The 49,761-nt window shown below is 65.6% G+C and carries 74 protein-coding genes and 2 tRNA genes (2 of these 76 running past the window's edge); 34 read left to right on the forward strand and 42 right to left on the reverse strand.

The features are described 5' to 3' along the window. The 3 genes from rpiA to HWX07_RS30615 form a co-directional block, all read left to right on the forward strand. Positions 1-605: the 3' portion of a ribose-5-phosphate isomerase RpiA gene (gene rpiA / locus HWX07_RS30605; protein ID WP_175878833.1), read on the forward strand. The gene continues 91 nt to the left of window position 1, outside the view; 605 of the gene's 696 nt are visible here — the last part of the coding sequence; the start codon falls outside the window, past its left edge; it ends in the stop codon at positions 603-605. Positions 606-887: 282 nt separating this feature from the next. Beyond that, complete coding sequence (locus tag HWX07_RS30610) at positions 888-1,604, forward strand: FCD domain-containing protein (protein WP_006476118.1); 717 nt, start codon at positions 888-890, stop codon at positions 1,602-1,604. A gap of 101 nt (positions 1,605-1,705) precedes the next feature. Then, positions 1,706-2,692: a Gfo/Idh/MocA family oxidoreductase gene (locus HWX07_RS30615; protein ID WP_175878834.1), complete on the forward strand. Its 987-nt coding sequence runs from the start codon at positions 1,706-1,708 to the stop codon at positions 2,690-2,692. 61 nt (positions 2,693-2,753) lie between these two features. Here the strand turns inward: HWX07_RS30615 and HWX07_RS30620 are convergent, their stop codons facing one another. The 7 genes from HWX07_RS30620 to HWX07_RS30650 all read right to left on the reverse strand — a co-directional run bounded on the left by HWX07_RS30620 (position 2,754) and on the right by HWX07_RS30650 (position 8,045). Beyond that, positions 2,754-3,446: an amino acid ABC transporter permease gene (locus tag HWX07_RS30620; protein WP_175878835.1), complete on the reverse strand. Its 693-nt coding sequence runs from the start codon at positions 3,444-3,446 to the stop codon at positions 2,754-2,756. Positions 3,447-3,568: 122 nt separating this feature from the next. Further along, positions 3,569-4,363, reverse strand: coding sequence for a cystine ABC transporter substrate-binding protein (locus HWX07_RS30625; protein ID WP_124624232.1), 795 nt, complete (start codon positions 4,361-4,363; stop codon positions 3,569-3,571). Between the two features lie 100 nt (positions 4,364-4,463). Further along, positions 4,464-5,501, reverse strand: a complete 1,038-nt coding sequence (locus tag HWX07_RS30630) for a quinone-dependent dihydroorotate dehydrogenase (protein WP_175878836.1) — start codon at positions 5,499-5,501, stop codon at positions 4,464-4,466. A 98-nt stretch (positions 5,502-5,599) separates the two neighbouring features. Then, a complete protein-coding gene (locus HWX07_RS30635; protein WP_006476113.1) occupies positions 5,600-6,430 on the reverse strand; it encodes an arginyltransferase in 831 nt (276 codons plus the stop codon). Between the two features lie 33 nt (positions 6,431-6,463). Beyond that, positions 6,464-7,228, reverse strand: a complete 765-nt coding sequence (gene aat / locus HWX07_RS30640) for a leucyl/phenylalanyl-tRNA--protein transferase (protein ID WP_175806731.1) — start codon at positions 7,226-7,228, stop codon at positions 6,464-6,466. 11 nt (positions 7,229-7,239) lie between these two features. Continuing rightward, entirely contained in the window at positions 7,240-7,785 is a 546-nt protein-coding gene (locus tag HWX07_RS30645) for an NUDIX hydrolase (protein ID WP_006476111.1), read from the reverse strand. A gap of 183 nt (positions 7,786-7,968) precedes the next feature. Continuing rightward, a tRNA-Met gene (locus HWX07_RS30650) sits at positions 7,969-8,045 on the reverse strand. A 197-nt stretch (positions 8,046-8,242) separates the two neighbouring features. Here HWX07_RS30650 and HWX07_RS30655 point away from each other — a divergent pair. Genes HWX07_RS30655 through HWX07_RS30665 form a run of 3 tightly spaced genes read left to right on the forward strand, consistent with a single transcriptional unit; the run spans position 8,243 to position 10,268 of the window. Then, the gene (locus HWX07_RS30655; protein ID WP_175878837.1) at positions 8,243-8,740 is read left to right on the forward strand and encodes a heme-degrading domain-containing protein; all 498 of its coding nucleotides are present in this window, start codon (positions 8,243-8,245) and stop codon (positions 8,738-8,740) included. 3 nt (positions 8,741-8,743) lie between these two features. Then, the gene (locus HWX07_RS30660) at positions 8,744-9,082 is read left to right on the forward strand and encodes a multidrug efflux SMR transporter (protein WP_011545307.1); all 339 of its coding nucleotides are present in this window, start codon (positions 8,744-8,746) and stop codon (positions 9,080-9,082) included. A 31-nt stretch (positions 9,083-9,113) separates the two neighbouring features. After that, positions 9,114-10,268 (forward strand): enoyl-CoA hydratase/isomerase family protein, encoded by a 1,155-nt coding sequence (locus HWX07_RS30665; protein ID WP_175878838.1) that lies wholly within the window; start codon positions 9,114-9,116, stop codon positions 10,266-10,268. Between the two features lie 134 nt (positions 10,269-10,402). On the opposite strand, the gene HWX07_RS30670 is transcribed toward HWX07_RS30665, so the two are convergent. Further along, positions 10,403-10,831 carry a hypothetical protein gene (locus HWX07_RS30670; RefSeq protein WP_175806728.1) on the reverse strand — a complete coding sequence of 143 codons (429 nt, stop codon included), beginning with the start codon at positions 10,829-10,831 and terminating at the stop codon, positions 10,403-10,405. Positions 10,832-11,172: 341 nt separating this feature from the next. On the opposite strand from HWX07_RS30670, the gene ssuD reads away from it, so the two are divergent. The 8 genes from ssuD (at position 11,173) to HWX07_RS30710 (ending at position 16,275) form a co-directional block, all read left to right on the forward strand. Then, positions 11,173-12,330, forward strand: coding sequence for an FMNH2-dependent alkanesulfonate monooxygenase (gene ssuD, locus HWX07_RS30675; RefSeq protein ID WP_006495307.1), 1,158 nt, complete (start codon positions 11,173-11,175; stop codon positions 12,328-12,330). Positions 12,331-12,346: 16 nt separating this feature from the next. Further along, entirely contained in the window at positions 12,347-13,159 is an 813-nt protein-coding gene (ssuC, locus tag HWX07_RS30680; RefSeq protein WP_012328410.1) for an aliphatic sulfonate ABC transporter permease SsuC, read from the forward strand. Then, positions 13,156-14,115 carry an ATP-binding cassette domain-containing protein gene (locus tag HWX07_RS30685; protein ID WP_175878839.1) on the forward strand — a complete coding sequence of 320 codons (960 nt, stop codon included), beginning with the start codon at positions 13,156-13,158 and terminating at the stop codon, positions 14,113-14,115. Before ssuC ends, HWX07_RS30685 begins: the two co-directional genes overlap by 4 nt. 56 nt (positions 14,116-14,171) lie before the next feature. Further along, entirely contained in the window at positions 14,172-14,387 is a 216-nt protein-coding gene (locus HWX07_RS30690) for a TOBE domain-containing protein (protein WP_006476104.1), read from the forward strand. A gap of 143 nt (positions 14,388-14,530) precedes the next feature. After that, on the forward strand, positions 14,531-14,728 hold the full coding sequence (locus tag HWX07_RS30695; protein WP_011545313.1) for a hypothetical protein: 198 nt from the start codon (positions 14,531-14,533) through the stop codon (positions 14,726-14,728). Between the two features lie 55 nt (positions 14,729-14,783). Then, positions 14,784-15,029: a hypothetical protein gene (locus HWX07_RS30700; RefSeq protein WP_006476102.1), complete on the forward strand. Its 246-nt coding sequence runs from the start codon at positions 14,784-14,786 to the stop codon at positions 15,027-15,029. Positions 15,030-15,158: 129 nt separating this feature from the next. Beyond that, entirely contained in the window at positions 15,159-16,145 is a 987-nt protein-coding gene (gene dusA / locus HWX07_RS30705) for a tRNA dihydrouridine(20/20a) synthase DusA (RefSeq protein WP_244130055.1), read from the forward strand. Positions 16,146-16,199: 54 nt separating this feature from the next. Next, a tRNA-His gene (locus HWX07_RS30710) sits at positions 16,200-16,275 on the forward strand. Positions 16,276-16,363: 88 nt separating this feature from the next. On the opposite strand, the gene HWX07_RS30715 is transcribed toward HWX07_RS30710, so the two are convergent. The 5 genes from HWX07_RS30715 to HWX07_RS30735 are packed head-to-tail and all read right to left on the reverse strand — an operon-like array spanning position 16,364 to position 19,892. Beyond that, complete coding sequence (locus HWX07_RS30715; RefSeq protein ID WP_175878841.1) at positions 16,364-17,398, reverse strand: tyrosine-type recombinase/integrase; 1,035 nt, start codon at positions 17,396-17,398, stop codon at positions 16,364-16,366. Further along, positions 17,395-17,601, reverse strand: coding sequence for a DUF4224 domain-containing protein (locus HWX07_RS30720; RefSeq protein ID WP_175878842.1), 207 nt, complete (start codon positions 17,599-17,601; stop codon positions 17,395-17,397). The genes HWX07_RS30715 and HWX07_RS30720 overlap by 4 nt, the downstream gene beginning before the upstream one ends. A gap of 1 nt (position 17,602) precedes the next feature. Continuing rightward, positions 17,603-18,271 carry a hypothetical protein gene (locus HWX07_RS30725; RefSeq protein WP_175878843.1) on the reverse strand — a complete coding sequence of 223 codons (669 nt, stop codon included), beginning with the start codon at positions 18,269-18,271 and terminating at the stop codon, positions 17,603-17,605. Continuing rightward, positions 18,268-19,335 (reverse strand): phage Gp37/Gp68 family protein, encoded by a 1,068-nt coding sequence (locus tag HWX07_RS30730; RefSeq protein WP_175879053.1) that lies wholly within the window; start codon positions 19,333-19,335, stop codon positions 18,268-18,270. Before HWX07_RS30730 ends, HWX07_RS30725 begins: the two co-directional genes overlap by 4 nt. Continuing rightward, positions 19,332-19,892: a hypothetical protein gene (locus tag HWX07_RS30735; RefSeq protein ID WP_175878844.1), complete on the reverse strand. Its 561-nt coding sequence runs from the start codon at positions 19,890-19,892 to the stop codon at positions 19,332-19,334. The genes HWX07_RS30730 and HWX07_RS30735 overlap by 4 nt, the downstream gene beginning before the upstream one ends. A 36-nt stretch (positions 19,893-19,928) precedes the next feature. Here HWX07_RS30735 and HWX07_RS30740 point away from each other — a divergent pair, with 36 nt between their 5' ends. Continuing rightward, complete coding sequence (locus HWX07_RS30740) at positions 19,929-20,114, forward strand: hypothetical protein (protein ID WP_175878845.1); 186 nt, start codon at positions 19,929-19,931, stop codon at positions 20,112-20,114. A gap of 11 nt (positions 20,115-20,125) precedes the next feature. Then, entirely contained in the window at positions 20,126-20,386 is a 261-nt protein-coding gene (locus tag HWX07_RS30745; protein WP_175878846.1) for a DUF1488 family protein, read from the forward strand. A 2-nt stretch (positions 20,387-20,388) separates the two neighbouring features. On the opposite strand, the gene HWX07_RS30750 is transcribed toward HWX07_RS30745, so the two are convergent. The 27 genes from HWX07_RS30750 to HWX07_RS30880 form a co-directional block, all read right to left on the reverse strand. Then, positions 20,389-20,772, reverse strand: coding sequence for a DUF551 domain-containing protein (locus HWX07_RS30750; protein ID WP_175878847.1), 384 nt, complete (start codon positions 20,770-20,772; stop codon positions 20,389-20,391). After that, a complete protein-coding gene (locus HWX07_RS30755) occupies positions 20,765-21,025 on the reverse strand; it encodes a hypothetical protein (RefSeq protein WP_175878848.1) in 261 nt (86 codons plus the stop codon). The genes HWX07_RS30750 and HWX07_RS30755 overlap by 8 nt, the downstream gene beginning before the upstream one ends. Further along, entirely contained in the window at positions 21,022-21,261 is a 240-nt protein-coding gene (locus HWX07_RS30760) for a hypothetical protein (protein ID WP_175878849.1), read from the reverse strand. The genes HWX07_RS30755 and HWX07_RS30760 overlap by 4 nt, the downstream gene beginning before the upstream one ends. Then, a complete protein-coding gene (locus HWX07_RS30765) occupies positions 21,258-21,446 on the reverse strand; it encodes a hypothetical protein (protein WP_175878850.1) in 189 nt (62 codons plus the stop codon). The genes HWX07_RS30760 and HWX07_RS30765 overlap by 4 nt, the downstream gene beginning before the upstream one ends. Further along, positions 21,443-22,210, reverse strand: a complete 768-nt coding sequence (locus HWX07_RS30770) for a hypothetical protein (protein ID WP_175878851.1) — start codon at positions 22,208-22,210, stop codon at positions 21,443-21,445. Before HWX07_RS30770 ends, HWX07_RS30765 begins: the two co-directional genes overlap by 4 nt. A gap of 90 nt (positions 22,211-22,300) precedes the next feature. Next, on the reverse strand, positions 22,301-23,506 hold the full coding sequence (locus tag HWX07_RS30775) for a hypothetical protein (RefSeq protein WP_175878852.1): 1,206 nt from the start codon (positions 23,504-23,506) through the stop codon (positions 22,301-22,303). Between the two features lie 17 nt (positions 23,507-23,523). Further along, the gene (locus HWX07_RS30780; protein ID WP_175878853.1) at positions 23,524-25,425 is read right to left on the reverse strand and encodes a DNA cytosine methyltransferase; all 1,902 of its coding nucleotides are present in this window, start codon (positions 25,423-25,425) and stop codon (positions 23,524-23,526) included. A 115-nt stretch (positions 25,426-25,540) separates the two neighbouring features. After that, positions 25,541-25,951, reverse strand: a complete 411-nt coding sequence (locus HWX07_RS30785; protein WP_175878854.1) for a hypothetical protein — start codon at positions 25,949-25,951, stop codon at positions 25,541-25,543. Continuing rightward, positions 25,941-26,147 carry a hypothetical protein gene (locus HWX07_RS30790; protein WP_175878855.1) on the reverse strand — a complete coding sequence of 69 codons (207 nt, stop codon included), beginning with the start codon at positions 26,145-26,147 and terminating at the stop codon, positions 25,941-25,943. The genes HWX07_RS30785 and HWX07_RS30790 overlap by 11 nt, the downstream gene beginning before the upstream one ends. Beyond that, the gene (locus tag HWX07_RS30795; protein ID WP_175878856.1) at positions 26,144-26,590 is read right to left on the reverse strand and encodes a zinc-finger-containing protein; all 447 of its coding nucleotides are present in this window, start codon (positions 26,588-26,590) and stop codon (positions 26,144-26,146) included. Before HWX07_RS30795 ends, HWX07_RS30790 begins: the two co-directional genes overlap by 4 nt. A gap of 6 nt (positions 26,591-26,596) precedes the next feature. Beyond that, complete coding sequence (locus HWX07_RS30800) at positions 26,597-27,667, reverse strand: hypothetical protein (protein ID WP_175878857.1); 1,071 nt, start codon at positions 27,665-27,667, stop codon at positions 26,597-26,599. A gap of 36 nt (positions 27,668-27,703) precedes the next feature. Next, the gene (locus tag HWX07_RS30805; RefSeq protein ID WP_175878858.1) at positions 27,704-28,336 is read right to left on the reverse strand and encodes a 1-pyrroline-5-carboxylate dehydrogenase; all 633 of its coding nucleotides are present in this window, start codon (positions 28,334-28,336) and stop codon (positions 27,704-27,706) included. Continuing rightward, entirely contained in the window at positions 28,333-30,099 is a 1,767-nt protein-coding gene (locus HWX07_RS30810; protein ID WP_175878859.1) for an AAA family ATPase, read from the reverse strand. The genes HWX07_RS30805 and HWX07_RS30810 overlap by 4 nt, the downstream gene beginning before the upstream one ends. Further along, positions 30,096-30,977 (reverse strand): DNA translocase FtsK, encoded by an 882-nt coding sequence (locus tag HWX07_RS30815; protein WP_175878860.1) that lies wholly within the window; start codon positions 30,975-30,977, stop codon positions 30,096-30,098. The genes HWX07_RS30810 and HWX07_RS30815 overlap by 4 nt, the downstream gene beginning before the upstream one ends. Before the next feature lie 30 nt (positions 30,978-31,007). Then, entirely contained in the window at positions 31,008-32,294 is a 1,287-nt protein-coding gene (locus tag HWX07_RS30820; protein WP_175878861.1) for a hypothetical protein, read from the reverse strand. Positions 32,295-32,309: 15 nt separating this feature from the next. Continuing rightward, the gene (locus HWX07_RS30825; RefSeq protein WP_175878862.1) at positions 32,310-33,119 is read right to left on the reverse strand and encodes a PD-(D/E)XK nuclease family protein; all 810 of its coding nucleotides are present in this window, start codon (positions 33,117-33,119) and stop codon (positions 32,310-32,312) included. Beyond that, positions 33,116-33,415, reverse strand: a complete 300-nt coding sequence (locus tag HWX07_RS30830; RefSeq protein WP_175878863.1) for a KTSC domain-containing protein — start codon at positions 33,413-33,415, stop codon at positions 33,116-33,118. The genes HWX07_RS30825 and HWX07_RS30830 overlap by 4 nt, the downstream gene beginning before the upstream one ends. Before the next feature lie 128 nt (positions 33,416-33,543). Next, positions 33,544-33,687 (reverse strand): hypothetical protein, encoded by a 144-nt coding sequence (locus HWX07_RS30835; protein WP_175878864.1) that lies wholly within the window; start codon positions 33,685-33,687, stop codon positions 33,544-33,546. Beyond that, positions 33,684-33,833 (reverse strand): hypothetical protein, encoded by a 150-nt coding sequence (locus HWX07_RS30840; RefSeq protein ID WP_175878865.1) that lies wholly within the window; start codon positions 33,831-33,833, stop codon positions 33,684-33,686. Before HWX07_RS30840 ends, HWX07_RS30835 begins: the two co-directional genes overlap by 4 nt. After that, positions 33,830-34,009: a hypothetical protein gene (locus tag HWX07_RS30845; protein WP_175878866.1), complete on the reverse strand. Its 180-nt coding sequence runs from the start codon at positions 34,007-34,009 to the stop codon at positions 33,830-33,832. Before HWX07_RS30845 ends, HWX07_RS30840 begins: the two co-directional genes overlap by 4 nt. Then, positions 34,006-34,209 carry a hypothetical protein gene (locus HWX07_RS30850; protein WP_175878867.1) on the reverse strand — a complete coding sequence of 68 codons (204 nt, stop codon included), beginning with the start codon at positions 34,207-34,209 and terminating at the stop codon, positions 34,006-34,008. Before HWX07_RS30850 ends, HWX07_RS30845 begins: the two co-directional genes overlap by 4 nt. Continuing rightward, entirely contained in the window at positions 34,209-34,517 is a 309-nt protein-coding gene (locus HWX07_RS30855) for a hypothetical protein (RefSeq protein WP_175878802.1), read from the reverse strand. Before HWX07_RS30855 ends, HWX07_RS30850 begins: the two co-directional genes overlap by 1 nt. Continuing rightward, entirely contained in the window at positions 34,514-34,765 is a 252-nt protein-coding gene (locus HWX07_RS30860) for a hypothetical protein (protein WP_175878803.1), read from the reverse strand. Before HWX07_RS30860 ends, HWX07_RS30855 begins: the two co-directional genes overlap by 4 nt. Positions 34,766-34,826: 61 nt before the next feature. Further along, complete coding sequence (locus HWX07_RS30865; RefSeq protein WP_175878868.1) at positions 34,827-35,183, reverse strand: hypothetical protein; 357 nt, start codon at positions 35,181-35,183, stop codon at positions 34,827-34,829. 29 nt (positions 35,184-35,212) lie between these two features. Then, positions 35,213-35,482, reverse strand: a complete 270-nt coding sequence (locus HWX07_RS30870) for a hypothetical protein (RefSeq protein WP_175878869.1) — start codon at positions 35,480-35,482, stop codon at positions 35,213-35,215. A 28-nt stretch (positions 35,483-35,510) separates the two neighbouring features. Further along, positions 35,511-35,927, reverse strand: coding sequence for a hypothetical protein (locus tag HWX07_RS30875; protein ID WP_175878870.1), 417 nt, complete (start codon positions 35,925-35,927; stop codon positions 35,511-35,513). A 930-nt stretch (positions 35,928-36,857) separates the two neighbouring features. Next, the gene (locus tag HWX07_RS30880) at positions 36,858-37,202 is read right to left on the reverse strand and encodes a helix-turn-helix domain-containing protein (protein ID WP_175878871.1); all 345 of its coding nucleotides are present in this window, start codon (positions 37,200-37,202) and stop codon (positions 36,858-36,860) included. Between the two features lie 84 nt (positions 37,203-37,286). Here HWX07_RS30880 and HWX07_RS30885 point away from each other — a divergent pair, with 84 nt between their 5' ends. The 3 genes from HWX07_RS30885 to HWX07_RS30895 all read left to right on the forward strand — a co-directional run bounded on the left by HWX07_RS30885 (position 37,287) and on the right by HWX07_RS30895 (position 38,307). Continuing rightward, positions 37,287-37,598, forward strand: coding sequence for a YdaS family helix-turn-helix protein (locus tag HWX07_RS30885; RefSeq protein WP_175878872.1), 312 nt, complete (start codon positions 37,287-37,289; stop codon positions 37,596-37,598). A gap of 116 nt (positions 37,599-37,714) precedes the next feature. Beyond that, a complete protein-coding gene (locus tag HWX07_RS30890) occupies positions 37,715-38,089 on the forward strand; it encodes a hypothetical protein (RefSeq protein WP_175878873.1) in 375 nt (124 codons plus the stop codon). After that, positions 38,086-38,307 carry a hypothetical protein gene (locus HWX07_RS30895; RefSeq protein ID WP_175878874.1) on the forward strand — a complete coding sequence of 74 codons (222 nt, stop codon included), beginning with the start codon at positions 38,086-38,088 and terminating at the stop codon, positions 38,305-38,307. The genes HWX07_RS30890 and HWX07_RS30895 overlap by 4 nt, the downstream gene beginning before the upstream one ends. A gap of 26 nt (positions 38,308-38,333) precedes the next feature. Here the strand turns inward: HWX07_RS30895 and HWX07_RS30900 are convergent, their stop codons facing one another. Beyond that, a complete protein-coding gene (locus HWX07_RS30900) occupies positions 38,334-38,891 on the reverse strand; it encodes a hypothetical protein (RefSeq protein WP_175878875.1) in 558 nt (185 codons plus the stop codon). A 44-nt stretch (positions 38,892-38,935) separates the two neighbouring features. Here HWX07_RS30900 and HWX07_RS30905 point away from each other — a divergent pair, with 44 nt between their 5' ends. The 10 genes from HWX07_RS30905 to HWX07_RS30955 are packed head-to-tail and all read left to right on the forward strand — an operon-like array spanning position 38,936 to position 44,512. Continuing rightward, complete coding sequence (locus tag HWX07_RS30905) at positions 38,936-39,805, forward strand: hypothetical protein (RefSeq protein ID WP_175878876.1); 870 nt, start codon at positions 38,936-38,938, stop codon at positions 39,803-39,805. Then, positions 39,802-41,040 carry a phosphoadenosine phosphosulfate reductase family protein gene (locus HWX07_RS30910; protein ID WP_175878877.1) on the forward strand — a complete coding sequence of 413 codons (1,239 nt, stop codon included), beginning with the start codon at positions 39,802-39,804 and terminating at the stop codon, positions 41,038-41,040. Before HWX07_RS30905 ends, HWX07_RS30910 begins: the two co-directional genes overlap by 4 nt. 56 nt (positions 41,041-41,096) lie before the next feature. Continuing rightward, positions 41,097-42,146, forward strand: a complete 1,050-nt coding sequence (locus HWX07_RS36860) for a DUF1376 domain-containing protein (protein WP_208457118.1) — start codon at positions 41,097-41,099, stop codon at positions 42,144-42,146. After that, positions 42,143-42,403 (forward strand): hypothetical protein, encoded by a 261-nt coding sequence (locus tag HWX07_RS30925; RefSeq protein WP_175878878.1) that lies wholly within the window; start codon positions 42,143-42,145, stop codon positions 42,401-42,403. The genes HWX07_RS36860 and HWX07_RS30925 overlap by 4 nt, the downstream gene beginning before the upstream one ends. Then, on the forward strand, positions 42,400-42,576 hold the full coding sequence (locus tag HWX07_RS30930; RefSeq protein ID WP_175878879.1) for a hypothetical protein: 177 nt from the start codon (positions 42,400-42,402) through the stop codon (positions 42,574-42,576). Before HWX07_RS30925 ends, HWX07_RS30930 begins: the two co-directional genes overlap by 4 nt. Next, on the forward strand, positions 42,570-42,746 hold the full coding sequence (locus HWX07_RS30935) for a hypothetical protein (protein WP_175878880.1): 177 nt from the start codon (positions 42,570-42,572) through the stop codon (positions 42,744-42,746). The genes HWX07_RS30930 and HWX07_RS30935 overlap by 7 nt, the downstream gene beginning before the upstream one ends. Next, a complete protein-coding gene (locus HWX07_RS30940; protein ID WP_175878881.1) occupies positions 42,743-43,051 on the forward strand; it encodes a hypothetical protein in 309 nt (102 codons plus the stop codon). The genes HWX07_RS30935 and HWX07_RS30940 overlap by 4 nt, the downstream gene beginning before the upstream one ends. Continuing rightward, entirely contained in the window at positions 43,048-43,518 is a 471-nt protein-coding gene (locus HWX07_RS30945; protein WP_175878882.1) for a RusA family crossover junction endodeoxyribonuclease, read from the forward strand. The genes HWX07_RS30940 and HWX07_RS30945 overlap by 4 nt, the downstream gene beginning before the upstream one ends. An 11-nt stretch (positions 43,519-43,529) precedes the next feature. Next, entirely contained in the window at positions 43,530-43,856 is a 327-nt protein-coding gene (locus HWX07_RS30950) for a hypothetical protein (RefSeq protein WP_175878883.1), read from the forward strand. Beyond that, a complete protein-coding gene (locus HWX07_RS30955; RefSeq protein ID WP_175878884.1) occupies positions 43,853-44,512 on the forward strand; it encodes a hypothetical protein in 660 nt (219 codons plus the stop codon). The genes HWX07_RS30950 and HWX07_RS30955 overlap by 4 nt, the downstream gene beginning before the upstream one ends. 275 nt (positions 44,513-44,787) lie before the next feature. Here HWX07_RS30955 and HWX07_RS30960 read toward each other — a convergent pair whose 3' ends face one another. Next, on the reverse strand, positions 44,788-45,075 hold the full coding sequence (locus HWX07_RS30960; protein ID WP_175878885.1) for a hypothetical protein: 288 nt from the start codon (positions 45,073-45,075) through the stop codon (positions 44,788-44,790). A gap of 88 nt (positions 45,076-45,163) precedes the next feature. Here HWX07_RS30960 and HWX07_RS30965 point away from each other — a divergent pair, with 88 nt between their 5' ends. The 5 genes in view from HWX07_RS30965 to HWX07_RS30985 are tightly spaced (at most 20 nt apart) and all read left to right on the forward strand, a layout consistent with a single transcriptional unit that may run on beyond the window. Beyond that, positions 45,164-45,829: a putative metallopeptidase gene (locus tag HWX07_RS30965; RefSeq protein WP_175878886.1), complete on the forward strand. Its 666-nt coding sequence runs from the start codon at positions 45,164-45,166 to the stop codon at positions 45,827-45,829. Positions 45,830-45,847: 18 nt separating this feature from the next. Next, entirely contained in the window at positions 45,848-46,327 is a 480-nt protein-coding gene (locus HWX07_RS30970; protein WP_175878887.1) for a DUF2280 domain-containing protein, read from the forward strand. Then, positions 46,278-47,831, forward strand: coding sequence for a phage terminase large subunit (gene terL / locus HWX07_RS30975; RefSeq protein WP_175878888.1), 1,554 nt, complete (start codon positions 46,278-46,280; stop codon positions 47,829-47,831). The genes HWX07_RS30970 and terL overlap by 50 nt, the downstream gene beginning before the upstream one ends. Positions 47,832-47,851: 20 nt before the next feature. Beyond that, a complete protein-coding gene (locus tag HWX07_RS30980) occupies positions 47,852-49,318 on the forward strand; it encodes a DUF1073 domain-containing protein (protein WP_175878889.1) in 1,467 nt (488 codons plus the stop codon). Further along, a protein-coding gene (locus HWX07_RS30985) for a phage minor head protein (protein WP_175878890.1) crosses the window boundary here: on the forward strand, positions 49,315-49,761 show its 5' portion. 309 nt of this gene lie beyond the right edge of the window; the window shows 447 of its 756 coding nt (coding positions 1-447); it begins with the start codon at positions 49,315-49,317; its stop codon lies beyond the right edge, outside the window. Before HWX07_RS30980 ends, HWX07_RS30985 begins: the two co-directional genes overlap by 4 nt.

Genomic DNA, 49,761 nt, shown 5'->3' on the forward strand with positions numbered 1-49,761 from the left:
GCACCGGCTCGACCGCCAACTGCTTCATCGACGCGCTCGCCGCCGTCAAAACGCGCTATCGCGGCGCCGTGTCGAGCTCGATTGCCACGACCGAACGCCTGAAATCGCACGGCATCAAGGTGTTCGATCTGAACGAGATCGAGTCGCTGCAGGTGTACGTCGACGGCGCCGACGAGATCGACGCCGGCGGCGCGATGATCAAGGGCGGCGGCGGCGCGCTGACGCGCGAGAAGATCGTGGCGTCGGTGGCCGATACGTTCGTCTGCATCGCGGACGCCAGCAAGCGCGTGCCGGTGCTCGGCGCGTTCCCGCTGCCGATCGAGGTCGTGCCGATGGCGCGCACGGCGATCGGCCGGCGCGTGACCGCGCTCGGCGGCGTGCCCGTGCTGCGCGTGACGAAGGACGGCGCGCCCTACATCACCGACAACGGCAACGAGATCATCGACGTGAAGGGCCTGCAGATCGCCGATCCGCGCGGTTTCGAAGCGCAGGTGAACGCATGGCCGGGCGTCGTGACGGTTGGTCTGTTCGCCGAACGCGGCGCGAATCTGTGCTTGCTTGGCACGGAAACCGGCGTTGAAACGATCGTCTATCCGGCTGGCTAAAACTGAATGAGAAGCAGTCCGTAACGGCGCGGTATCGGCCGTCATGGATTGGATGGTTAAATCTTGTGGAAACCGGGGTCCGGCAGGCGCGGCGCGCTTCCCGGGCCTTTTTTTTAGCCGTATAAATCACCTCGTTCAAAAGAGGGATAACCCTGTCAGGTGTTTACCAGATAGCGAAATATCGTCGAACTCATCAACTTATAGATCATAAGAACAGAGTAGTAACCAGGGCCGGCGGAACTGCGGAGCAGGTGTTCGCAAATCGACGCACGGGGAGGTGTCATGGAGCAGGGCAAAGACCGGTCACTGGTCGCCAAAGTGATGGATGGGCTTGTCGCGGGTATCGTCGAAGACAAGTACGGCGGCATCTTGCCGCCGCAGGACGTGCTGTCGAAAGAGTTCGATGTGAGCCGCACGGTGATGCGGGAAGCGTTGTCGATGTTGCTTGCGCGCGACATGCTCGACGTGCGTCCGAAAGTCGGTACGCGCGTGCGGCCGATGCGCGACTGGCGGATGATCGACGAAGACGTCGTGAGCTGGCGATTTCGGGCAAAGCCCGATCCGCAGTTCATGCGCGACGTCATCGAATTCAGGATGCTGATCGAACCACGCGCGACCGCGCAGGCGGCGGTGCGTGCGACGGCGGCCGACATCGCGGGCATTCGCGAAGCGTTCGATGCGTTCAAGGTGTTGCAGCCGGGCGACCCCGGCTACGACACGGCGGACGAGTTGCTGCATACGCGGATCGTCCAGGCGAGCGGCAACCAGTTCTTCCAGCAGATGGCGGCGATCGTGCGCGGAGCAGTGCGTCTCGTGAATCCGCGCGTCGTGCAGAAGGAAGGCGCGCACGACATTGCGGTGAAGGCGCACGCGCGTGTCGTCGATGCGATCGAGCGGCGCGACCCGCGCGAAGCCGAAGCGGCCTCGCTCGCGCTGATCGATTTCAGCGCGGACGAGATTTCGCGCGATTTCTCGGTCGACGTGCCGGTGCGTGCCTGACGCGGCGCGCGTTGCTCATCCGTGTGCCGCCGGGCCGTTTATCATGACGGCCGGCCGGCAGCGTGCCGGCTACCGTCATACGACCGACACGGAAGATCAGGATGAACGACAACGACCATCGCCCGGTGCGATTCGGCATCGTCGGTGCAGGCAGCATTGCGCGCCGCTTCGCGCAAAGCCTCGCACACGTGCCGGGCGCCACGCTCGCCGGCGTCTGGGCCCGCCGCGCCGACGCAGCGGCCGCCTTCTGCGAGACATACGGCGGCACGCCTGCCGCGAGCCTCGACGCGCTCCTCGCGAGCGAGATCGACGCGATCTACATCGCGACGCTCCATGACAGTCACGCACAGTACACGCTGGCCGCGCTGGCTGCCGGCAAGGCCGTGCTGTGCGAGAAACCCGCGGCGCTGAACGCCGCGCAACTCGACACGGTGCTGCACGCGGCGCGTAATGCCAGGTTGCTCTTCATGGAGGCGATGAAGCCGCCATTCTTCCCGCTGTACCGTCAGTTGCGTGCGCACCTGCGTGACGATCCGATCGGTGAGATCCGGCTTGTGCGGGCGGGCTGCGCATCGTCATCGGTGCCGGAGGACCATTCCGTCTATCGGCTCGATCGCGCGGGCGGCGCACTGCTCGACATCGGCATCTACGAGGCGTTTCTTGCCGTCGACTGGCTCGGCGCCGCGCGCGACGTGCAGACGCTCGGCCGCGTCGGTGCGACGGGTGTCGACCTGTTCGCGAGCCTGAACAGCGTGCATGCGAACGGCGGGATCGCGCAGCTCTTTTGCGGCCTCGACGTGATGGGGCGCGGCGATGCGCTGATCGCCGCGGCGGGCGGCCACGTGACGATTCACGAGAAGTGGTGGAACCCCGCGCGTGCGACGATCCGCTACGCGGACGGGCGCACCGTCGAACTCGAGGCACCGGCCGAAGGCGGCGGGCTGAACTACGAAACCGCGCATTTCTGCGACCTGCTGCGTGCGGGCCGGACCGAAAGCCCGATCATGACGCACGACCATTCGCGGCAGATGATCGCAATGACCGATGCGGCGCGCGCCGTGCTCGGCGTGCGCTATTCGGGCGAATAGGGGGAACAGGCGAAAAGGAGGCGGCCGGGCCCGCGAGCGCGGCCCGGCGCAACGGCGCGGCTCAGTGTCGCGACGGCAGCGACAGGCGCTTTTCGTACCAGCGCTGCACCCATTCGAGGATCTGGCACAGGACCCAGTACACGGCCGCGGCGGCGAGATAGAGCGGCAGCGGCTGATAGGTCGCCGCGATCACTTCCTGCGCGCTGCGCAGCAGTTCGGTCACGGTGATCACGGACACGAGCGACGTGTCCTTGATCAGGCTGATCAGGCTGTTCGACAGGCTCGGCACCGCGATGCGCAGCGCCTGCGGGCCGATCACGTAGCGAAGCGTCTGCCCCCACGACAGCCCGAGGCTGTACGCGGCGAGCCACTGGCCGCGCGCGATCCCGTTGATCGCGCCGCGCATGCTTTCCGACATGTAGGCCGCGACGTTCGCGGACAGCGCGATGACGCCGGCCGGCGTCGGATCGAGCGAGATGCCGAGGCTCGGCAGCCCGTAATAGATGACGAAGATCTGCACGAGCAGCGGCGTGCCGCGCATCAGGCTCACGTACGCGCGTGCCAGCCACGCGAGCGAGTTGACCCAGATGCGCTCGAAGCCGTCGAGCGCTTCGCTCTGCCGGATGCCCATCATCGCGAGCACGACGGCGCCAAGCAGGCCGAACACCATCGACAGCACGGCGAACTTGACGGTCAGGACGGCGCCCTGGGCGAGCACCGGCAGCGATTGGACGAGCAGGGACGTTGTCGACATGGGGTGCGAATCGAATGCGTGCGCGAAAGCGCAATCATAAACCGGGCCGATAAAACAAAGGGCGGCATCGTTGCGGATGCCGCCCTTTCCGGCCCGCCGTCAGGCGGGAAATGCAGGCGTGCTTACTTGATCGGTTTCGTCACGTCGATGCCGAACCACTTGTCGGAGATCTTCGTGAACGTGCCGTCGGCCTCGAGTTGCGCCATCGCGTCGTCGATCGCCTTCTGGAACTTCGGGTTGCCCTTCTTGAACGGGATGCCCGACGGGTTCGCCGAACCGACGTTCGCGCCCGGGCGCAGCGGCAATTGCGAATTCTTCGTCAGGTACGCGAGCATCAGGCGGTCGTTGAGCGCCGCGTCGAGGCGGCCGGCCGCGAGATCGCGCAGGTACTCGGGCGCGCCCGGGTACGTCTTCACGTCGATGCCCGGCACCGATTTCGCCATGTCCATGTAGTTCGTGCCGAGCGCGACGCCGAGCTTCTTGCCCTTCAGGTCTTCCAGCGACTTGAACTGGCGCGTGTCGTCCTTGCGCTGGATCAGCTGCGCGGACGAGTACGTGTACGCCGGCGAGAAGTCGAGCGTTTCCTTGCGCTTGTCGGTGATGCCGACCTGGTTGGCGATTACGTCGAACTTGCCGGCCTGCAGGCCCGCGATGATGCCGCTCCACTCGGTCGTCACGAATTCGGCCTTCACGCCGAGCTTCGCGGCGACGGCTTTCGCGATGTCGACGTCGAAGCCGACGAGTTCGCCTTGCGGGCTCTTCGAGTTGAACGGCGGGAACGTGCCCTCGAGGCCGACGCGCAGCGTGCCGCGTTGCTTGACCTGATCGAGAAGGTCGGCCGCATGCGCGGTCGACGCGGCGAACGACGCGCCGATCGCGCCGGCAACCAGCAATTTCTTCAGCAGCGAAAATTTCATCGTGTGTGTCCTTGCCCTGTCCGGGTCAATGATTCTGATCGTGAAGCCGATGATAGCAAAAACGCTATCAATCATTAAATACAGTTTGTTTATGCCTATATTACGCGTTGCGTTCGCGGGCGATCGCCTTCACGCATTCGGATACGAGTGCCGGGCCGCGATAGATGAAGCCGGTATAGAGCTGGACGAGCGCCGCGCCGGCCGCCAGCTTCGCACGGGCGTCCTCGCCCGAGAAAATGCCGCCGACGCCGATGATCGGCACGTCGTTGCCGACTTCCGCGTGCAGCTTGCGGATCACTTCGTTCGACGCGTCGAACACGGGGCGGCCCGACAGGCCGCCGGCTTCGTCCGCGTGCGGCAGGCCCTGGACGGCCGCGCGCGACAGCGTCGTATTGGTGGCGATCACCGCTTCGATCTTGTGGCGCAGCAGCGTGTCGCCGATTTCCTTGACCTGTTCGTCGTCGAGATCGGGGGCGATCTTCAGCGCGAGCGGCACGAGCTTGCCGTGCAGGTCGGCCAGGCGCTGCTGCTTGTCCTTCAGCGCTGCGAGCAGTGCGTCGAGTTCGCCCGCGCCCTGCAACTGGCGCAGGTTCTTCGTGTTCGGCGACGAGATGTTGATCGTCACGTAGCTCGCGAACGGGTACACGCGCTCGAGGCAGTACAGGTAATCCTCGGCGGCGCGTTCGATCGGCGTGTCGGCGTTCTTGCCGATGTTCAGGCCTAGGATGCCGCGATAGCGGGCGGCCTGGACGTTTTTCACGAACTGGTCGACGCCGTGGTTGTTGAAGCCCATCCGGTTGATCAGCGCCTCGGCCTGCGGCAGCCGGAACATCCGCGGGCGCGGGTTGCCGGGCTGGGGGCGCGGCGTGACCGTGCCGACCTCGATGAAGCCGAAGCCGAGCGCCGCGAGGCCGTCGATGGCCGCGCCGTCCTTGTCGAGGCCGGCCGCGAGGCCCACCGGATTGCGGAACGTGAGCCCCATCACGGTGCGCGGCGCGTCGGGCACGCGGGCGGACAGCGCGCAGGCGAGGCCCGTGCGGCCGGCCGCGCCGAGCGCGCGCAGCGTGAGGTGGTGAGCGTCTTCCGCATCCATTTTGAACAGGGATGCGCGGGCCAGCGGGTAGAGGGAACTGAACACGGGAGTTGGGCGGACAGCCGGAATGAATGACAACCCGCTATTTTACCGGGAGTTGCGCGGCACGGGCGTGCTTTGCTTCGTAGCCTCCGCGGCGCGCGTCAGCCCGAGCCGGAATGCCCGCCCGGCAAGGGTGCGCGCGCCAGCGCCGCGTCCACGGGCGGCAGGTCGATCCGTTCCGGATCGAGCGTCTTCCAGCGGCCGTCGATCAGCCCTTCGAGCGGGTGGAAGTTCGCCTTGTAGGCCATCTTCGGGCTCTCGCGGATCCAGTAGCCGAGGTATACGTAGGGCAGCCCGAGGCTCTTCGCCTGCTCGATCTGCCACAGGATGTTGTAGGTGCCGTAGCTCGTGTGCCGGTCGTCCGGCTCGAAGAACGTATAGACCGACGACAGCCCGTCGCCGAGGATGTCGATCATGCTGACCATCCGCAGCTTGCCGGGTTCGCCGCCCGGTGCGTCGAGGTCGCGGAATTCGACGAGGCGCGAGTTGATCCGGCTTTGCAGCAGGAATTGTTCGTACTGGTCGCGGCTGTCGCGATCCATGCCGCCGCCCGCGTGGCGCGCGGACTGGTAGCGCATGTAGAGCGCGTAGTGCTCTTCGTCGTAGTGCAGCGGCGAGACTGTCGCGACCAGCGCGCGGTGCCGCTTCCACATCCTGCGCTGCGTGCGCGTCGGCGCGAACTCGCCGACCGGCACGCGCACCGGCACGCAGGCGCGGCAGCCGTCGCAGTACGGGCGGTACGTGAAGACGCCCGAGCGGCGGAAGCCGGCCTTCACGAGCTCGGTGTAGATGTCGGAATTGATCAGGTGGCTCGGCGTCGCGACTTGCGAGCGCGCGATGCGGCCGTCCAGATAGCTGCACGGATAGGGCGCCGTTGCATAGAATTGCAGCGCCGAAAGCGGTGAAAGCGGCAGCTCAGTCGGGTGAGTCATGGGCAGCTCTCGATGCAGGGAAGGAGTGCCGCGCTAGCGCTCGGTCCTGGTGGGCGCCGCCGTTTCGGCGGGGCTCGTCAGCGCGGCGAGCACGCGCTTGTCGAACTGCCACGGAATCGGCGGTTCGGCTACCGCGCTGCGCACGTGAGCGACAAAGGCCTTGCGTGCGATCTCGCGGCCGCCGAGCGACGCTAGATGCGACGTATTCTGCTGGCAGTCTATCATCTCCAGCCCCTGCTCGCGAAGGTGCGCGATGAGCGCGGCCAGCGCGATTTTCGACGCATCGGTCACGTCCGCATACATCGACTCGCCGAAAAACATCCGGCCGAACGACACGCCGTACAGGCCGCCGACGCGGCGCCCGTCGTGCCACGTCTCGATGCTGTGCGCGTTGCCGGAGCGGTAGAGCGACGTATAGGCGTCGATGATCTCGGCGGTGATCCACGTGCCGCGCTGCCCGCGGCGCGGCGCCTGGGCGCATGCCCGCATCACGCCGGCAAAATCGTGATCGACGCGCACTTCCCATTCCGGCGTGCGCAGCACGCGCTTCAGCGTCTTGCGCAGCGACGGCGATACCTTGAATTCGGCCGGCACGAGGATCATGCGCGGGTCGGGGCTCCACCACAGCACCGGCTGGCCGTCCGAGTACCACGGGAAGATGCCGCGCAGGTAGGCGTCGATGAGCCGCGACGGCAGCAGGTCGGCGCTCGCGGCGAGCAGCCCGGGCGCCCCGGTCGCGGGACCGAGCGCGCGTTCGATGGACGGAAACGGATCGTCCGGGCCGAGCCAGGGAACCATGGGTGCGGGGCTCAGCCGTTGCGCAGCGAGCGGAAGATATCGCCGGTGTGCACGCCGTAGTCGCCGGCGGCGCGATCCGCGAAGAAGAAGCGCAGGGTCTGGCTGACGGTCGGGAACGCGATCTCGTCCCAGGGGATGTCGGCTTCGTCGAACAGTTTCACTTCGAGGCTTTCCTCGCCGGCTTCGAAACCCGGATCGGTGAGCCGCGCAAGATAGAACAGGTGGACCTGGTGCACGTGCGGCACGTTGAGCAGCGTGAACAGGTTCTGCACCTCGACGCGCGCGCCGGCTTCCTCGAGCGTTTCGCGCGCGGCGGCTTCCGCGGTCGTCTCGCCCATTTCCATGAAGCCCGCCGGCAGCGTCCAGAATCCGTAGCGCGGTTCGATCGCGCGGCGGCACAGCAGGATCTGGTCGCCCCAGACCGGCACCGTGCCGACGACGTTGCGCGGATTCTGATAGTGGATCGTGCCGCAGTGATCGCAGACGAAGCGCTCGCGGTTGTCGCCCGGAGGAATGCGCGCGAGGACTTCGTGACCGCAGACGGAGCAGAATTTCATGTCGAATGGAAGGGACGAGGTGATGCGAGTGTATCACCGGGCCGCGGCATTCTCGAACGCCTGCGCATGGGGCGGCGTGTCGTGCGAAACAGTGGGTGAGCGAGCGAAGCGGGCGCCGCGTTGGGCCGCGCGAAAACAAAAAGCCCGGCGCGAAGCCGGGCTTTTTGCGAAATTCTGGACGGTTGGTTGCGGGGGTAGGATTTGAACCTACGACCTTCGGGTTATGAGCCCGACGAGCTGCCAGACTGCTCCACCCCGCGTCCGTCGAAGAAATGAATTATATGGGCTAACCCGAATGCGTGCAAGTGTTTTCTGACAATCGCATGACGAGCGCTGGTGGGGCCGGTACGGAAAGGCACGTGCGCTAGAATCGAGCGGTTTGTGTCGTCATCCCGGCAGCGGCCCTGCGCGATCGCATCGGCGCCGTTGCGACTCTCATTACTGCATCGACGGATTCATGGACATTGCTCACGATCTGCAATCGATCGGCGCGCAGGAACAGGCGCTCGTGTTTCCCCATTTCGACCCGGCCCGCGCGTGGGCGCTCGGCAACCGGATGCATGCGCTCGCGACGTCGCGCGGTCATGCGATCGCGATCGACATCGTCACGTTCGGCCAGCCGCTGTTCTATGCGGCGCTCGGCGGAGCCACGCCCGACAACGCCGACTGGGTGCGCCGCAAGCGCAACGTCGTCGCGCATTTTCGCCGCAGTTCGTACGCGATCGGCCTGCGCATGCAGCAGGCCGGCGCGACGCTCGCGGACAAGCACGGGTTGCCGGTCGCCGAATATGCGTCGCACGGCGGTTCGTTTCCGCTGACCGTGGCCGGCGCCGGCGTGATCGGCTCGATCACCGCGTCCGGGTTGCCGCAGCGCGCGGACCACGAGTTCGTCGTCGAGGCGCTGTGTGCGGAGCTCGGTCACGACTACGCGGTACTGGCCCTCGCAAGGAGCTGAGCGATGCAACTGCCCGGTTACGCATGGCTCGCGATCGCGATCGTCGCGGAAGTGATCGGCACATCCGCGCTGCGCGCGGCGGACGGCTTCACGCGCCTCTGGCCGTCGGTGCTCGTTGTCGCCGGCTACGGCGTCGCGTTCTACTGCCTGTCGCTCACGTTGCGCACGATGCCCGTCGGCATCATCTATGCAGTCTGGTCGGGCGCCGGCATCGTGCTGATCACGCTCGTCGCGATGCTGCTCTATCGCCAGGTGCCGGACGTGCCGGCGGTGATCGGCCTCGGGTTGATCATCGCGGGCGTCGTGGTGCTGAACCTGTTCTCGAAGATGCAGGCGCACTGAGCGTGCGACTGCCGTTTGCCGGATGACCTTCATGACCGATTCCACTTCCGCCGCCGTGTCCGCCGAATCCGCCCAGCCCGACGTGCGCGCGTACGTCGCGAACCGCATCGGCTTTCTCGAACTGAACCGGCCGAAGGCGCTGAATGCGCTGTCGGTCGGCATGATCCGGCTGATGCAGCAGGCGCTCGATGCGTGGCGCGAGGATCCCGACGTCGTCGCGGTCGTCGTGCACAGCCCGCATCCGCGCGCATTCTGCGCGGGCGGCGACGTGCGCTTCTTCCACGATGCGTGGCAGCGCGGCGACCGCGTTGCGGTCGATACGTTCTTCATCGAGGAATACACGCTGAACCATGCGATCTTCACGTATCCGAAGCCGTACATCGCGCTGATGCACGGCGTCGTGATGGGCGGCGGCATGGGGATTTCGCAGGCGGCGCGGCATACGGGCGGCCTGCGCGTCGTGACCGACTCGACGAAGATGGCGATGCCGGAAACGCGCATCGGCCTGTTTCCGGACGTCGGGATGAGCTGGTTTCTCGCGCGCACGCCCGGCGCGATCGGCCGCTATCTCGCGGTGACCGGCGCCACGCTCGACGCGGCCGGCGCGCTGTACGCGCAACTCGCCGACGTCTATCTGCCCGATGCCGCGCTGCCGGCGCTGCTCGACACGCTGCGCGGCACGCGCATCGACAGCGGCGCGCAGGCCGTCGCGTGCGTGACCGACGCGGCCGCCGCGCACAAGGTCGTGCCGACGCCCGATACATCGGCGCTCGCCGACGCGCGCGCCGGGATCGACCGGCATTTCGCGCAGCCCGACCTCGACGCGATCCTCGCATCGCTCGACGCCGAGCCGGATTGCGCGGCGGTCGACGGGTGGGTCGAGAAGGCGACCCACGCGATGCGCGAGCAGTTGTCGCCGCTGTCGATGGCCGTGTCGCTCGAAGTCGTCGAACGCGCGCGCGGCGCGACGATGGCCGATTGCCTGCGGCGCGATCTCGATCTCACGCGCTCGACCTTCGCGCGCGGCGACGTGATCGAAGGCGTGCGCGCGCTGATCGTCGACAAGGATCACCAGCCGGTGTGGCGCTTCAAGTCGGCCGCCGACGTCGGGCGCGCCGACGTGCTCGCGATGTTCGACAGCCCGTGGACGCCCGACACGCATCCGCTGCGCCAGTTGAAGGACTGACGTCGATCGGGCTGACTCGCGCGGAAGGATCGGTGCGCGGGGAAGAAACGAAAAGGCCGCGTGCACGATGCACGCGGCCTTTTTCATGGATGTCGGCCGGTCCGGGCCCGAAGGCCGCGTCGTCCGCGCCGGCGTTACTCGTCGCCCGCGTCGTCCGACATGAAGGCGCGCATGAACACGAGCGCGCCGAAGCCCCATACCGCGTTCGCCGCGAAGCTGGCCGCGAGCACGGGCATCATGTTGCCCGACGGCCAGATGCCGCGCAGCGGATCGATCGCGAACACGCGGGCGGCCGTCAGCACGATACCGCCGAACACGAGCGCGCCGATCCACGATGCTTCGCGTTCCGGCGACACGCGCAACAACCACGCCATCGGAATCGCGCAGCACGCGCTGATCAGCGCATTCGCGACAAATTCAGGAATGCCGAGCGGCGCGAACGGTTGTGTCGAGAAGCCGGTTGCGGCGATCAGATCGGCCGTGTGGAGGAGGGCGAGCGTGGCCTCGCGGAAGAACAGTGCGGCCAGGAAGCCGGACAGGAAGGGCAGGATGACTTTCTGCATCGATGAGTGCACCGCAGGCGCGCACGGCCGAAGCCGTATGCGCGGAGTTATTCGGATAGGTGCGCCATTATAGGGCCCGGCCGCGGCGATATTCGCTCCAGCGTCGTGCTAATCACGAAAGCGGAAAACCTAAGCTCAAAAAAATCGTTCCAAAGCCCTGTACCGATCCCTAGACTGGTTCCTCAGAAACAGCCGTGCGATCGCGTCCTCGTCCGCTGCACGGCCTGACCGGCGAGCCATCCCGATTCGAATGCACACCATGCATGCGTCGTTCATCCGCGACGCGAGCAGGGCGACGTTTTTTTCAAATTTCGGCAGTGACAGTCAAGCAGGAGCAGCAGATGAATGTGTTCTGGTTTATTCCCACGCATGGCGACAGCCGCTATCTCGGCACGGCCGAAGGCGCGCGCGCCGCGGACTACGATTATTTCAAGCAGGTCGCCGTGGCGGCGGACACGCTCGGCTACGACGGCGTGCTGCTGCCGACCGGCCGTTCCTGCGAGGATGCGTGGGTTGTCGCGTCAAGCCTCATTCCTGCGACGCAGCGCCTGAAATTCCTGGTCGCCGTGCGTCCCGGCATCGCTTCGCCGGGGCTCGCCGCGCGGATGGCCGCGACCTTCGACCGCCTGTCGGGCGGCCGCCTGCTGATCAACGTCGTCACGGGCGGCGATGCGGCCGAGCTCGAAGGCGACGGCCTGTTCGCCGATCACGACACGCGCTACGAGATCACCGACGATTTCCTGAACATCTGGCGCGGGCTGCTCGCCGCGTCGCACGACAACGACGGGTTCGACTACATCGGCAAGCACCTGCAGTCGAAAGGCGGCAAGGCGCTTTATCCGCCAGTCCAGCATCCGCATCCGCCGCTGTGGTTCGGCGGTTCGTCGCCGGCCGCTCACGCGATCGCCGCCGATCACATCGATACCTACCTGACCTGGGGCGAGCCGCCCGAGGCCGTCGCGAAGAAGATCGCCGACATCCGCGCCCGTGCCGACGCGCGCGGCCGCAAGATCAAGTTCGGTATCCGCCTGCACGTGATCGTGCGCGAGACCGAGGACGAGGCATGGCGTGACGCCGAGCGGTTGATCAGCCGGCTCGACGACGACACGATCGCGCGGGCGCAGAAAGCGTTTGCGAACATGGATTCGGAAGGCCAGCGCCGGATGGCCGCGCTGCACGGCGGCAAGCGCGGCGGCCGCGAGGCGCTCGAGGTCTATCCGAACCTGTGGGCCGGCGTGGGGCTCGTGCGCGGCGGCGCCGGCACGGCGCTCGTCGGCAATCCCGAGCAGGTCGCGGAACGGATGCGCGAATACGCGGATCTCGGCATCGAGACGTTCATCCTGTCCGGCTATCCGCACCTCGAGGAGTCGTATCGCTTCGCGGAACTCGTGTTCCCGCTGATCAAGGGCAAGGGCGTCGAGAAGGCGGCCGGTCCGCTGTCGGGGCCGTTCGGCGAGATCGTCGGCAACAACTATCTGCCGAAGACGAGCCAGAGCTGAGCGACGGAGGCTTGCGATGACAACGAAAACGTCGACGACGGGCGCTGCCGTGGCCGCCCGCGCGTGGCGCGGCGTCGCGCCGTGGCTCGTGCCGCTCGCGTTGCTGGTGGTGTGGGAAGTCGGTGCGCGCACCGGCTGGCTGTCGACCCGCGTGCTGCCCGAGCCGGTGGCGGTCGTGCGCGCCGCCTGGTCGCTCGTGACGTCGGGCGAAATGTGGGCGAACGTGAAAGTGAGCACGTGGCGCGCGCTGTTCGGCTTCGCGATCGGCGGTGGCGTCGGCCTTGCGCTGGGGCTTGCGACCGGCCTGTCGAAGGCCGCCGAGGTCGCGCTCGACTCGACGATCCAGATGATCCGCAACATCCCGGCGCTCGCGATGATCCCGCTCGTGATCCTGTGGTTCGGCATCGACGAGAAGGCGAAGCTGTTCCTCGTCGCGCTCGGCGTGTTCTTCCCCGTCTACATCAACACGTATCACGGGATTCGCTCGGTCGACGCGAACCTGATCGAGATGGCGAAGAGCTACGGCGTGCGCGGCTTCGCGCTGTACCGCGACGTGATCCTGCCCGGCGCATTGCCGTCGATTCTCGTCGGCGTGCGTTTCGCGCTCGGCCTGATGTGGGTGATGCTGATCGTCGCGGAAACGATCTCCGCGCAGTCGGGCATCGGCTACATGACGATGAACGCGCGTGAATTCCTGCAAACCGACGTGGTGGTGGTCGGCATCCTGCTGTACGCGGTGCTCGGCAAGCTGGCCGATGTGCTGGCGAAATGGATCGAGCGCGTGACGCTGCGCTGGCACCCCGCCTATCAATCAGGAGCAAAGGCATGAATGCGACGACTTCGGCGGCCGCCTACGGCCCGCTCGCCGGCGCAGACCTCGAGGCCGAGCTGGCACAGGCTCGCGTCGCGGACAGCGATGCGCGTGACGCGGCGATCCTCGAACATGATGGCAGCGCATCGGTCGTGCCGCTCGCGCGGCGGCGCGCGGGCGGTACGGCACCCGACGACGCGGTCACGCTGTCGGGCGTCAGCAAGCGCTTCGGCGCGCGCACGGTGCTCGACAACGTCGAGCTCGGCATCGCGCGCGGCAGCTTCGTCGCGATCGTCGGCCGCAGCGGCTGCGGGAAATCGACGCTGCTGCGTCTCGTCGCGAGGCTGGAGCAGCCGAGCAGCGGCGCGCTCGTGACGCGCGGCGAGGGTGGCGGCGTGCTCGATACACGGATCATGTACCAGGATGCGCGCCTGCTGCCGTGGAAAAGCGTGCTGCAGAACGTGATGCTGGGCCTCGGCCGCGGTGCGCGCGACCAGGCCCGCGCGGTGCTCGACGAAGTCGGGCTGCTGGAACGCGCGAACGACTGGCCCGCGCAACTGTCGGGCGGCCAGCGGCAGCGCGTTGCACTGGCCCGCGCGCTCGTGCACCGGCCGCAACTGCTGCTGCTCGACGAGCCGCTCGGCGCGCTGGATGCGCTCACCCGCATCGAGATGCATGCGCTGATCGAGCGCCTGTGGCGCGAGCATCGGTTCACCGCGCTGCTTGTCACCCACGACGTGCAGGAGGCCGTCGCGCTCGGCGATCGCATCCTGCTGATCGAGCAGGGGCGGGTGGCGCTCGACCAGCCGGTGCCGCTCGACCGGCCGCGTGCTCGCGCGTCGGCCGCATTCGCGGCGCTGGAGGATCGCGTGCTGAAACGCGTGCTCGCCGGCGGCCCCGGCGCGGTCGATCGCGAGGCCGAGCATGAAACAGACAAGGTTCGACCGGTCGGGCAGATCCGCTGGGCCGTTTAATCCGGGCGGCTTCGGCCGCCCGTTCTGAGACTTTTTTCTTCGGAGCGATCATCCCGATGAGCATCACTGCAATCAACGTACGAAACCAGTTCAAGGGCAAGGTCAAGGAGATCATTCGCGGGTCCGTGGTCTCCGAAGTCGACGTCGAGACGCCGTTCGGCATCGTCACGTCGGTGATCACCACCCGTTCGGTGGACGAACTCGAACTGAAGGTCGGCGCCGAAGTCGTCGCGCTCGTGAAGTCGACGGAAGTCTCGATCGCGCGTCTCTGAGCGCGCGGCTCGCGCCCCCAGGCGGCGTCGGCGGGCAGTGTGCCTGGCGGCGCCGCATTGCATTCCTGCAGCGCGTTTGCCTCGGTATTCGACTTCCGGACGAAGTGCTAGGATGGAACGACACCGATGCCGGAGGCCAACGCATGACCCCCATCCTTTCCCCCGAAGCCATCGAGGCGCTGAAATGGATCGACCAGTTTGGCGACAGCCGGCCGGTTCCGGCCGCATTTGACGACGTCGTTTACGCGTTGCTGAATGACGGGCTGATCTATCAGGCGGCGGCCGATCGGGTCGACCTGACGGCCGATGGCCGGTCATTTTTGTCAGACGAATACGATTGAGCGCGCGGCGCCGGCCGCGCAGGCGGCCGGGCGCGGTGTCGCCACGGAGCGTGCGATGGAACCGAGAGGCAGCGACCTCGGCGATTTCAGTGAGCCGTACCGCGGTTTCGAGATCGAGGTGAAGACCGAGCAGGTCTGGGACGGCGAGCATGCGCACTATCGCGTGCTGCGGGGCGATGCCGTGCGGATCGACTGGCGGCTGGTCAAGGTCGACGGGATGCTGCTCACCGAACGGCGGGTGATCGAGCGGGTGTTCGACGAAGCGCGCCGGGCGGTCGATGCTGAGCTGGGCGACCGATAGCGCGCGGGTGGGGCGGGCATGGCCGGTATTGCGGTAAAATGCCCGGTTGTTCCCGTGCCGCCTGGCCTGTACCCGAATTCCATGTCCGTTCCGTCCTCGCTTCCCCCCCGCCGTGTATCGGTCGCGCCAATGCTCGACTGGACGGACCGCCATTGCCGTTCGTTCCACCGCACGCTGACGCGCAATACGTGGCTGTATACGGAGATGATCACGACGGGTGCGCTGCTGTTCGGCGATGCCCAGCGGCATCTTGCATTCACGCCGAGCGAATCGCCGGTCGCGCTGCAACTGGGCGGCAGCGAGCGAGACGACCTCGCCCGCGCGGCGAAACTCGGCGAGCAGTGGGGCTACGACGAAATCAACCTGAATTGCGGGTGTCCGTCCGAGCGCGTGCAGCGCGGCGCGTTTGGCGCGTGTCTGATGAACGAGCCGCAGCTCGTCGCCGACTGTGTGCGGGCGATGCGCGATGCGGTGTCGGTGCCGGTGACGGTCAAGCACCGGATCGGTGTCGATGCGGTCGAGGATTACGCGTTCGTGCGCGACTTCGTCGGCACGGTGGCCGAGGCTGGTTGCGAAACGTTCGTCGTGCATGCGCGCAACGCGATCCTGAAGGGGCTGTCGCCGAAGCAGAACCGCGAGATCCCGCCGCTCAAGTACGACTATGCGTATCGGTTGAAGCGCGATTTTCCGTCGCTGGAGATCGTGATCAACGGCGGTATCACGACGCTCGACGAAGTCGCGCAGCATCTCGAGCACGTCGACGGCGTGATGCTCGGGCGTGAGGCGTATCACAACCCGTACGTGCTGGCGGAGGTCGATGCGCGCTTCTACGGGGCGACCGCAGCGGTGCCGACGCGCGAAGAGGCCGAAGCGCAACTGATTGCGTATTGCGCGGCCGAGCTGAAGCGCGGCACCTACCTCGGCGCGATCGTGCGGCACGCGCTCGGGCTGTATCGCGGCATGCCGGGTGCGCGCGGCTGGCGTCGCGTGCTGTCCGACAACAAGAAGCTCGCACGCGGCGATCTGGCCGTGTTCGACGAGGCCCGCGCGCATCTGAACGAAGCCGAAGAAATTTTTGAAAAAAAGGCTTTGCAAGATTCAAAAGTGTTCGTATAATCTTGTTCTTCGCTGCTGAAACAAAACAGCGAAACGAAGCAAGCAGTATCAGTGGTGGCTGTAGCTCAGTTGGTAGAGTCCAGGATTGTGATTCCTGTCGTCGTGGGTTCGAGTCCCATCAGCCACCCCAAAGAATTCCAAGCAGTATCAAGTAGTTAGAAACGGCACTGAGATTTTATCCAGTGCCGTTTTTGTTTTGGAATTCCACAAAATGGAATTTAAAGTGCCTTGCGCTTCACGATCTTGTTGCGATCGTAGACACGCGCAGTGGTCGCCGGATTCGCGTGAAGGTCAGGCAATGTGCCGCTCTCGCGCTTAAATTGCGTCGCGTAGTATGCGCGCAGATCATGGAACGTAAATCGGCTCGCGATTACCTTCGCCTCGATCGCCTCGTTCATCAACTTCCCCCAGAACCCCTTAAAGCCGTCTCGCGTGTAGTGCGTGCCGAACTTCGTCGTGAAGACGTAGAGGCATTCCTTGTCGCCGCGCACGGCCTGCAGCCGGTCGAGCAGCTCAGCGAGCGGCGGCGTGATTTCGATTTGCTCGATCACCTCGCCGCGTTTTTTGCCGCGCTGCTTCGCGCGTTTGATCCGAATGTGCCCGGCCGCGCGGTCGACCTGCGGCCACGACAAGTCAAGAAATTCGACCTTCCGGTTGCCGGCGAGCGCCGCGTATTCGGCGGCCATCCCGATCATCGCGCGCTGGCCGCCCTGGGCCGCGAGCCACGACGTGAACGCGTGAAGCTCGGCCGGATCAGCGGTTTCGGTGCGAGGCTGCTCTTCGTTGCGCCGAACCTCGCGGCACGGGTTCGTTTTCGCCTGACCGAACTCGATCGCGAGGCCGATCAGGTTCGAGAGCAGGGCGATCTCGCGATTCGCGCGCACCGGCGCATCCTTTCGTTCCTTCCGGAGATAGCGTGCGACGTCGGGCGCTTCTATATCGGATGCGCGCGCATCCTTGAACCTGAGCAGCAGCGGGCCCGAGCACTGCGTGTAGTCTTTCCGCGTGTCGGGCGAGTAGCGCTTCCAGCGGTCCGTTTCCTGAAACTCCTCCCAGAGCTTGCCTATCGTGCCGGTGTCGCCGGCCGCGCCGATGATGTCCAGCACCTTCCTGATGGCGGCGATCTTGTCCATGCCCAGGCTGATCGGCTTCCCTCCCGGCGGATGGTATCGGTAGCTGATGCCCTTCTTCCGGGGGATCGGCTCCATGCGCGGTAGCAGCCCGTCGCGCAGGATGTTCTTCTTCCGTTTCATGCTGCGGTTTGCCAATTGATGGATGATTTTCGCTGCGGCTCTTCATTGCGGCGATTAACCTGTTCCCACGTGAGCATCGGATGTCCGTCGGCTTTCCGCGGCGCATCGATGCCCAGCGCCTTCTTGATCCAGCGCGCCTGCGCCGCTCCCTGTTTCAGGCCGCCCGTCAGCTCGACCAGCTCGTCGTTTGTCACGATCGGCATATCACTCTCCCGCGCCGAGGCGCTTGAACTCAACGACCCACACCCACGGGTTCTCTGCCCAACCGTAGCCTCGGGAGGCATTGAGCGATTCCCAGAGGTCGCGATAGGCGGCGCGTGCCGTCTCATGGGCAGCATCCCGATGAGGCGATCCTTTCCAACTCGCCACCTTTCCGCCATAGATGGCATACGGCTCGACTCCTTCTGCAATGGAGTCCGCCTCGTTGATGTCCTGCAGTCGCTCGACGCGCACGCCGGTTACTTCGAGCAGCGTCCGCGCGGCGGCGCGCGGCATGAAGATAGACGGGCGGCGCCACCACGTCGGCAGAGCGCCGCCGCGCGCGGCGTTCGGCACCGCGCCGTCGAAGCGGTACTCGCGGCCGGTATCCAGCGTCATATCGATGAAGTGCCACTCGTCGCGCTCTTTCTTCTGGCTGTAGCGCGTTTCCCAGCGGCCGTACGCGATGAACGACTCGCGCACCCACAGATGATCACCGGCATAGCCGTACGGGCTGAGGCCGTTTTCGCGTAGTGCGACATATTCGGTCGTGAAGTTGGCCGAGTCCAGCCAATTCAGCGCCTCGCCGCGCACCACGCGCCGTGTCTGCGACTTCCGGCCGGCGCGCGCGGCGGCCGACATCGGCTCGTTGAAGAGGATAGGGTGCTCGGTCATCGTGCCTCCGGGAATTCGTCGTGCGTGCGGCCGTCGAGGCGGCGGCCGGCGGCGCGCTTGCCGATTCTGTACACGGTCGGCTCGTCGTCGTAGCTCAGGCCGTCGTGCTCGCCGGGCGTTATCGTGCTGAACGACCATTCGTCGCCGAACCAGTCGGCGACACTCTCGGTGCGCGTCGGCGGCCCACCGCAGTTTTCGCCCGGCGCCCATTCGCCCCATTGCTTGAACAGGAACGGGACACCGGCGGCCGCGCACTGGTCGCGCAGCGACCGGGCCCAGTCCGGATGCATCGGCCGCGCGCCGGCTCCGCTTTCGCCGCCGACGATCACCCAGTCCACACGTGCGCCGGTCTGGTGCCAGTCGCCGAATCGCTGCCAGCGCTCGCCGGCGAGAGCGTTGTGGCCGACGGCCGGTGGGCTGTCGTCGTCATCTATATCGGTCCAGTAATCGCGCGGGACCGAGGCCTCTGCATGACCGTCGCTGATGTCGGTCAGATCCACCGGCCCGAGAAGCGGCTCCATGGATAGAAAGCGCACGCGCGCCGGCACCGCGAGCAGCTTCGGTATGTCGCGATCGGCTTCTTCCTGGTTGACGATCGTCGCGCCGATCCAGATGTTGTCATGCAGTCGCGGTTTTTCGATGCGATCCAGATCGAATTGGTACTGAGCGGCTTCGCCGACCATTGACATGACGTTGCCGATCCGCTTTGTCAGCAGCAGCCAATCGAGATTCGGCGTGCGCTCGATCAGCGTGAACAGGTCGGCACGCCACGCCGGATCGACAGCGTTGTCGAACACGTCGGCGAGCGACGCGCAGAACACGCGCTGGCGCCGGCCGTGAGCGGCGAAGAACTCGGCGTGCCGCGCATTCCAGCGGATCGGCTCGCGCCAAGTAGCGGCCGACGTGCGGACACGCTTTCCGTGCGCCCCCCAGACGACCTTGTGCAGGCGCGTGTCCATCAGGTGCTCGGCGTAGCAGTTGTCGCACCCAGGCGATACCTTCGTGCAGCCGATGAACGGATTGAAAGTGTGATCCGTCCATTCGATTTTGCTGTTCTCGCTCATGCCGCAAGCTCCTCGTCGTCGACGTCCATGGGCTGCTGAAAAATGCGGCCGCGCTCGCCGACAGGGATCGTGACGAGGCCGGCCGCCGCGAGGAACGGATTGCGCTTCATGGCGCTGCGCGCCGCGCGGGCCGCTTCGGTTTTGATTGCTGCCGGGCATGGCACGTCAGGCCCGGTGCCGACCGCCCAGACCGCCCGCCACTGAGCTCGGCCGACGGGCGGGATCCAGTCGACGATCTGCACTTCGGCGCGATGAATCGTCAGCAACTCGCTGACGCGCTGCTGCGATACGCCGCAGCGCTTTACCAGCTCACGAACGGACAGGCGCTCCCGCTCGAGAATGGCGCGCATCCTGTCCCACGCCGGCGTCGCACGCGCCCTGTAGTCGCGCCGCGCCCGCTTGATCTTGAGCACCCTGGTGGCAAAGGTCTGGACTGACTTACGCGAATGACGCGGAAACGCTGCGTACAGAGCCTTGGACGGGATGTGGGACGGATAGAGGCGGGCGAGCAGGCGCGCCTCGGCGGTCGTCCACAGGTTGTGTGTCGACGTCGACATGCTACGATCCTCGAAACAGAACAACTCGGGGTAGATATGGGGAAGGTCTCGCTCGGCGCCTGCGCGCTCATCGTCGTTGTGTTCGCGATCGTGGTCGCCACGTGGATGCTGCGGTACTCGCCAGTAGGCAACGGCATGGTGTGGGATCGCTGGAGTCACGACATGTGCTTTGTCCAGTTCGCATCGCTGGGCAAACCGCTGAAGTGCATGAAAGACGAATAGAGGAGACGGCCGTGGCGTACGAACCGACACCAGGTACCGAACCGTTTGAAAGCGGCGGCGATGTTCACTTCTCGCTGACCGTCGACGGCATCGTCCAGCGCTTCTGCGTTTCGCGCGAGGCGCTGGACGATCACTTCGGTGATCCGCCCGGGACCGCTTCGGACCGGCTTGCCGCCTTCGAGCGTGGGAAAGAGCGGATCTACCAGGCGGCTGCCGGCAAACTGGGCATTCCGGCGAGTGGCGTCCTCGTCGTGGGCACGTTCGATTTCTGACCTTATTGGCCGTCTCCGGCGCGGGCGCCGTCGATGGGTGCGTCCGGAATCGGCATCCAGTGCGTGACGCCATGCACCGGGGCGCCGTAGCGATAGAACATCGGCTTCTGGCTGATCCGTCTACCGAAGAACGCAGTGCGCTCACCAGTCTCCATGGCGGGGTATATCAGCACTTCGACGCCCAGCGATCCGGCTTTCCGGTTGCAGGTTGGTAGCTTCTCGTCAACGCTGATCCACGCCTCCCTGTCGGGCGTGGTGCGGCGAGCGGCTTGCCAGATCGCCCACAGAGCGTTTAGATCGTCGTCAGGAAATGGCTTGTCAAACGCGTCTTCTTCCATCCGGGACAGGTCTGCGAGTGCTGCGCCGAACATCTCGCGCTCATCCATGGTGCTTCTCCTTGAGGCCGCGCCAAGACTTGGCCTGCGATGCGGCCTGACCAGACGGCACTGCGTTCGCAGACTTAATGTCGCCGCGCATTGCACACCATCGCTGACCGTCCCATTTGGCAAATCCGATTTCCAGGTCGCAAGTGCCGAATCGATCCGTTTCTACCAGCATCGATGCCGGATAGACGCCGACATGGACCGGCTTGATATGCGGCGGGAATTCCTCCGTCAGCATGTCATCGGCGACCTTCATGCTCGCACCCATCCTTTCGACGTCGAGCGGATATTCCCAGCCTTGCGCACTGCCTGAAGGCGCCGGTCTACGATGCGCCAACCCACGACCTCACCGAAGGTGGTCGGTCGACATTCCTCGCGCGCGAGTCGCTCGCTTTCCTCGCGCACCGCGCCGGTATTGACCGCTGCAAACTTCTTCGGCGTCTCGTCGATCGACGCGACGATCAGCGCGTCGAGCTTCTCGTACTTGCTCATGATGGGTCTCCTGACTCGGTGCAGGCGGTACACACGCCGCGCCACTCGCCGGTCGCGTCGTGGACGTCCCCCGTTCCGTCGCAGGCCGAGCAGCGCGGCGTCAGCTCCGGATACAGCTTCTCGCGCAGGTGCAGGGGCAGCCCGGCCGCGCGGATCTCGAATACCTCGACGTCGGTCAGCTTCATTGGATATCACCTGTGCTGATCGCGTCGACGGCCTCGACGAACTTCCGATGCTCGTTCTCGCGCGCCCACCACGCAAACATCACGTATCGCTTGACCCACATCTCGGACGGTATGTCGAATCGATCCGCGCCGGTGAGATTCGGGCTGGAGAACGCGACGGGTTGCGTACGTTGAATCGCGCGGCGCTGCGTGCGTTCCACGAACACCTCAGGCTCACCGTTTTTCATCAGCGCACGCCAGCGCGTACCGTCACGGTGGTCGTCGGGCGACGCATCGGCGCGTTGCTTCGGCAGAACCGGATGCTCGGTCAGCACGTCGAGAAGGCCGTTCGCTGCCTCGCGGTCTTCCTTGCGACCGGAATTACGCAGGCATGCCTCGGCGCGCTCGATCTTGTCGCGTTGGTCGTCGGTGATCGAGGAGCGCGGCTCCGGCAGCTTCAGTTCGCCGCGCTGGATCTTGATGGCGTTGTCAAGCGCGTCGATGTGTTCGTTGGTCAGCACCTGTGCGCGGTCGCACTCGATCACTGCAAGCGCGGCCGCGATGACGCCTGCCGATGCATGCGGCTCCGGCTGGCCCGGCTGGGCGGCGAGGGCCCGAATCTCGTCCGCGCACCTGTCGGCCGCCTCCGTCATGAAGTCGTAGCGACCATCGCGAGCACTTTGCGCCGCCTGATTCCATTTCTCGGCCAGCGCGTCGACGAGCTTCGCACATTCCTCAATTGCTGCGGCGCGAACGCCTGCGGTCAGCACGTTGTTATTCGGCATGGTTAGCTCCTTTCCCTGTTCCGTCGCACCATGGGCATTGCTCATATTTCCTGAGCCAGCCAGACCCGCCGCAGTGTTTGCAGACGCACTTCATTGCTTGGCTCCTTGGAGAAGGGCGCGAATTGTTTCTGCTTCCTGCGAACCGTGCGGGCACCAAGCCATTGCTTTCTCAAGGTCGCGTCGTTGCTCGTCCGTCAGCCCGAACCGAGCGTCAGCCTGCGAAGCCTGAGCTTCGAGGCATTCGTTCCAGCCGTCGCGATGGCCCATCGCATAGTCCCGAGCGTCTGCCTGCGCGGGAGGCTGCGGAGCGCCGTAGACGACGCGCGCAAGTGCCGGATCGCTCTTGACGCGCTCGTAGTATTCCCGCGTCGTATCGAGCCACGCACCTTCCTCGGTGAGGATCTGGTAGATTGCCGCTGCGGTCGCGTGCGCCGGCACGCGTCGGTACAGAGCATGTGCGTACGGCGTCACCGACGATGCTGATGCGCCGCCATCGCGCAATGCCTGCTGCTTCTGCATATCGGTGATCACGCGGCCGTCGTCGGTTTCCCATGCGCGCACATCTTCCGTCGATTGCGCGGGCACGGCATAGGAAACGCACTGCTCGATCGCATTGATCGCGCAATTGCGCAGCTCATTCAACGTCGCGACGACGGCATCGGGCTCGCCTTCCGGGCTGTTGCGGTCAGGGATTTCGCATACGTTCGTCAGGAACGTTTCGAACCAATGCGGCAGCGCCATCATCCCTTCCGCCCCTGTTCCGTTCGCGGAGCATGCGCAGGCAAAGGCGAGCGCTTCGAGCCACGTCGCACGTTGGCTGTCCCACACGTCCGTAGCGACACATTCGGTTTCAGGACGGTCGTAGCCCATCAGCTCCACGAACGCCGCCCGCTCATCGGTCGACGCGGGTGCCGGTGAGGTATGGGCAAGCGCACGTGCCTCACGCTCGACCAGTTCAAGATCAATGCGAGCGATCCCGTGCAAGCGGTGCTGTATGGTCGGCGCTGCTGCGGGCTGTTCGACTGGGGATGCGGCGAGCGCGTCGTAGGCGATCTTCCGCATGTTGAGCGCGTCCATGTTGGCCGGATCGGTGATCGGGAATTCGGCGATAGTCCTCAGCGCATCAGCGCGGATCACTTTCGGACTCGTCCCATTGCCGTCGCTGGCGCGCACGTCGACAATGCCTTCGGCGGTCGGGGTTGCTGCCTCCGTAAGGGTTTTGTCCGTGCCCGGCCGCTGTTGCACTGCCTCGCTCGCCTGTTCGGGAGCGGGGCTTTTTTCGTCGTGGGTGGTCATGGTGTGGTCCTCGGTGGTCAGAACATCTGCGGCGCGACCGTCAGCGCGATCGCGATAGGGCGCACCCAGACAGGCGTCGACGACAGCTGGAACGTCTCGCCGGATTCGGCGAGCAGCAGCGTGGTGCCCATCACTTCCGCGATCGCCTGTGCGGCGTCGGGCGGCACGGCGTTGCCGATGCGCTCGCGCCACGCCTGGTCGGACAGTCCGTCGAGCTCGAGATACTCCTCCGGCTCGACGAGTGACTGGAGCACCGCGAGCTCGAGCGTGGTGAACGGCCGGTGCCACGTACCGTCGAGCGCGCGGATCACGGCGACGGTCTTCTCGTTCGCCGCGGGCATGCGCGGATCGGCAACGGACCAGCGCCCGTTGTCGTGGCCGGCAGCGGCCGACACCGCGCCGCTGTGCTGGTCCCAGCCGACGACGCCATAGTGGCCGCCGGTGAGATACGCGTCGCCGCGCTCGCGGCGCATGCCCGGGCGCGGATCGGCTACGGCGAACGCGCCTTGACCGCTGTCGCTGCGCGCGATCACCGTGCCGGCCGGTTCGTCGAAGTCGGTCACGCGGTACTTGCCGGCGCCTTCGAAGCCGGTGCTCGCGCGCGGATCGGCGACCGCGTAGGCGCCCTGGTCATCGCCGCCGATGACCGTGCCGGCGTGGCCGGCCCATTCCGTCACCTTGTACTTGCTGAACAGCGGGCCGGCCGGCGGCCGCGGATCCTGCACGCTCTGACCGGTACCGTGCGCGCTGGTGACGGCGCCGGCGGCGTCGCGCCAGGGGACGATCCGGAATTCGTTGTTGTGCTTGGCCGGGCCCTGGTGGCGCGGGTCCGTGACGCTGAAGGTGCCTTGCCCGGGCGACTTCTGGCCGGTGATCGTGCCAGCGTGGTCGTTCCAGTCGAGTACGCCGTACTGCTGGTATTGCGCGGCGTCGGCCGGCCCGCGCGGGTCGGCGACCGAGAAGGTGCCGTTGCCCGGGCGGCTCGCGCCGGCCACCACGCCGCACGGTTCCTCCCAGCGGTTCACGCCGAGCACACCGTTGTGCATGTCCGGCACGATCAGGTAGTCGCGCAGCTGGCCGTTCTCGACCGCGAGCTTGTTCAGGCTGCGCCAGTCGCTGCCCGCTTCGACGAACGCGAGGCGCACCCACGTTTTCCACTGTAGCGACGGCACGCGGTGCATCGGGCCGGCCGCCTCGACGTCGCCCGGCAGCGGCATGCGGCCGAGCAGCGTGCCGACACCCTGCAGGCGCTTGACCGGCGGCTCGTACAGGCACGCCGGCACCTTTTCCATGTGCCGCGCGACGAGCAGGAATCGCTTGCGGCTCTGTGCGAGGCCGGCGATCACGCCGCAGTCGTGCGTCGTCTCATTCTTGGCATATCCGTAGTGCTGGAAGAGCTGCCCGATCTGGTCCAGCAGGTGGCGGCCGCGCGTCGCGAGCCGGGGGACGTTTTCGAACACGATCAGCTCGACGGGGTCGTCCTTCCATGCCTCGCACATCAGCCACACGCACCGGAGCGTCAGCTCGTTGAGCGCCTGGTACTTCGGCGTGCGGCTGAGCGTCTCCGACAGCAGGCCGGACGCTCCCTTGCACGGCGACGAGATGAACACGCAGTGTGGATGCTGGTAGCCGGCGGCGCGGCGCACGTCTTCGGGTGTGGCCTCGCGCCATCCGGCCGGCGGCTCGACGCCGTGGAACGCGATGTACTGCTCGCGCGTGAAGAGATCCATTACCGTGCACGGCGTGCCGACCAGAGTTTCGAAGTCGCGCGCAGCCGCCGGGTCGTTGTCGATGCCACCGATGCAGCGCCACGTCGCGGTCATGTTGCCGACGCGTGAGGTGGCTTTGGTGAAGCCCTTGGCGCCGCCGCCGAGGCCGCAGCAGAATCCGAAGCTGTTGTAGACGCGCTGATTGTCCATAGGTGCCACAGGAGAAATCGGGAAAAAAGAAGGGCGCCGAAATCGGCGCCCCCTCGAATGCCGCGCGGACCGAGGTAAGCCGCGCGGGGATGCTCTGTCGTTGAGACGTAGGCAGTCAGTCGGACGAATCGACGGTTTCGCTGAACCCGCACTTCGTGCAGGTGTACCGGTTCATGCAGTTGCCAACGTTCTTCCGTTCCATTGCGTGATTGCAGCCGAACCGGAAAACTTTCACAGTGCCGCCCCAGTAATCACCGATCAGCGCGTAGCTGATCTGGTCATGCATAAAGAACATCCGCGCGTCGCCGATCGTCGTGCGCAGCCATCCCGTCGCGACCGGCGTGTAACTGAAGAACCTCGATTTCGCGAATTCTTCCCGCGTGATCTCGGCCCATCCGTTCGGCAGCATGTCGCAGCCGTAGCCGAACTTCGGATGCGGCTCGCAGCCGACCTTTCCGCCCCAGTAGGTGTTCTCGATCTGGCTTCGAAACGCGGCGTCTGCGCCGTTGATCTTGTCAAGCAACATGGCGGGTCTCCGTCGTCTTCGGCAGCGTCGTGTCGAGGCGTCGAATCAGCTTCACGATGTCCTCGGGGATGCGCATCGCATGGCTGCCGTGCATTGCGGCGAACGCCGGCCGCAGAAGGTTGCGTTCATCGTCGCTCAGCTCGGCGTGTTCGAGGCGAGCGAGCGCGCGCCAGAGCGGGTCTTGCGTATCGGTCATCGGGGGTACTCCTGTTGAATGACGGCCACGACGCGATCGCATGTCGCGACGTCGAACCAGCCGATGTGACATTCCTCGTGGTTCTCGATGCCGAGCTGTCCGGCCAACCATAGGTAAGCATCAGTGCGCGTCATCGCGCCGGACTGCCAGATTGGGTTGAACGCAGCTTTCGCGCGTTTCCGCGCTTCGCGGGTCGGCCCGTCGGCTAGCGTGCCGAGGGGGATCGCAGTGAAGGGATGCAGTCCGACGTACGCTCGGCACGAACGACAGAGGAACGCCCAAGGCCACTCGCCGTACTCGCGTCCGTAGATCGCCGAGTTGTTCACGATCTCGACGGGGCCACCGTCGTATGGACATGTCGTCGGAGCCGGCAGTGGATTCTTGACGCGGGTCGTCGCTCGGCGTGACGGGTTCCACGGCGTCTTTTTATCGGTAGCGCCCACGGTGCGTCAGATATGGCAATCGACCACGGTCAGGATCGTATCGTCGGGCAAGCTGTCGAGCAGCTCGTTGACCTTCCGGTTCCAATCGCCGCTGTCGCTTTCGTCGTGTGAGATGCCGAACCATCCCATCGTGCCGCGCCCGTTCCACTGGCCGTCCTTCACGAGGGCATAGGGAACCGTCGAGCTATCACGAGCCTGCTGCACGTATTGGTCGCGCGGCGTCAGGTATTCATCGACGCCATCCCATGGGTTGTCGAGCGCGGCGGCTACCGCCTTCATGACCGGTTGAGCGTGGTATGCGTTGCGCGCGGCGTCGATGTCGCCAGCATGCAGAACATTGCGTACGTGCTCCCATACGTGCCACGTTGCATCACCGCGCGCGGCCGCGGCCTTGTCCCAGCGCTCGCCGGCCTTCTTTCCAGCTGCATCGCGCATGCCACCGAAATCGACATCGCCTTTGCGCGCGACGTCTGCTCGGCCGGGACCATCGTCAGCACATGCGCCCATGAGGCCAGGGCGGCCACGTTGCCCTGTCGCACCGTCCTTCAATTGCAGGAACCCGGACCAGCGTCCCCCGATGACCCACCAGTCCCACTGCTTGCGCGGGTTAGTGCGTTTGACGGCTTTCGTGACGTTGCCGGCCTCGTCGAGCAGGACATATCCGAACTTGTGCGCGCCGTCCGTGTCCAGTGCTTCCCCGAACGGAACGAGCGCCATGCCGTACCAGCCGGAGAGCCAGTCGGAGAATGTCCGCACTTGGGCGGCGGGCACCTCGACAATCTCGTATCCGGGTGGGACGAATCGCATCCGACGGCCAGGTGCAAAGGACGGTGCGTCGGGGTCGGGCTGCGAGAATTCGGGGCACCAATTGCCGTTGTCGTCGAAGAAGCTGTGCAGCGAGCCGTCCGCAGCTTTCAGGCGCGTCTCGGTCTGCGCATCAAACTCGACGCGTGCCTCGTCGGTTTTGTCGACGTCCTGCACGAATTCATCGTCCTCGCCCGTGCATTCGAATTCGTGATACGGCCGGAGTTGCTTCTCGACATCGTCGCCGATGACCAGTACTGAAAAGTGGCTCATGGTGTTCTCAATGGTGAATTTGGGTGATGGTGCGCGCTATCTCGGCATCCACTGCGTGCCGCGCACGATCCGGCCGACCGGTTCGAGCACGAGCACCTCGGATTCCTTCTCGCTGCGCACGAGCGCGCTGCCGCGCCGCTGGGCTTTCTCGAGCGACGCGTGACGCCGCGGCTTGCAATACCTGCCGACCGTCACGAACAGCGGCGCACGCGCGCCGACGGGCCCGAGCGTCAGCTCATCGATGCGCGCTTCGAGTGCTGCCGCGTTCGCGCGCCAGGTATCGGCCTTCAGTTGCGCGGCGTCGCGCTCGGCGGTGAGGCGCTCGACTTCGGCACGCAGGTCAGCGATGATCTGCGCGCCGTCGATGACGCGGGCGTTCGGATCCAGTGACTTCTCGACCAGGCCGACCGACACCAGCGCTGGAGCGGCATCGTCCGGTGCCGTGTCGCTGGTCGGCGCGGCTGGCGTGGCCGGCTGAGCTGCGCGCGCGAGCCAGTACACGTACTCGTTGCCGCCGCCGGCCCGCTTCTCGCGTTCGACGATCGCCTCGCCGAGCATCCGGTTCAGCTCCTTCGTCACGTCGAGATGGGGGAGCCCGGTTCCGGTCGCCACGGCCTTCGCCGTGGCTTCCGACATCGCGGCGAGATACTTCTCGATGTCCTCTCTCACGCTGCCTCCCGTATTGCGTGCTGCGCGGCCGGCGCGACCTGACCGTCCTCGACCCAGAATGCTTCGATGGCTTCGGGCAGGCCGCCGGGCGGCGTCTTCAGGCTCATGAACACGAGCGCCGTGTCGATCTGCTCGGTGTAGGCCAAGTCGTCGAGCCAGTAGAGCAGCCGGTCGCGCTCCGGGCCGACCAAGACGTCGGCGCGATCGAGCACGAGCAGCTTCAGGCCCGAGAAGTGGCTGATCGCCGCGGCGATATGTGCGTCCACGCGCCAGCGTTCCGATTCGGAGAGCAGGGTGTACGCGCGGCCGTCGGCGAGGACTTCCATCTCGGGAGTGATCGTCACGTCGGCCCATTCGGACATCTCGGCAAGGTCCGTCAGGCGCTCGTTCATCGGCGTGAGCGCTTCGCTGAGCAGATCGGCCGGGATGCCGTTCGGCGCGAGTGCGTCGGCGATCGCCTCGTACGCCGCGACGTCGTCGTGCAGCGCCGCGGCCTGCTTTGCCAGATCGGTAGCCCCGGCGGCGCGCCGTTCGATTTCGCGAAGCGTCGCGAGGTCGGTGTCGAGCTGCTTGCGCCGGCGCTGAAGGTCGGCCAATTCCGAGCGCGCGGCGTCTCCGCTCTCGCGCGCGGCGGCCGGGCCGCTGTCCTCCGCGTCGTCTTCGAGCGCCCGCAGCTGCGTCGCAGCCGCGTCCGCCGCTTCGACATCGCGTTTGCGGTTGGCGGCTGCGTTTTGCAGCGTCTTCAGGCCCTGCTCGTACTCCGGCAGCTTCGCGGCAGCTTCATCGTCGCGCGCGCCGGCTGCGGCCGCCGACGACAGAACGCCGTTGAGGTAGCGCAGGAGCGCGCCGCACTCGGGGCACGAGCATTCGGTGCCGGCCGGCGCCGCGCCGGCGCGCACCCGAAGCGCTTCGACCTTGGGCAGGAACTCGGCGACCTGCTCGTCGGCCAGCTGCGCGAGTTCGACCGCCTTCGCGTAACCGGCGGCGCGCGTACGCAGATCTGCGATCTTCGACGCGCGGGCACGTGCAGCCGTGTCCGCCGCGTCGGCCGCGCCGATCTGCTGCTGCAGGTCGCCGATCCGGTCGTCGAGCGCCGCGCGGTCGCCCGTGAGCTTCCGCAACGCTGCTTCGTCGAACTCGACTACGGCCGGCCGCCACGTCGCTCCCTTCTGGCTGCCGTACGTCTCGCCGGTCGCGTTGCGCCACGACTGCTTCGCGCCGCGCGCGCGGTCGGCCGCTTCCTTCTGCGCTGCTTCAAAGCCGGCGCGCAACATCGGCGTGATCGCCGCGAGCCGCGCGGCGGCCGGTGCCGGCACCGCATCGGCGCGAAACCCGAGCTTGTCGAGCAGCCGGGCGCGCATTTCGTCGACGCCGATCTTCACGCCCATCAGGTCGTAGAGGAACGCCCGGCGCTCGGCCGCGCCGAGGTGCGGGAACCGCTGCGCGTCGAGCACCAGCGGAAGGCGCGGGTCCTCGGCGAGCTCGCGCTTCAGCTTGCCGGACGGCAGCATGACGCTGTTCGCCTGCTCGCCGCACGCGACCACGATTTGGCCGCCGTCGGCCCCCTCGGTGACGAGAGAGCCGTATTCCTTCTTCAGCGCGACGCGCACCGTATCGCCGGTGAGCGCCATGCGCACGGCTTCCTGCAGGCTGCTCTTGCCGGCGCCGTTCGGGCCGGTGAAGAGGGTGACGGGCTTCGCGAGCCGGATATCCGCCGTGCGGATACCGAGCACGTTCGCCACGTAGATGTCGGTGATTTTCACGCTTCCTCTCCTTGCGGTCCGCGCGGCCGCAGCACCGTGCGGCCGCCGTCCGAATCCATCGCACTGACGATGCCTTTCGTTTCGAGCAGCTCGACCAGGCGCGCGGCGCGGTTGTAGCCGATCTTGAACTGGCGCTGCACGCTGGAGATCGTGACCTTCTGCTGCTCGATCACGAACGCTTCGACTTGCTGATACAGCGGATCCTCGTCGCCAGCGGCGGCTTGCTGCTCGTGCCACTCCTTCCAGCCCTTCACCCATGCGATACACAGCTCGCCGGCCATCACGGGGCATTCGCTTTCGGGCTTGCCGTCGGCGGCCGCCTGCCGGCCGGCCTGATGCTGTTCGTCGATCTGCGCTTGCGTCGGACCGTCGCCGAGCTTCGGCACCTCGCGGAACTCGGCGTCGACGACGTCGCTGTCGGGTTTGTCGCCATCCATGCCATCGCCATCGCCGTCTGTGTACTCGCGGCCGAGGTCGAAACCGCGTTGATCCGATTCGCCGCGGATCTCGTCCATGCCACCGGTGTGCTCGCCCGGGTTTGCGACGACGACCAGAACGGTTTTCCCGCTCGCTTCGTAGAGCTCGTGCAGGTTCGGCTGCGAACCGCCGAATTTCACGACCGCCTTGACGCCGTCTTTGATCGTGATCTGGTCGAGGTCACCCTGGACGACGATGCGGCCATCGCTCGCGATCAGATGCGTCGCCATCTTCACGTTGTGCTCGACGCGCGCCCGCAGGCGGTCGATGACGTCGTTCTGCTTTTTCTCGGACAGCTTCACCCAGATATCGGGCATCAGCTTCATCTCGGTCACCAGCGCGGAAAGCAGGTCTTTTCCGATGCTGTCGGCGGTCATCTGGAGGACGTTCTTGTCGGTCATGTCGAAATCCTTGGCGGCGGGAGGCGCGTGTTAGTCGGCGTTGATCGGGTTGCGCGGGCGGCGGCTGGCAGGCGCGGCGGTTTGGGCGGCGGCCTTCCCTGCGGCCGCCTGCTCAGCTGCCGCGGTGATGGCGCGCATGCGCGCCGAGGCGAGGGCGTTCAGTTCGGCCTTGGCGGTTTCATCGGGCACGCCGCTGATCGCACTACGGGCGAGGTCGAGGTCTTCGGGCGTCTTGGCGGAGTCGATGTCCTCGCGGATACCGCGCACGAGACCAGCGACGTCGAAGTCGAAGCCGCCTTGACCGTGGCCGCCGTCTTGCGCCGGGCCGTCCTGGGCATCGACCGGATCGGCCTGCGCGGCCGCCGGCGACGCGCCGTGCGTGTGCGATTCCGTCGCGGGTCCCGTTTGCGGCTGCGATGCGCCGCGCGGAACTTCGTCGGCGGGCTCAGCGCGGCCGCCGCGCAGCTCGTCGAGGGTCGTGCTGTAGACCGTGTAGGATCCGTCCGGGGAGACGTCGACGACATCTGCCTCTTCTTCGGACGTGCGACCCATGCCCATGACGATGTCGGGCGCGTGGATGTTGCCGAAGAAGCTGCCCGCGCGGTACTGGAACATCAGCGTGCGCAGCCCGGTCTGCCACTTCGAGCCCGCCTTCCCGTACCAGCCTTCTTCGACGACCATTCGCATGCTGACCGGCGCCGATTCGATCACGGGCATGCCGATGTCCCGGTACAGGTCAAGCATGCGGCCCGCGTACTGGCGAACCTGCTCGGGAGCGAGGCGCGGTTCCGGTGTGCCCCGCGGAAGTGCCCAGGCGATGCACTCGATGTCATCGACCTCGACCTGGCGGTCCTCGAAGATCGGCTTCCTTGCCTCCTTGTTCCAGCCGGTCTTTTCCTTGTATTTGGCCGTGATCTTGCCGCGGTTGATCATCTGGAAGCGCAGCGGCGTGAATCGGCCCGACGCGTTGATTGCCGCGATCACGAACTTGCCGGACCAGCGCAGCTTGCCCTCGATCATGTCGGCGTTCTGCATCACGGCCGTAATCGACATGCGGACGGCGCGCGCGACCTCGATCGCGACGAGACAGTTGCCGATCGCAGACGGGTTCTCGACCCAGATTTCGTCGCCGTTCGCCTTTTTCAGGTTGTGCGACCGGAACTGTGCCGGAACAGCATCGCTGCTCGCGTAAGCCTTGGCGATGCGGTTGGCCAGGACAAAGCCGCGCTCGGTGAACATATCGACGGCTTGGTCGGGTGTCAGGGAAGGAACGCCGCCGGCGGCCTTGACGTCTTGCAGTTGAACGGGGGTGCTCATCTTGATGTGCTCTCGCTATTCGTGAAATTGACAGATGCCGTAGCGCGGGCAGTATTTCTGGTCGCACAACAGCGATTTCGGATTCGGATAGAAGCGGCCGGAGCGGAACATGTCGGCCGCGAACTGGATCAGGCCGGGCGTTTCCTCGGTGCCGATCATCACGCGCTTGGCGTTCTTGACCGGGGCGGTCGCGACCTCCGGCGTGCCCTTCGTTTTGAGCCCGATGATCTCGGCCGTGTCGGCGATCAGCTCGCCGGTCGTGTGCTCATAGAGCATCTCGTAGGTGCCGATCTGTGGCCCGTGGCCCTTCGTAACAGCGACACCCTGCGCGACGGCCTTCGATCCGCTCTTCAGGTCCGCGATGCCCGGGCCGAGTGCCGTGCGACGGACACGAGCGCGGTCCATCGTGCCGGTGAGGCGGATCACGATCCCGCCGCCGCAGTCGATGTCGAGCGGCTTCGTTTCCATCTCGACCGCGACGAAGTTGTACCGAGGCGTGATCTCGAGGCAGTACTTCGTCGTGAGCGAGATGCCGATGCGCTCGGCTTCCTTCAGGTTGAGATCGTCGCTCGCCGGGTTGTACTCGTTCGACGGGTCGTGCAGCTTGTCGACGAATGCTCCGGCCGCGTCGTCGACGGTCAGGCCGGAGCCGTCAAGCACGCTCTGGTCATAGGCGGCCGTGCCGGCGTGGATCGCGGTACCGAGCGCGGCGCGCAGGCCGACGACGTTGCGCATCTTCAGGAGGTGGATTGCCTCCCACCGGTAAGCGCACTCGAAAAGTGCGCCCCAGCTCGACGCTCGCACGGTATAGACCGAGGGAGTCATGCCGCACCTGCGGTTTCGGCGTCGACGTCTGCGGCCGGCGCCGGCATCTTCTCGATGCACACGTACGGGAAGCGCTCGGGGAACGGTTTGATGTGCTTGTAGAAGTGCGAGCCGAGCGAGTCGGCGGCCTTGAGCGCGTCGAAATTCGCCTGCTTGAAGCGGGTGTAGTGGTACAGCGATGTCCGTGCGCCGGTCTTGCGATCCTTGAAGCGGACCGCGAGCGTTTCGGACTCGGCGTCGTAGCCGATGCTATGGATCTGCGACGACTCGACGGGGAGAGTGTCGATGGTTTTCATCTCGGATGCTCCTGATAGAGTGGGCGGGACGTGCGCGGGCAGCACGCAGACTCACGGCGCGGCGGCACTGGATTCGATGGGGTGAGCGCCGCGCCGCGCGGGTTGCGAAGCTGGGCCGCTAGGAGGCGTTACAGAATGCCGAAGTGCTTGCTGATGCCGTCGACGGCGACAGCGAGAAGGGCGACCGCAACGAGGATCGCGACGATGAGGGCCCGCGCGGCGCGCGGATGCCGGCGCTCGAAGAGGTCGGCGTGATCGGTGAAGCGGCTCATGAGGGCCTCGTGGGAACGATGACCGGCGCGTCGTCTTGTGCACTGATCAGTGCCGGCACGACGAGCCAGAGGAATACGAACAGGATCGTCGCGACGACGAACCACAGGCCGACCAACTCGCCGACCTTCCGCAGAAAGGACTTCATCCGAGGCTCCGCAGGTAGGGGCCGGCAAGATCAGCGCCGAACCAGAGCGCGCCGATCGCGACGCCGTACGCGAACGCCCATGCCGCGCCTTCGACGACGTAGCGCAGGCGAGATACAGGCGTTGGCTTGTAGCTGCGTAATACAGGCGATAGGCTGTTGAGTGGAGTGCGCATCATGAGGCCATCCGTTTTTCGTTCACCTTGTCGAGCACATTCAGTGCGTCGCGCGCAACGTGCAGCGCGAACATGGCGTCCTGTGTCGGCAGGAAGTCCGCATCGCGCTGGATAAGCATTGCGAGCAGGCGGTCGATTGAGGTGTGCTGACGCTTCACAACGTCCGCAAGCTCGGTTTCGAGGGCGGTGAGATCCGGATGCATCACAGACCCTCCCCGCATGCGCGGAAGTGCCGCACCGGCTCCGGCGCAGCCTTGCGGCCGGCCTTGATTAGCGTGTCATCGAGAATCGCGCGTACGCCCGATGTCAGCCGGCCATTTCTGGCGTCAGCGTCTGCGGCGATCATTTCGAGTAGCAGCAACAACTCGGTCACGCGGGACGCCAGCGGATCGATATTCAATGCCGCCGTCAGCCCGGCGATATGGCGACCGACCTGTCCGTCGCTGTCCGCGCCGAAGTACGCCTGTACGAAGGCAGCAACCTGCGTGTCGGTGGGCTTGATTTCGTTCATGCTTCACCTCGCGCGCGGAGCATGGCGTCGGCGATCGCGTATGCCTCTCGCGCCATGCTGCGCATTTCTTCCTCGCGGGCGCTCTTCGTCGAGAGCGTCAGCGGCCGCATCGCCTTCGCCGCGAAGTAGTCGCGGAGCGACATGCCGTTCGCGCCTTGGTGCATCGTGTCGCCGCCGTCAGCGGTGTACGTCTTCGTGGTCGACGGGAACGCCGGCTCCCTGTAGAAGCGATTGTTCGTGGTGTCCATGTGGTCTCTCGGTGTCGTGTGATTGCCCGCAGGGCGGCCGCGGGTGGTTAAGCGATCGCGGTTACCACGACGCGCTGGCGATTTCTTCTCCGTTGAAGTGCAGCGTGCAATGTGCGCCGTAGTGCCAGCCCGAACCTGAACCTGCAGAAAGCTCGTGCCCCAGGATCAACCCTTTCCTGTCGCCCAGGTCGAAGATGAAATTCAGGGCGACGCGATCGGAGTCGCCTTCGTCGTATTCGATCTTCACGACCTGCACCAACACGGCTGCATCATTCCCTTCGAGATCCTTGAGGCAATCAGCGACCGCGTGATCGCTCCATCCGCAGCAATCGCCTTGGTCTTCGGTCACGCTGAGCGCCTCAATAACTTCCTTGTATGTCTTGCCGACTAAGTGGTGCAGAGTGGTTTCGGTTTTCATCGCCGTTCTCCGGTGCCGGGCGGGGTTGGTCACGCTGCCGGCAATGCATTGATCCGCGAAAGCAGGTCTTTGACTTCGATCCAGGCGAGATTGCCGATCACGTCATCCGTGATTTCGGTGTCGTACGTGAGGCTCCACGAGTCACCGTTGAACTTGATGACGGCAAGCTCCCACAGGCCGGCGTCGCCGCCATAGATGAATTCGTGCTGCACCACGCTCGCTCCAAAACCATTTTCGAAGCGATAGATCTTTTGCACTCCGCCATTCAGCGGGCGTTCCGTGTTGGGCGTAAAGGTCATGTCTTTCCCCTGTATTTGGAGCGGTTGGTCAGTCGTCGAGCGCGCGACGCTCGGCGTGGTCGGCGCAGCTGGAGAATCCGGCGTTGCCCGGGCCGAACTTCCGGCCGCATCGGGAGCAGTAGACGTTGGCGAAACGCGGCGCGGCGGAGGCGAGGTCGGCGGCTGCGATACGACGTGCGATCTCGGCCTTGAGAACGTCTTGGCAGACGTTCCAGACCTCGTACACGTCCTCGATGTAGCCGCGGCGCAGCGCAGCGTCGAGCACCGCGATCTGCTCGGCCGAGAACGGCAGGACGTCGAACGTGACGCGCTCGGCGATCGCTTCGTTGCGCTCGTCGCGCGCCAGCGCTTCGTCGTCCGCCGCAGCCTGCTGCTGGTCGGCGTGTCGGTCGACCCGCGCGGGCAGCTTGCGGACGTTGTTGTGATGGGTTCGAGGAGGGTGCATCGCTTCCCCTTGAATGAAGGATTGCTAATCAAATTGCAGTCTTGAACTGCAACGCTGCGTGCGCAACTCTCACTGGTGACGCCTCAGAAGAAGAACCGCCACCGGTCAGAGCTGTTTCGGGACAGTCTCATGGAGCCGGGCCGGTGCTGATCTCCGGCTTTGGGACTCCAGCGCTCAGCTGGTCGCGCATCAGCCTGCGCATTCCGGCTCCATGAGACTGCATCACTCGCGCGCCCGGCTACTCCCGGCCGTGCCGGCTCCGGGCCGCGCGAGGTTTGTGCCGATTACGAAGCCATCGGTCACGTGTTGCTGGCTGTCTTGTGTCAGGTTCACTCGGGTATTGCATGCCGCTGCGGTCTTCCGCAGCGTCCGTCCTGACTCACGACGCTGATCGCGCCGGCCGGTTGCTCCGCGTGTGCGGTCCCGGCTTACCTTCGATTGTTAGAGAGCGATCCGCCTGGGCGGTGGCGCGGCGTCGGTGTCGCGTTGATGGGAATTATAACTAAGGTTATCATCATGTCAACAACCAAAGTTATCGATCGGGCGGGAAATTTGTAACAAGGGGGCCGGCGGCCCGTTTGTTAAGCGCCTGCTGACGGCAGTTGAAAGTCTTCGGGAAGTGAGGCTAAACTACTGTACATGCATACAGTGTTGTGGCAAACCGAGGACGAGGGCGACCAGTGAAAGAAGAATCGAAGACGCGCCTGCGGTGCAGGCCTGGGGACTTGGCTAGGGTGGTGGCGAGTAGGAACCCTGCGCTGGTCGGCACGATCGTGACGATTCAGCGGCTGCGGTCGGATGGTCTATGGGACGTGCTGCTGGAGAAGCCCGCGTTCGGTTTCACGGAGCGGATGAAGCGACCGGTCGTGACACGGGAGTTTTCGTTCTGGGATGCGTCGCTGGAGCCGCTTCCACAACAGGCTGCAAGAATCAACCGCCAATCGGCCTGTCTTCGTCCTGAGCAGTCGAATCGTGCGGAGCTGACTGGGCTAGCAGCCCACTGATGTACGCCTCGACTTTGGCGCGGCCGAGGTCGTCGAGCCGATCGTAGCCGGGCGGAACCGGCTGGGCCGCGTCGCCGAATTCGAGCCACTCCAGTGTGGTTTGCAGTGCGCGCGCGAGCGCGAACCCGTTCGTGGTCGTGGTGCTGCCGCCTCGTTCAACCTTGGCTATCGCCGGCTGCGATACGCCGACGAGTTCCGCGATGTGCTTCTGGGACAGGCCCAGTGCCTCGCGACGCTCCTTTGCCCGGCGCCCGAATTCAGGATTTTCCATAGCGGGCATCGTATAACCTTGGTTGTAGGGCGGCAAATAACCAAAGTTCTTGCGGATGAATAACTTTGGTTATAGTATTGCCGCATGAAACCGACCAATTGCTCCGTGCCGGCTCTGCAGGCAGCGATCCAAAAAGCTGGGTCGCAGTCCGCACTTGCCCGCCTGATCGGCAAAAAGCAGCCGCACATCCACAAGTGGCTGCATTCCCCCAATGCAATGAGGCCCGAGAACTGCGTCCTCGTGGGGAACGCCGTCGGCATCCCGTACAGGGACTTTCGCCCCACCGATTGGCATCTGATCTGGCCTGATCCCGTCGCAGCAGCCTCGCCGGGGCGCTTGGACGCGTGCACGTCAGAAGGAGGGCAGCGCGACGTGCTTCGTGCAGGCGTCGACTGATCGCAATGGTTTGCATTCGTTGATAGCTGGCCAGGTGTTGTCCTGGCCTTTATTTCGCCCCGGCGCCAACTGGGTAAGCAAGTGGGTAATCAACTGGGTAACGATTGATTTTTCGTATGAACCAGACCGAATTCAGGATGTTCGCGCCGTGGGTAGAGGCAGCGAAACTGCCCGACGCAGAGATCGAGGTGATGTCGTTCGAGCAATGTCTCGAGCGTGCATTGGAGATCGGGCTGCGTCGGTTCGACCGGAAGTCCCTCGCGCAGCACTGCGGAATCCACTACCCGCACTTCGCGGACGTCGTAAGCGGGCGCCGACCGTTCCATGCGACGAAGCTGCACCTGTTCTGCATGTTCACAGGCTGCGACTACCCGCGGCAGTGGCTCGCGATCCAGGAGCGCAAGGCGATCGAGGAATACCGGCGGCTCAGCCAACAGGCGATCGGCGAGTTTGTGCAGCAGGCGTTCGGCCAGCGGCAGGTGGCCGCATGACGCTGACTCTCAGCCAGCGCGACGTCGGCAAGCCGTTCGCCCGCAAGCTCGGGCGCCCCATGACCTATCTCGGCATCGTCGAGAACAAGCACCTTTTCATCTTCCGCGATCCCCCTCAGGACTATCTCGCGTTCCGTCCGGACCAGCTCTGGATGCTCGAACGCGTGCGGCCCGAGGCGGCGCCGATCGACAACACGAAGGAGAGCGGCTCGTGCTGACTCAACTGTTCGATATCACGGCCGTTTTACCAGCGGGTGTTGGGGATGTGCACTGGAGGGGCCGGGACGTACTTGCCGGTGCGGTACTCCATAGCGCACAAGGGGCACTTAAGCTTGATTCCACCGTACTTCGAGGTTTGCTGCAGGACACCAAGCTTGCTGTCGTTGTCCATGCAGGGCTGACAAATCAGGTGCGCCGGCTGCGACGTGTCAGGGCTCGTACTTGCCAGCACGAATACGCCCTCGGTCAGTTCACGAAGCTCGTACAGACTGCGAAGAGCACGTTTTCGATCAAGCTCGGCAATCTTCTCGTTGGCGGAGCGAAGCTGCTCCTTCAATTCATCGATTTCGTCGCGCGCGCTCGCCTGCTTCTCCTGCAGTGCGAGCGCCGCGTTTTGCACGTCGATGATTCGGTCGTTTATGGCCTGTCGGGCCTCCGCGAGCTTCTGATCGTCGCGGGCCGCAATCGCCGTCTTGGTCAAGTCGATTGCGTTCTTGAGGCCGCCTATTGCGGCGCCGATAGTTGTAATGTCCATCGTGTTCCCCGGGTTGATGGTAGCCACGAACGCGCGCGGCTCGATCATCTTAGCGTAACAATCGTCGGACGGCGGCAGACGGCGGAGGTCGCATGACCTGGGCGCACGATGACCTCGCCAAGGATCTCGCCGCGCATCTTCGCGGCGCATCCGATCGCCTCGTTTGGACCGACATGCAGCTCGGGCCGGTCGGCTCGCCGCGGCCGGACGTCTACACGGTGCCGTGCTCGTTCGCGCGATTCCAGCCGGTCGCCTACGAATGCAAGATCAGCGTCGCCGACTTCCGCCGCGACGTGACGGCGGGCAAGTGGACGTCGTACCTGCGCTTCGCCGCCGGCGTGATCTTCGCCGCGCCGGCCGGGCTGCTGAAAAAGGAAGACATCCCGGCTGGATGCGGCCTGATCGTGCGCGGCCCGGACGGCTGGCGCTCGCTGAAGGGGCCGACGCTGAAGAACATGGAGAACCTGCCGCGCGACGCGTGGATCAAGCTGATCATCGACGGCATGGCGCGGCTCGCGGAACAGGGCCGCGAGCAGCTGCGGGCCGGACTCTGCAACGAGTGGACGCTCGAGAAGAAGCTGCGCGCGCGCCTCGGCGACCTTGTCGCGGATGCTGTACGGGACCAACTGAACGCGGAACGCCGGCTGAAGGCCGCTACCGAGCGGCTCGAAAACCTTGCCGAAGAGGCGGAAAACGAACGGCGGCTGATTCTCGATCGGGCCAAGGAGCATGCGCAGCGCGACGCAGCGCAGATCGACAGTGCGCGCGGCGAGCTCGCGCGTGCGCTTGGGCTGCCGGCGAGTGCCGGAGCATGGGAGATTGCCAGCGCCTGCAAGCAAGCCGTACGCCGGGTCAGCATCGACTCCGAGGTCAATCGGCTCCGTCAGCAGCTCGAGCGCATTCAGGTTGCGATCGAATCGGCTGCCGAGCCGCTGCCGCACATCGCGCGGGAGGGTGCATGAGCGCCCAACAACTCGACTTCCTCGCTGCTGGCGCGCAGCGCCTGCAGATGACCGAATCGATCGAACTGACCATCCAATCGATGCAGGCCTATGGGCCTGAGCATGATCATTGGGGCATCGCCTGGTCTGGCGGCAAAGATAGCACTGCGACGCTGACGATCGTGTGTTGGTTGATCGACACCGGCAGAATCGCCCCGCCGAAGACCTTGACCGTCTTCTACGCAGACACCCGGCAAGAGCTTCCGCCGCTCGCGATCTCGGCGATGAAGATCATGGACGAGCTTCGCGACCGTCGCATCCAGGTCGAAGTCGTGCGCGCGCCGCTCGACAAGCGATTCATGGTGTACATCCTCGGCCGCGGCGTGCCGCCGCCCAACAACAACACGCTCCGCTGGTGCACGCGGCAGATCAAGATCGATCCGATGGAAGAAGCGTTGCGCCGCCGCCTCGATGGCGTCGACGGCGGGATCCTGATGATCACCGGTGTGCGTCAGGGCGAAAGCGCGATACGCGATCGTCGCATCGAGATGAGCTGCGGCAAGGATGGTGCCGAGTGCGGCCAAGGCTGGTATCAGCAGGTTTTGTCGAACGCACGCGGCCTGCGCGGTCGCATTGCGACGCTCGCGCCGCTGTTGCACTGGCGAGTCTGCCACGTCTGGGAATGGCTCAAGCATTGGGCGCCAGAAGCCGATTTCGGCGACTGGTCGACGCGCGCGATCGCGGATGCATACGGCGGCGACGAAGCTGAAGAACTGAACGCACGCACGGGCTGCATCGGCTGCCCATTGGCACAGGAAGAGAAGGCGCTGGAGACGGTGCTGCGTAGTTCCCAGTGGTCCTATCTCGCTCCGTTGCGCGGCATCAAGCCGTTGTGGCGTGAGCTGCGCGCGCCGCACCATCGCCTGCGGAAGCCGGGACTCGAGAAACTGAAGGGCGGCGGCGTTGCGAAGAACCCGCAGCGTCTGGGCCCGCTCACGTTCGAGGCGCGGCTGATGGCCCTCGATCGAATCCTTTCAATCCAAAACGAATGCAACCGCGTTGCGCACGCTACGGGCCGACCGATGATCGACCTGATCGACGCAGAGGAAGAGGCTCGTATCCGCGAGCTGATCGCAGCACAGACCTGGCCGCAAGGATGGGAGGGTGACGAGCCTACCGGTGACGTCATCCTCGACGTCGTGTATGCGAACGGCGCCGTGCAGCCGCGGCTGTTTTCGGAAGAGGAATACGTGTGAACGACCTCCCGAATCCTCTCACCCCAGCGGACTGCAATCTCCGCGATTTCCCGTTCATGCCGCTCGAGGTGAAGCGCCTGCTGACGTCCGAGACGTGGATCCTCGGCACCGGCGACGAGCGCGCGGCGGCGATCACGTTGTGGCTTGAGAGCTGGCATCAGATCCCGGCCGCGAGCCTGCCCGCCGACGACCGCATGCTCGGCCATCTGTCCCAGTCGAAGAACTGGAAGCGCGTGAAGGAACATGCGCTGCGCGGATGGGTGAAGTGCGCCGACGGCCGCCTCTATCACCCGGTCGTCGCCGAGAAGGTGCTCGAAGCGTGGGTATCGAAGCTGACCAGCAGCCTGTCCGGCACCACCGGCAACGCGAAGCGCTGGGGCATCGAAGTCGACACCGTGGCCGTGCGCGCGCAGATCGTCGAGGCCGCGAACCTCCTGAAAGCGATCGCCCCGCAATCCGAATGGCTTCGAAAAAAGCAGGTCCGCGAGATCGTATCCGATTCGCGGCGCGATCCCGATCCGATCGCCCCCCGATCACCAACGCAATCGCCCCCCGATTCGCCCCCCGATCGCAAGCGAGAGGGAGAGGGAGATGTAAACACAGCAAGCGGCGGCGGCACAGCACAGGGAGACGGGGAAGAACCGCCGATCGCCGCCGCCGCTTTCGTGGAAATCCTTCGCTCGTCGGGTGTCGGCTTCGCCGCCGATGACGCGCGGTTGGCGAGCTGGCCCGGGCGCGGCGTGACGGCGGATGACCTGCGCGCGGCCATTGCGACGGGCCGCAAGCGCCGTGAGCGCGAGCGCTCCGAACAGCCGCTCAACCTCGGCCTGCTCGAGCTGATCCTCGGCGACCTGCTCGCCGCGCGCGCCGCGAAGCCTGCGACAGGGACGCGCGCCGTCGGCGACTGGTGGCGCTCGTGGACCGGAATCGTCGAGCACGGCGGCACGCTCGGCGTCGAGCAGGGCCGCGACGAGCCTCCGTTCGATTTCAAGCTGCGCGTGTTCGACGCCGCGGGCGATGGCCCATGGTGGGACGACCACAACCGCGCGTTTCGCAACACCGCCGGCCCGGTCGCGGCCGGCGCTTTGATGGGGGAAGGGCGATGAACTGCAAAGTCGGCGACATGGCCGTGATCACGCGCGGCAAAGCCCGCGATCGCATCGTCGAGGTGAAGGCGCCGTATGGCGATTACCTGGGCCTCGGCTTCTGCTGGTACGTCGAGGCACCGACACCGATCCCGGGGACGGACGTTCTGACGTTTCGGCCGTGCGAGCTGAAGACCGGTTGGATTCCCGATGCATGGCTGCGGCCGATCAGCGGCGTGCCGGTGACCGATGGCGTGACCGACGAGGTGACGGCATGAAGCGGATCACGAAAGCGATGAAGCAGGCCGGCGGCCATCGCTACTGCTGCGAGTGCGCAGCTCATGGCCCGCGCGTGAAGGCGCACTGGACGCACAAGGGTCGCGACTACTGCGATGCGCACAAGCCGGCCGAGACGGCGGTGCGACCCTCGAGCGAGGTGCCGGCATGCTGATCAAAATCTCCCGCGACACGTTTGTCTGCGTGCACCGGCAGGGCTTCTTTTTCCGCCTGCGCGGCAAGGGGCTCGCATTCGAGATCGACCACCGGCGCTACTTCTCCGAGCGCTATGGCTACCGCAAGGTCTACCGGTTCGGCCGGCTTTCGCTGGAGGTGCTTCGATGAGCCAGTCCCAACACTCGAAATCACCCGCTACTGCCGTGGTGGTTTGTGCCCATTGCCGTTTCGGTTATGTCGACCCGCCCCCAACATTGCAGCGCGTTTGCCGCAACCCGGAGGGTGCACCGTTGCGCGACCCGATCAACGGCTGGCTGCCGACATGCAAGGCGATGCGCGACAAGTTTGCGCCTTGCGGGCCCGGCGGCGCGCTTTTTGAACTCGCGCCGCAGATCGCCGAGGATGAGCTCGCCGCGACTTACCCATGGATAACTCGCCTGTGGCGTGCGTTCAAGCCGTGGGGTGGGGCATGACGCAACAGTCCCTCATCGCGGCATCGCCGATCGCGCAGCGCGTCCAGTTCGTCGTTCCCGGCGCTCCGATCGCGAAGGGGCGCCCGAAGTTCGCGCGCCGCGGTGCGCACGTCACGACCTACACGCCCGAGAAGACCGAGCGGTACGAGAACCTCGTGAAGATGGCCGCGCGCGCGGCGATGCGCAGCGCCTCGCCATATGCCGGCCCGATCCGCCTGATTGTGCACATCGGCCTGCCGATTCCGGCGAGCTGGTCGATGAAGCGCCAGGGCGAAGCGGCCGCCGGCGCCATCGGCGCGACGAAGAAGCCAGACGCCGACAACGTTGTCAAGGCGTTGAAGGACGGCATGAATGGAGTGGTGTACGTCGACGACGGCCAGGTCGTCGACCTCTGGGTGTCGAAGCGCTACGCGCGCACGCCGGGCGTGCGGATCGAGGCGATCGAGTTGAATCTGAAGTCAGCGTAAGGAGCGGGGCCTTGAAAGCAAAATGCAAACTCACCATCAACGGGCTGATCGGGGCGATGAAGCCCGGCGTCCGGTATTCGGCGCACGACCTCGCACGCCGCTTGAAGCATCCCGTTTCGTCGGTGCGCCAGCTGCTGTCGCTCGACGTCGCGCTCGCGCGGCTCGACTGCCATTCGGAGAGCCGCGGGCGGATGTACTCGCTCGCGGGTACGAGCCGCTCGCCGGGCACGCACGTCGACATGCGCATCCGGCCGGACTTCACGAGCAACCTGTCGGGCTACATGGCCGAGCTCAACACGCGCCAGGCGCTGGCGATGATGACGCGGGGTGGCCGGTGATCGCCATCTTCGAGAACACGCATCAGGCGCTGCACGTCAGCTTTCTCGTGACGTCGCTGCCGCCGCGGCAGAAGCAGCAGTTCCGCCTGGCGCTGATCCAGATCCTCGAATCGGTCGGCCACCTCACCGCGCGCCAGGCTGAATTTCTCGACTACCTGTACGGCACCTCGTCGGGCACGATCAACTTCGAAGGCCTGAACGGTGACGAAATCCGGGCCCAGTGCGCGATGGTCGTTGGCGCCGTGCGGGATCACCTACTGAAGCCGGAACGCAATGCCGTGTGGCTGCGATACGCCTGCGGGATGCCGGCGCGCCCGGCGAGCGCCACGCGCGCGGCGGACCCGGGAATCCCGCCGTCGGCCGAGTGGAAGCGGGCGCTCGTCGAGATGCGGACGTATCTGCGCCCGTCGCTCACCGTGACGAACGGCAAGGCGATCATGGCGCTGATCGCCGGCCACTCGCAGGTGCGGCTGCGCCAGGACGGGCTGTCGTATCGGGAGATATCGGAAGAGACGCACGTCACGGTCCGCACGCTCGAGCGGAACGCGCAGATCATCCGGAAGCGGCTCGTCGAACTGGAGCACCAGGCCGTGAAGCGCCTGACGCCGCTCTTCGAGCGAAACAACGTGACGATCGCGGAGGCCGTTGAGGCGTAAGGGGTACGGCGAAAATTCCCCTTGCAAATGTGGCGGACAGGGTATAGATTTTCGTCACATTGCAGAGTTGCGACCAAAGCCCGCTAAGCCGACAAGCCAGCGGGCTTTTTCGTTGTGGTGCGTGCGCGCTATACTCGACTCGGCCTTAGCTGCGCCGGCGGGAAAGACGCAGCGAGGTGATCAGCCAGCGCGCCGAAAGGTGCAGACGGGTTTCCGCCGCCCTGCTGGCACCAGACATATCGAGCCCGCTGCGCGAAAGCCACCGGGCTTTTTCATCACTTCACGGGAATCAATCCGGTCACAGATACTTGGGCGTAAGTCGTCTGTGCCACTACGATACCCGCCGCCCGGCCGATTGCGTTCACAGCCTCCAGCGCAAGTTCATTGACCCCCTGCGCGGTGCCGACACCTGAGATGACATAGGTTGCATCCGGCAGATGGCACTCAATGCCATTGACCGTGACTGTTCTGGCAAATCCACGGATTGCCATCTGGGCGTGCAACTTGTCGTAGTCCCCTTTTTGCTCGTCGTGCAGTTCAACGCGGGTAAAAAATTCAGCCATTTATTGGTCTCCAGTTAGGTTGTGCCGGCTCTCATCCGGCTCGACGATTCTACGCCGACGGCCTGTCCCACCTGAGTCCGCCATAAACATGCCTCGTTCGAAGCGAACCGGACTCGCTCCGGTGGCGCATGCGCCGCGTCCTGCGCCGCCGGACATCCTCTTCGACGACTCGAACTGGATCCGGCGCATCGTGCCGGCCGACGGCGTTGCCGAGTGGGTGAACGAGACGCTCTTGCGCGCCGGCGCGCCGCTGCACAACCCTGATCACGAACACCTGGTCGACGCCGACGTCGCCTACCTCTGGGCGGCCGTCGAGAACGTGCGCCAGATGCGGCGCGTCGTCGGCCAGTGCGAAGAGGTGACGATCCGCGCCGGCGGATGGCAGCGCGCTCGGCAGGAACAGCAGTACCTCGAATGGTTCGGCCGCGTGCCGGCGTTCCTGATCACGCTCGACGCGCACTACGCGCGCGAGTGCAACGACCTGCAGTGGTGCGCGCTGGTCGAGCACGAGCTGTATCACATCGACCAGCGCACCGACGCGTTCGGCGCACCTGCCTTCGCGAAAGATGGCATGCCGAAGCTCGGCATCCGCGGGCACGACGTCGAGGAATTCGTCGGCATCGTCCGGCGCTACGGCGTGGCCGGCGGCGCGGGCGACACGGCAGAGCTCGTCGCCGCGGCCCGCCGCGCGCCGGAGGTCGGTCACGTCGACATCGCGCGCGCCTGCGGCACCTGCATCCTGCGGGCCGCGTAACCCGAACGTTTTTCCGCTATGGCTGCACTTCCCGACGCGATCAAGGTGTTCATCGTGCAGTCGCTGGCGTGCTTCGACACGATCTCGCGCACCGCGAAGGCCGTACGCGAGGAGTTCGGCGTCGAGGTGTCGCCGCAGCAGTGCGAGCGCTACGACCCGACGAAGCGCGCCGGCGCGACGCTCAGCAAGAAGTACCGCGAGATCTTCGAGCGCACGCGCGAGGAGTTCCTCAACGATACGTCGCGCATCGGTGTGTCGCACCGCGCGGTGCGCCTGCGTGCGCTCGACCGAGCCGTCGCCGAAGCGGAGCGACGCAACAACCTGCCGCTGATGGCGCAGCTGCTCGAGCAGGCTGCGAAGGAATCCGGCGACGCCTACACGAACCGGCGCCGCCTCGAACACACTGGGGAGAACGGCGGCCCGATCGAGAACAGGACGGTCGTCGTCGATGAAAGCCAGGTCGCAGCCGCCGTCGCAAAACTCGAAGACGAGTATTGACCCCGCCATCGAGCGGGCCGTCCTGAAGGCGAAGTGCGAGCGGGACCACCTGTTTTTCAGCCGGTACTTCTTCAAGCACCGGCAGGCGATCAAGTTCCGCGTCAACTGGCACCACGTGCTGATCGCCGACACGGTGCAGCGCGTGATCGACGGCACGCTGAAGAACGTCGTCATCAACGTGCCGCCTGGCTCGTCGAAGACCGAGCTGGTCGCGATCAACCTGATCGCCCGCGGCCTCGCGCTGAACCCGCGCGCGCGGTTCCTGCACATCAGCTACTCGGACGACCTCGCGCTGCTGAACAGCGAGACGGCGCGCGACATCGTCTCATCCGACGAGTACCAGGCGCTCTGGCCGCTGAAGGTCGCCGACGACGCGAAGTCAAAGAAGCGCTGGAACGTGCTGGTCGACGGCAAGAAGGCCGGCGGCGTGTACGCGGTGTCTCTCGGCGGCCAGATCACGGGCTTCCGCGCCGGGCACATGACCGACGGCTGGCAGGGCGCGATCATCATCGACGACCCGCTGAAGGTCGAGGACGCGTACAGCAAGACGAACCGGGACAAGGCGAACCGCAAGATTCAGTCGACCGTGAAGAGCCGGAAGGCGAACCCGGAGACGCCGATCATCGTGATCATGCAGCGGCTCGCCGAGGAAGACCCCACGGGCTTCATCAAGGCCGGCAAGCTGCCGGGCGAGTGGGAGTTCATCGAGATCCCGGCGCTCATCACCGACGAGTACGTCGCGAAGCTGCCGGCGCACATCCGCGACCGCGTCGAGGGCGACGAGCGAGACGAGGACGGCCGGTACAGCTACTGGCCGTACAAGGAACCGCTGCAGGAGCTGCTCGCGTCCGAGAAGGCCGACGCGTACGTCTTCAACGGCCAGTACATGCAGCGGCCGTCGCCGCTGGGCGGCGGCATCATCCAGAGCGGCAAGTTCCTGCGCTACGGCGCGCTGCCGCAGTTGCAGTACCGGAAGATATTCGCGGACACCGCGCAGAAGACCGCTGAGCGAAACGACTATAGCGTGTTCGAGTGCTGGGGCCTCGGGTACGACAACCGTGTGTACCTGATCGACCTGGTGCGCGGGAAGTGGAAGGCGCCCGAGCTGAAGCGCCGCGCGATCGACTTCTGGAACAAGCACGCGGCCATCGGTGCCGACGATCCGGGCGCGCCGGTGCTACGCCAGATGAAGGTCGAAGACAAGTCCAGCGGGACCGGGCTGATTCAGGACATTCAGGCCGAGGGCGGCATCCCGATCGAGGGCATCGAGCGCGTGAAGGACAAGCTGACGCGCGTCATGGACGTCGTCAGCCACATCGACGCCGGCAACGTCGGTGTCCCGCTGGATGCCCCGTGGGTCAGCGACTTCTTGACCGAGTGCGACTCGTTCACGGCTGACGACACGCACATGCACGACGACCAGATCGATCCGATGGTCGACGCAATCAACGACATGCTGGGAGGCGCGAAGGACCTGTCGGTCTGGGAGCGGCTTGCCGGTTGAGCACGACAGGATTTCCCGGAATGTCGAAACGGAAGCAACAGACCCGGCCGCCGCGCGCGCCGGCTGCGACGCACGCCCATCGCACGGCCGACTCGTTCGCCAACTTCGAAGCGCGGCTCGGATGGGGCGCCGACAACCAGGCGTCGGCGGCGCAGTACACGCTGTCGTACCAGAGCCGCAACCGCGTCTGGCTGGAAGCGGCGTATCGCGGATCGTGGATCGTACGCGCCGCGGTGGACGCGATCCCGGAGGACATGACCCGCAAGGGCATCGAGATGTCCGGGCTCGATCCGACCGACGTGTCGAAGATGGAGACGGCGCTCACGCGCAAGGCGATCTGGGATCAGCTCTGCGACACCGGCAAGTGGGCGCAGCTGTACGGCGGCGCGATCGCCGTGATGCTGATCGACGGCCAGGACATGTCGCAGCCGTTGCGGCGCGAGACCATCGGGAAGGGCCAGTTCAAGGGCCTGCTCGTGCTCGACCGCTGGATGGTTGCGCCGCCGGTCGGCGAAGTCGTGACCGAGTTTGGCCCCGATCTCGGCATGCCGAAGTACTACGACGTGCTGCCGACGACGATCGGATTGCCGCAGGGGCGCATTCACCATTCCCGCGTGCTGCGCATGGACGGCGAAGCACTGCCGTACTACCAGCGCATCAGCGAGAACGGCTGGGGCCTGTCGATCCTCGAGCCGATGTGGGACCGACTGATCGCGTTCGACAGCGCGACGGTCGGCGCCGGGCAGCTCGTCTACAAGGCGCATCTGCGCACGCTGAGCGTCGAGAAGCTGCGTGAGATCATCGCGGCGGGCGGCCCGGCGCTCAACGGCCTGCTGAAGCAGGTCGAGATGATCCGGCTCGGGCAGTCGAACGAGGGCCTCACCCTCATCGACGCGACCGACAAGTTCGAGACGCACCAGTACGCGTTCAGCGGGCTGTCCGACGTCATGCTCCAGTTCGCGATGCAGCTCAGCGGCGCGACGGGCATTCCGCTTGATCGCCTGTTCGGTCAGCAGCCGGCCGGTCTGAGCGACACCGGCGAGGGCTCACGTCTGCTGTATCACGAGAAGGTGCACACGCGGCAGGAGCGTCGGATGCGCAACCCGCTGCACGGACTGCTTGACGTGATGTGCCGGTCCGAGATCGGGCAGCCGTTGCCCGAGGATTTCTCGTACGAGTTCAACCCGTTGCAGGAGATGTCGGCGGCCGAGAAGGCGGAGATCGGCAACAAGACGGTCGACTCGGTGACGAAGGCCGTCGACGCCGACCTGATTCCCCGCAGCCAGGGCATGCGCGAGCTGAAGGCGTCGTCGCCCGACACCGGCATGTTCGGCGACATCCCGGACGAAGCGATCGAGCAGGCCGAAGAGGACGAGCGAGGCGAAGAGCCGCCGGACATCGATCCGACGGTTCCGCTCGGCCCGACGCCGGGGGCGGCCGCGCGCACGAACGATTCTCTGCTTCGCAGGCTTTTCCGACGTCGATGATCTTCACCCTCGATCGAAAGCGCGACCGGCGCAAGAACCCGGTACGGCTCAGCGGCGCCGAGCGGAAGTACGGCAGCCAGTTGCGAAAGATCGCCCACCAGGTCGGCGTGCTCGTGAGCGGCTTTCCGGCCGATGACGCGTCGTATGCGCCGACGATCGAGGAACTGTTGCGGCGTTACGCCGAGGCGCTCGCGCCGTGGGCCAAGGCGACCGCGGCGCGCATGATCGCCGACCTGAACCGGCGTGACGAGCAGATGTGGATGAAGCAGGCGGCCGACATGTCGCGCGCGCTGCGCGAGGAGATCCGCGGTGCGGCCACCGGCGAGACGATGCGCGCGCTCCTGTCCGAGCAGGTTCGGCTGATCAAGTCCATCCCGCTCGACGCAGCCGAGCGCGTGCACCGGCTGACGCTGGAAGGGATTGTCGACGGCGCGCGCGCCGCG

The organism is Burkholderia sp. BCC0097, assembly GCF_902832985.1.
GTDB classification, from domain to species: Bacteria; Pseudomonadota; Gammaproteobacteria; order Burkholderiales; family Burkholderiaceae; genus Burkholderia; species Burkholderia orbicola.

What these genes read in the sequence shown, in the direction of transcription:
- HWX07_RS30610 (WP_006476118.1), top strand. Translation starts at nt 888, where the DNA reads ATGGAGCAGGGCAAAGACCGGTCACTGGTCGCCAAAGTGATGGATGGG.
- HWX07_RS30615 (WP_175878834.1), top strand. Translation starts at nt 1,706, where the DNA reads ATGAACGACAACGACCATCGCCCGGTGCGATTCGGCATCGTCGGTGCA.
- HWX07_RS30620 (WP_175878835.1), bottom strand. Translation starts at nt 3,446, where the DNA reads ATGTCGACAACGTCCCTGCTCGTCCAATCGCTGCCGGTGCTCGCCCAG.
- HWX07_RS30625 (WP_124624232.1), bottom strand. Translation starts at nt 4,363, where the DNA reads ATGAAATTTTCGCTGCTGAAGAAATTGCTGGTTGCCGGCGCGATCGGC.
- HWX07_RS30635 (WP_006476113.1), bottom strand. Translation starts at nt 6,430, where the DNA reads ATGACTCACCCGACTGAGCTGCCGCTTTCACCGCTTTCGGCGCTGCAA.
- aat (WP_175806731.1), bottom strand. Translation starts at nt 7,228, where the DNA reads ATGGTTCCCTGGCTCGGCCCGGACGATCCGTTTCCGTCCATCGAACGC.
- HWX07_RS30645 (WP_006476111.1), bottom strand. Translation starts at nt 7,785, where the DNA reads ATGAAATTCTGCTCCGTCTGCGGTCACGAAGTCCTCGCGCGCATTCCT.
- HWX07_RS30655 (WP_175878837.1), top strand. Translation starts at nt 8,243, where the DNA reads ATGGACATTGCTCACGATCTGCAATCGATCGGCGCGCAGGAACAGGCG.
- HWX07_RS30660 (WP_011545307.1), top strand. Translation starts at nt 8,744, where the DNA reads ATGCAACTGCCCGGTTACGCATGGCTCGCGATCGCGATCGTCGCGGAA.
- HWX07_RS30665 (WP_175878838.1), top strand. Translation starts at nt 9,114, where the DNA reads ATGACCGATTCCACTTCCGCCGCCGTGTCCGCCGAATCCGCCCAGCCC.
- HWX07_RS30670 (WP_175806728.1), bottom strand. Translation starts at nt 10,831, where the DNA reads ATGCAGAAAGTCATCCTGCCCTTCCTGTCCGGCTTCCTGGCCGCACTG.
- ssuD (WP_006495307.1), top strand. Translation starts at nt 11,173, where the DNA reads ATGAATGTGTTCTGGTTTATTCCCACGCATGGCGACAGCCGCTATCTC.
- ssuC (WP_012328410.1), top strand. Translation starts at nt 12,347, where the DNA reads ATGACAACGAAAACGTCGACGACGGGCGCTGCCGTGGCCGCCCGCGCG.
- HWX07_RS30685 (WP_175878839.1), top strand. Translation starts at nt 13,156, where the DNA reads ATGAATGCGACGACTTCGGCGGCCGCCTACGGCCCGCTCGCCGGCGCA.
- HWX07_RS30690 (WP_006476104.1), top strand. Translation starts at nt 14,172, where the DNA reads ATGAGCATCACTGCAATCAACGTACGAAACCAGTTCAAGGGCAAGGTC.
- HWX07_RS30695 (WP_011545313.1), top strand. Translation starts at nt 14,531, where the DNA reads ATGACCCCCATCCTTTCCCCCGAAGCCATCGAGGCGCTGAAATGGATC.
- HWX07_RS30700 (WP_006476102.1), top strand. Translation starts at nt 14,784, where the DNA reads ATGGAACCGAGAGGCAGCGACCTCGGCGATTTCAGTGAGCCGTACCGC.
- dusA (WP_244130055.1), top strand. Translation starts at nt 15,159, where the DNA reads ATGCTCGACTGGACGGACCGCCATTGCCGTTCGTTCCACCGCACGCTG.
- HWX07_RS30715 (WP_175878841.1), bottom strand. Translation starts at nt 17,398, where the DNA reads ATGAAACGGAAGAAGAACATCCTGCGCGACGGGCTGCTACCGCGCATG.
- HWX07_RS30720 (WP_175878842.1), bottom strand. Translation starts at nt 17,601, where the DNA reads ATGCCGATCGTGACAAACGACGAGCTGGTCGAGCTGACGGGCGGCCTG.
- HWX07_RS30725 (WP_175878843.1), bottom strand. Translation starts at nt 18,271, where the DNA reads ATGACCGAGCACCCTATCCTCTTCAACGAGCCGATGTCGGCCGCCGCG.
- HWX07_RS30730 (WP_175879053.1), bottom strand. Translation starts at nt 19,335, where the DNA reads ATGAGCGAGAACAGCAAAATCGAATGGACGGATCACACTTTCAATCCG.
- HWX07_RS30735 (WP_175878844.1), bottom strand. Translation starts at nt 19,892, where the DNA reads ATGTCGACGTCGACACACAACCTGTGGACGACCGCCGAGGCGCGCCTG.
- HWX07_RS30740 (WP_175878845.1), top strand. Translation starts at nt 19,929, where the DNA reads ATGGGGAAGGTCTCGCTCGGCGCCTGCGCGCTCATCGTCGTTGTGTTC.
- HWX07_RS30750 (WP_175878847.1), bottom strand. Translation starts at nt 20,772, where the DNA reads ATGGATGAGCGCGAGATGTTCGGCGCAGCACTCGCAGACCTGTCCCGG.
- HWX07_RS30755 (WP_175878848.1), bottom strand. Translation starts at nt 21,025, where the DNA reads ATGAAGGTCGCCGATGACATGCTGACGGAGGAATTCCCGCCGCATATC.
- HWX07_RS30760 (WP_175878849.1), bottom strand. Translation starts at nt 21,261, where the DNA reads ATGAGCAAGTACGAGAAGCTCGACGCGCTGATCGTCGCGTCGATCGAC.
- HWX07_RS30765 (WP_175878850.1), bottom strand. Translation starts at nt 21,446, where the DNA reads ATGAAGCTGACCGACGTCGAGGTATTCGAGATCCGCGCGGCCGGGCTG.
- HWX07_RS30770 (WP_175878851.1), bottom strand. Translation starts at nt 22,210, where the DNA reads ATGCCGAATAACAACGTGCTGACCGCAGGCGTTCGCGCCGCAGCAATT.
- HWX07_RS30775 (WP_175878852.1), bottom strand. Translation starts at nt 23,506, where the DNA reads ATGACCACCCACGACGAAAAAAGCCCCGCTCCCGAACAGGCGAGCGAG.
- HWX07_RS30780 (WP_175878853.1), bottom strand. Translation starts at nt 25,425, where the DNA reads ATGGACAATCAGCGCGTCTACAACAGCTTCGGATTCTGCTGCGGCCTC.
- HWX07_RS30785 (WP_175878854.1), bottom strand. Translation starts at nt 25,951, where the DNA reads ATGTTGCTTGACAAGATCAACGGCGCAGACGCCGCGTTTCGAAGCCAG.
- HWX07_RS30790 (WP_175878855.1), bottom strand. Translation starts at nt 26,147, where the DNA reads ATGACCGATACGCAAGACCCGCTCTGGCGCGCGCTCGCTCGCCTCGAA.
- HWX07_RS30800 (WP_175878857.1), bottom strand. Translation starts at nt 27,667, where the DNA reads ATGAGCCACTTTTCAGTACTGGTCATCGGCGACGATGTCGAGAAGCAA.
- HWX07_RS30815 (WP_175878860.1), bottom strand. Translation starts at nt 30,977, where the DNA reads ATGACCGACAAGAACGTCCTCCAGATGACCGCCGACAGCATCGGAAAA.
- HWX07_RS30820 (WP_175878861.1), bottom strand. Translation starts at nt 32,294, where the DNA reads ATGAGCACCCCCGTTCAACTGCAAGACGTCAAGGCCGCCGGCGGCGTT.
- HWX07_RS30825 (WP_175878862.1), bottom strand. Translation starts at nt 33,119, where the DNA reads ATGACTCCCTCGGTCTATACCGTGCGAGCGTCGAGCTGGGGCGCACTT.
- HWX07_RS30830 (WP_175878863.1), bottom strand. Translation starts at nt 33,415, where the DNA reads ATGAAAACCATCGACACTCTCCCCGTCGAGTCGTCGCAGATCCATAGC.
- HWX07_RS30835 (WP_175878864.1), bottom strand. Translation starts at nt 33,687, where the DNA reads ATGAGCCGCTTCACCGATCACGCCGACCTCTTCGAGCGCCGGCATCCG.
- HWX07_RS30840 (WP_175878865.1), bottom strand. Translation starts at nt 33,833, where the DNA reads ATGAAGTCCTTTCTGCGGAAGGTCGGCGAGTTGGTCGGCCTGTGGTTC.
- HWX07_RS30845 (WP_175878866.1), bottom strand. Translation starts at nt 34,009, where the DNA reads ATGATGCGCACTCCACTCAACAGCCTATCGCCTGTATTACGCAGCTAC.
- HWX07_RS30850 (WP_175878867.1), bottom strand. Translation starts at nt 34,209, where the DNA reads ATGCATCCGGATCTCACCGCCCTCGAAACCGAGCTTGCGGACGTTGTG.
- HWX07_RS30855 (WP_175878802.1), bottom strand. Translation starts at nt 34,517, where the DNA reads ATGAACGAAATCAAGCCCACCGACACGCAGGTTGCTGCCTTCGTACAG.
- HWX07_RS30860 (WP_175878803.1), bottom strand. Translation starts at nt 34,765, where the DNA reads ATGGACACCACGAACAATCGCTTCTACAGGGAGCCGGCGTTCCCGTCG.
- HWX07_RS30865 (WP_175878868.1), bottom strand. Translation starts at nt 35,183, where the DNA reads ATGAAAACCGAAACCACTCTGCACCACTTAGTCGGCAAGACATACAAG.
- HWX07_RS30870 (WP_175878869.1), bottom strand. Translation starts at nt 35,482, where the DNA reads ATGACCTTTACGCCCAACACGGAACGCCCGCTGAATGGCGGAGTGCAA.
- HWX07_RS30875 (WP_175878870.1), bottom strand. Translation starts at nt 35,927, where the DNA reads ATGCACCCTCCTCGAACCCATCACAACAACGTCCGCAAGCTGCCCGCG.
- HWX07_RS30880 (WP_175878871.1), bottom strand. Translation starts at nt 37,202, where the DNA reads ATGGAAAATCCTGAATTCGGGCGCCGGGCAAAGGAGCGTCGCGAGGCA.
- HWX07_RS30885 (WP_175878872.1), top strand. Translation starts at nt 37,287, where the DNA reads ATGAAACCGACCAATTGCTCCGTGCCGGCTCTGCAGGCAGCGATCCAA.
- HWX07_RS30890 (WP_175878873.1), top strand. Translation starts at nt 37,715, where the DNA reads ATGAACCAGACCGAATTCAGGATGTTCGCGCCGTGGGTAGAGGCAGCG.
- HWX07_RS30895 (WP_175878874.1), top strand. Translation starts at nt 38,086, where the DNA reads ATGACGCTGACTCTCAGCCAGCGCGACGTCGGCAAGCCGTTCGCCCGC.
- HWX07_RS30900 (WP_175878875.1), bottom strand. Translation starts at nt 38,891, where the DNA reads ATGATCGAGCCGCGCGCGTTCGTGGCTACCATCAACCCGGGGAACACG.
- HWX07_RS30905 (WP_175878876.1), top strand. Translation starts at nt 38,936, where the DNA reads ATGACCTGGGCGCACGATGACCTCGCCAAGGATCTCGCCGCGCATCTT.
- HWX07_RS30910 (WP_175878877.1), top strand. Translation starts at nt 39,802, where the DNA reads ATGAGCGCCCAACAACTCGACTTCCTCGCTGCTGGCGCGCAGCGCCTG.
- HWX07_RS36860 (WP_208457118.1), top strand. Translation starts at nt 41,097, where the DNA reads ATGCCGCTCGAGGTGAAGCGCCTGCTGACGTCCGAGACGTGGATCCTC.
- HWX07_RS30925 (WP_175878878.1), top strand. Translation starts at nt 42,143, where the DNA reads ATGAACTGCAAAGTCGGCGACATGGCCGTGATCACGCGCGGCAAAGCC.
- HWX07_RS30930 (WP_175878879.1), top strand. Translation starts at nt 42,400, where the DNA reads ATGAAGCGGATCACGAAAGCGATGAAGCAGGCCGGCGGCCATCGCTAC.
- HWX07_RS30935 (WP_175878880.1), top strand. Translation starts at nt 42,570, where the DNA reads ATGCTGATCAAAATCTCCCGCGACACGTTTGTCTGCGTGCACCGGCAG.
- HWX07_RS30940 (WP_175878881.1), top strand. Translation starts at nt 42,743, where the DNA reads ATGAGCCAGTCCCAACACTCGAAATCACCCGCTACTGCCGTGGTGGTT.
- HWX07_RS30945 (WP_175878882.1), top strand. Translation starts at nt 43,048, where the DNA reads ATGACGCAACAGTCCCTCATCGCGGCATCGCCGATCGCGCAGCGCGTC.
- HWX07_RS30960 (WP_175878885.1), bottom strand. Translation starts at nt 45,075, where the DNA reads ATGGCTGAATTTTTTACCCGCGTTGAACTGCACGACGAGCAAAAAGGG.
- HWX07_RS30965 (WP_175878886.1), top strand. Translation starts at nt 45,164, where the DNA reads ATGCCTCGTTCGAAGCGAACCGGACTCGCTCCGGTGGCGCATGCGCCG.
- HWX07_RS30970 (WP_175878887.1), top strand. Translation starts at nt 45,848, where the DNA reads ATGGCTGCACTTCCCGACGCGATCAAGGTGTTCATCGTGCAGTCGCTG.
- terL (WP_175878888.1), top strand. Translation starts at nt 46,278, where the DNA reads ATGAAAGCCAGGTCGCAGCCGCCGTCGCAAAACTCGAAGACGAGTATT.
- HWX07_RS30980 (WP_175878889.1), top strand. Translation starts at nt 47,852, where the DNA reads ATGTCGAAACGGAAGCAACAGACCCGGCCGCCGCGCGCGCCGGCTGCG.